The organism is Sphingopyxis solisilvae, assembly GCF_015475875.1.
GTDB lineage: Bacteria > Pseudomonadota > Alphaproteobacteria > Sphingomonadales > Sphingomonadaceae > Sphingopyxis > Sphingopyxis solisilvae.
Map to the genome: position 1 here is coordinate 57672 of NZ_JADKYM010000008.1, position 56922 is coordinate 114593.

The following is a 56922-nucleotide window of genomic DNA, read 5'->3' on the forward strand; positions in this document are numbered from 1 at the left end:
TTCATGCGCTGGCCGCGCAGCATCGCGCCCGGGACACGGCGCGCCGATGTCACGGGCCATCTCGATATCTTTTCGACGATAGCGGCGGCGGCGGGGGCCGCGGTGCCGCGCGACCGGACGATCGACAGCGAGAATATCCTCGCCGGTCCGGCCAGCCGGGCCGCGATGTTCTGGCGGTCGGGCGACTATCGCGCGGTGCGCGCGGGCGACTGGAAATTGCAGGTGACGAAACGGCCCGAACAGGCGCGCCTCTATAATCTTGCAACCGACCCGACCGAACAAAAGGATCTCGCTGCCAGCGACCCGCAACGCGTCGCGGCGCTGCGCGCGATGATCGAGGCACAGAACAAGGGCATGGCCAAACCGATCTGGCCCGGCCTGATCGAAGGCCCGGTGCGTATCGACGTCCCGCTGAACGCGCCGTGGCGGGACAGGCAGGACTATATCTACTGGGCAAACTGAACGGGCCAAGCCCTTGCGGCGCTTGGTCGGTAGCCAGCGATTCAGAAGAATGGTGCGTGACGCAGTCCGCACCGGACCGGTCTCACCCCTGAATTGCCTGTTTTTTCCTGTTTATTTGGAAACAATAGGCGCCGGATTATGCAGGTCCTCGGTAAGGGCCTAAAAATTCGAAGTTTTCTAATGCATCGCCAACGTGTTATATCTGCTCGGGAACAGGCTCGAAACAGGGTGCAAACAGGCGAATATGGTCGCGGCACCATTGCATCGTGACGATTTCAGTATATCGTCGAACCCGCGAGACCTGGATAGGACAACAGGGTTGCGAGCCGGTAACTCCTGCATCATGCAGGACGGAGTCCCGGCGGCAGGCCTGACGCTATTTTGCAATTAGCTCAGGATCTCGGCCATGGCTTCCCTCGTTCTCGATACTCGTCAACTTGAACCCTTCGAAATTGGGGCACGCCTCGACATCGCAATAGCATATCCGAACGTGTCATCTGAGCGGACGGCACGGCTCGTGCGTGCAGCCTGCGCGGACCAGATCAAGGTAACATTGGTCGATGAGCCAAGCCTCCGTGCTCAATTGCTTAAGCAATACCCCGAATATAATCCCGCGAAGATTCGCGTCGGCCGCAAAAATGCCAGAGCGCATAGGGATGAAGCATTGAGAGCGGGGACGCTTCTACTTCCCTTGATCAAACGGGCGGCTTTAGGGCAAGATCCATTCGTCCCACCGACCATGACGCGCATGAAGATTGATCAGATTGTTCCCTATTTATGGCCGGCGAACCCCGACGAGCCCGACGATATATATTTCGAACGACTTCACTCCATCAAACAACGCCAGGTTCGTTCCCGCTATCCCTTCATTCACCTCGCTGGGGCGCTGCAAATGTTGGCGCGAATAGATTCCAGGGATCATTATGATTGCCAAGACCTGGATTTTCTTCGGAAATGGGTCGCTGCTTCACGGCTGTTCGCCCGCTACATCCGGAACACTCCAGGCCTGGAAAACATGGCGTCGAAGCTGATCGACATCGAGTGGATCGAATGAAAGCAAGTTTTTGCCCCTAGTGGGCGGGGCAGCGACGGTAGTTATGGGTGGCTCCCTCAGTGATGGAGCCCGCGATGACAAAAGCTATCCAACCTACGCAGCATGTGATTCAGCATGTTCCGATCGATCGGCCGCGGCCAAATCCGCGCAACCCCCGGAAGCACGGCAAACGCCATATCCGTTCGCTGGCCAAGAGCATTTCGACCTTTGGGTTCAATGTGCCACTGTTACTGGACGAGTCTGACCAGGTCGTTGCCGGACATGGCCGGCTGGAGGCGGCCAAGCTTGCCGGCCTGACCGAGGTGCCAGCAATCTACCTTGCTCATCTCGACGCGCAGCAACGCCAGGCCTTCATGATTGCAGATAACCGGCTCCATGATCTCAGCAGCTGGAATCGTGATAATCTCGCAGCGATTTTGCTCGAGCTGTCGGAGGCCGACCTCGATTTCGATATTGAGGTCGCGGGCTATTCCGTCGGTGAAATCGATCTGTTGCTGCTGCCGGAAGGAGGAGGAGATTCCGACCGCGACGAGGATGAACCCGACCCCGGACCAGCCGTCTCAGTCGTCGGAGATCATTGGCATCTTGGCGATCATCGCCTGCTCTGCGCAGACTCTTTGCAGGCGGCATCCTACGCGGCGTTGATGGCGAGCGAGCTTGCCGATGTCGTTGTCACCGATCCACCCTATAATGTGCCGATAGATGGGCACGTGAGCGGGCTCGGGAAGGTAAAACATCGCCCCTTCGTGCAATGCAGTGGGGAGCTAACCGAAACTGAGTTCATAGCTTTTTTATCTGCAGCGATGCGTAATGCGGCAGAGGCGTCGCGCGAGGGCTCGCTCCACTATTGGGCAATGGATTGGCGGCATCTGTTCGAGCTGATGACCGCGGCGCGCAGTGTCTATGACCAGCAGCTCAACCTTTGCGTTTGGACGAAGCATGCGCCCGCGATGGGTTCCCTGTACCGTAGCCAATACGAATTGTTCGGCGTGTGGCGTAAGGGCAAGGCGCGGCATCGCAACAATGTCCAACTCGGCCGCTTCGGTCGGTCGCGATCCAACGTATGGCGTTATCCTGGTGCGACCGGGTTCAGCAGGACGAGCGACGAAGGAAATTTGCTCGCTCTGCATCCGACCGTCAAGCCGCTCGCGCTGCTCGTCGATATTCTGTTAGATTGCACTAAGCGCGGTGACATCGTGCTCGACCCGTTCATGGGCAGCGGATCGACGATCATCGCGGCTGAGAAGGTCGGGCGCAGGGCGAGGGGGCTTGAGCTCGATCCGCTCTATGTCGACACGATCATTCGGCGCTGGCAGCGCTGGTCCGGCGCGCAAGCGCACCGTGCAGACGGGACCCTGTTCGACGATCTTGAGGCTGCGGCCCTAATCGCGGCGTCGACCAATGAGTGACGACCGCGACGGCAATGGCCGATTCAAGAAGGGCGTTTGTCCCAATCCCAAGGGCCGACCGCGCAAGGCCCAAACCGTCAGCCGGGCGATTTTGGATGCCGCCAAGGGCAAAGTGATGGTGTCGGAGAATGGCAAGCGGCGGCGCGTCAGGAAGATCGAGGCCGCAGCAACCCAGGTCGCCAACAAGGGTGCCGCCGGAGATCTGCGCGCCGGCAAGCTGCTGCTCGACTATGCCGCGCGCGCGGAAGCTGACGAGCGCGATGCTGCTCCGCTCGATGCTGCATTGTCGCTCAGCGACCAGGAAATCGCCAGCCGCTTCCTTGCTGAATATCGGCGCCACCTCGAAGGGAACGGCGCATGACGCTGATGACCTACAAGGAGTTCGACGCGATCACGCGGCTGCATTTTGCGCTGTTTGTGGAACGGACCTTTGCCGAGCTTAATCCCGGCACCAATTATCTCGACAATTTTCATATCCACGTCCTGTGCGAGGCGCTGGAAGAGATGCGCGCGGGGAGAAGTACCCGCCTCGCGGTTGCGATGCCGCCGCGCAGCCTGAAGTCGATCATCATATCGGTGGCGTGGGTCGCCTGGCTGCTCGGTCACGACCCGACGCTCAAGATCATCTGCGTGAGCTATGGTCAGGACTTGGCCGACAAGCTTGCGAGCGATTGCCGGCAGGTTATGCAGTCGCAATGGTATCGCCGCCTATTTCCACTGACGGTGCTGCGACAGGGGCGCCAGGCGCTTGCCAACTTCGAGACGACCGCCGGCGGCGGCCGCATGTCGACATCGGTCGGCGGCACGCTAACCGGGTTCGGGGCCGATTGGATTATCCTGGATGACCCGATGAAGCCTACCGACGCTCTTTCGGATGCCGAGCGCGGCACGGCGAACAACTGGACACAGAACACGCTGTTCACGCGTCTCAACGACAAGCTCAACGGTCATATCCTGGTAGTCATGCAGCGCCTGCATCCCGACGATACGATCGGAAGTATCGACGAAAAAGCGCCGGGGACATTCAGGTTGCTTTCTTTCCCCGCGATCGCGCAAGCGGACGAGCTGCACGAATATCGTACCCCCTTCGGGCGGCGGCAGTTCCGACGTCGGGAGGGTGAGGCGCTACACCCTGAGCGCGAGCCGCTGGAGATATTGACCGAGCAGAAGAAATTGCTCGGATCGGCCTTTTTCTCGGCGCAATATCTGCAAGCCCCGATCCCGCTCGAAGGCAGCATGGTCAAACATGCATGGCTGCGGCGCTATCAAGCGTTCGAGATCATGGGCCCCGAACGGATTATCCAGTCCTGGGATACTGCGTCGAAGGCGGGGCAGCTCAACGACTACAGCGTCGGGACGACCTGGGCGCTGAAGAGCGACCGCATCTATCTCATCGACGTGGTGCGTGAGCGTCTTGATTTTCCGGCGCTTAAACGGCGCGTCATCGACGAAGCAGACCGCTATAAGGCCGAGCTTGTCCTCATCGAGGATAAGGGGTCCGGCACGAGTTTGCTTCAGGATTTACAAGCGTCCGGCTTCTGGAAAGGCAGGGCGGTCCTTCCCACGACGGATAAGATCAGCCGCATGGCCGGGGTCACGGCGATGATCGAGGAGGGGCGTCTCCATGTCCCGCATTATGGCGCATGGCTCGATGATTATCTTCAGGAACTCTGTTCCTTTCCTGGCACCAAATATGATGACCAGGTCGATTCCACGTCGCAGGCGCTGGCGTGGATTCGCGAGCAAGGGAATCCGGGTGGACTGTGGCATTACATGCGGCAACAACATGAAAAGCAAATCGCCCACCGCGAGCATCGCACCGTGCACCTGCGCGCGCCGCGGCGTGTCAATCGCGCGACATTGCGCGACGGCTCCGTGGTGCCGATTGATTCAGACGGCACATTATGGGTTACCAGTGAGGAAGCCGGTACGCTGATGCGCGACGGGTTCGTGCGTCTGAACTAGCGCTTCAACGCCACCCCGCACGCGGCTGCGGCATTAGTGGCGATTTGATTGATGCCATCGATATGGAACTCGGCATCCTGCGTCTGCCGCCCCGACAGACGGACAACGAAGGTCCGCGCGGTCGCCAGCCGCGAGAGCAGTTTGAGGGCATTTTTGTTCTTGAACTCGCCGGCTGCCGTGAAGGTCGTATCGATGTCCCAGAGATTGCCCTCGATCTTGCCGTTGTCGATCCGCCACATCGCCATGGTCTTATACTGGCCCATCATATTTTGCCCGTTGTAGTTCACGGTCTCGACCCAATTCACATGTACGGCAAGGCTGCCAGAATTGCAGCGCACGACCAGCGCAGCTCGCTTAGCGTTCCCCAGGATACCGACCAGCTCATTGCTGGATTCCAGCACCGCGGTGAGGGCTCGGGCGCCGGTCAGCGGTACGCGTTCATCACTCACCATCCAGCGCGAAGTGGGAGCCGGCTTGTCCTGCGCTGATGCTGGCGCCGGCATCAATATTGCGGCCGCTGATATCATAATCGTCCCGAGCGTCATGCCGCTATCTCCATGCGCGCTGCCGCCCCGCGCGGGAGCAGCAGCTTGGCCACCACGCTGGCGACCTGGTTGTCGTATGAGCGGAGAGCCATTTTCCTCAAATGCCGCTCGATCCATTCAGGACCGAAAAGCTCCCAGCCATTCTCGGCGAAATGCGCCTTCAGCATGTCGGCGTTGACGGCGGTGGCATGGCCATAAACCAGCCCGAGCTTAGCAACCGGTCGCCCCACCACCGACCCACTTGCGGCAAGCTGATCGACCAATCGCTCGAGCACCATGGCGCGCAGCTCAGGGTTGACGAACATCTTGTAGCGCTGCGGGTTGCGGCCCCCCGGCAAGAGGTCTCGGGCATGAACCCCGCCGCTATCAAAATAGCTTTTGCACTCGAGCGACAGCAGCTCGCCGGTCCCCGGCTTGTAGGCGACGAGGTCGACCTCGGGGCGCGGCATAGAAGGGTTGCCGAGCGCTCGCTTGTCTTCTTTGCTGAGATCGATCTTGTAACCCTGGTGCACCCAGTAACCCTCCGCCCGCAGGAGCTCGGCCACCAGTTGTTCGAAAGCATCCATCAGCAATCCACCTTGTCGACGATCAGTAACATTGTGGCCAATAGCCTTGGGCAGCGGTGACAAGTCAAGTCGATTGTCACTCATCGTCTGTAGATATATCGGTCACATCCCGCTGCTTATGCAGCCGTGGACATACGCCTTCGCCTTGCCCGGAATATTCGCACGCTTCGTCAAGAGAAGGGCTGGAGCCAGGAGGATTATGCCGACCGGGCGGACATCCACCGTACCTATGTAAGCGACATCGAGAGGGGGAGGCGGAATCCAACCATCACCGTTCTCGAGAAGCTCGCAGTCCCGTTTGGGGTCACTGCTTCCAGGTTGCTCGACTAGGCTCAGAACGCCCTTCGTCGTCGCCATGTGGTTCGGGCGGGAAGAGCTTGTCGAGAAAGCCCAACGTCTCAATGAGTCGCGTGCGAAGCAGCGACACCTCAAGGGCAATGATCGCTTCGCTACGCCCAGAGGCTATCAAGAGCCGCCGGAGCACTTCGTCGGAGTTCTTCACGAGGCTCAGCAAGTGCATGCCCCGAGGGGCATGTGTTCCTGCAAGCCAGTGCTTCACACTCCTTTCGCTGGCGCCGGTCCAGCGCATTGCTGTCTTCACCGCCTGGTGTGTCGTCCCCAGTTCCTCCACCAGCGCCTCTGACATCATAGACGCAAAGACGAGCTCTTCGTGACCGGCGTGCAACTTATTGCCCGTTTTCGGAAACATCTTTCCGCTCCTTGAGGGGTATGATTGGCGACGAACGCTCTCGTCGACTCGAAGGATACGCACGGTCGCTCATAGTAGTTTGGCGATTTGCGAGCGCGTGTTGTGGAGATCAGCAAATTGGCAAACCGGCGCCGCCCAACTGCCCCAATGCGAGGCAAGTCTCTGCCAATCCGAGCCGCTGAATATGTGCGGATGTCGACCGATCATCAGAAATACTCGACCGAAAACCAAGCCGATGCCATCCGCCGCTATGCTGTTGCGCGCGACATTGAGATTGTGCGCACTTATGCCGACGCCGGCAAAAGCGGTCTCAAGATGGAGGGCCGCGACGCGCTCAAGCAGTTGATCGACGACGTCCAGGCAGGCGTTGCGGACTACTCGATGGTGCTGGTGTACGACGTGAGCCGCTGGGGCCGCTTTCAGGATGCTGATGAAAGCGCTTACTACGAGTATATCTGTAAGCGTGCCGGCATCACGGTCGAATATTGTGCCGAACAGTTCGACAATGACGGGAGTCCCGTTGCGACCATCGTGAAAGGCGTGAAGCGCGCGATGGCTGGTGAATATAGCCGTGAGCTATCGGCAAAGGTCTTTGCCGGGCAGGGCAGGCTTATTGAGAAAGGCTTTCGGCAGGGCGGCCCCGCAGGGCTGGGGCTGAGACGAATGCTCATAGATGAGCATGGCGCGCGCAAAGGGGAGCTAAGGGCAGGCGAGCATAAGAGCATTCAGACTGATCGCGTGATCCTCGTGCCCGGCCCCAAGGACGAGGTCGCGGTCGTGCAGGGAATATACGAAGCTTTCGTCCATCAGGGAAAAAGCGAGCAAGATATCGCCGACGATCTCAATCGCAGAGGAGTTAAAACTGACCTCGGAAGGCCCTGGACCCGCGGTACGGTGCACCAGATCCTCGTCAACGAGAAATATGCCGGCGACAATGTCTGGAATCGGCAGTCGTTCAAGCTCAAGCAAAAGCGCGTGCGCAATGCGCCCGAGACCTGGATCCGGTCACAGGATGCATTTGAGGCTATCGTTGCGAGGGACCTCTTCGATGCTGCGCACTCCATCATCAGCGCCCGCTCATTCCGGCTCACCGACGATGAAATGCTGCACTCGCTTCGTGCGCTTTATGAAGCGCGCGGCCTCTTATCAGGGCTCGTGATCGATGAGGCCGATGGTCTTCCTTCGAGCAGCGCTTACAGCAACCGCTTTGGAAGTCTTCTTCGCGCCTACAGCCTCGTCGGCTTTCGCCCGGATCGAGATTATGAATATGTCGAAATCAACCGAATGCTTCGTCGGCGCTATCCCGAGATTTTGGGAGAAGTTCTCGGGGGCTTTCGCGATAGCGGCAGTATCGTTGGCCAGGATGGTGATGATCAATTAATCGTGAACGGCGAGTTCAACGCATCCGTTGTCATCGTCCGCTGTGCTTCCACACCCACGGGCCTGCTCCGCTGGAGGTTGAGGTTTGACACGTCGCTCCGGCCTGACATCACCATCGTCGTGCGCATGGACCCCGGAAACCGAGAGCCGCTCGATTTCTTTCTTTTTCCTCGACTTGATGTGGCTTCGCAGCGGCTCAGGCTTGCCGAAGAGAATGGCCTGAGCCTCGATGCCTACCGGTTCGAGAGTCTCGATTATCTATATGAAATGGCGGCCCCGGTCCGGTTTGCGGAAGCTGCGTGATGGCGAGCGCCGTGCAAGTCGAGATGATTCCCATCGGACGGATCTCGGTGCTCAATCCGCGTGCGCGGAACAAACGCCAACACCGGGAGATCGTAAACAATATCGAGGCGATTGGTCTCAAACGTCCGATCACCGTGAGTCGGCGCGAAGGCGGTAATGGCACGCGCTATGATCTCGTGTGCGGGCAGGGGCGGCTTGAGGCTTATCAAGCGCTCGGACAGGACGACATCCCTGCGGTTGTGATCGATGCATCCGAGAGCGAATGCCTCGTCATGAGCCTCGTCGAAAATATCGCGCGCCGGATCCAGCGCCCGGTCGACGTCATGAAGGAAATCGGCGAACTTCGATCGCGTGGGCATACTGAGGCCGAGATCGCGGAGAAAATCGGTGTCAGCATCTCTTGGGTAAGCTTGGTGCTGATGCTCCTCGACAATGGCGAGGAGCGACTGTTGTCTGCTGTCGAGACGGGGCTTCTCCCTATCAGCCTTGCCGTCGAGATATCCAAAGCGAACACGGGAGAGATCCAGGATCTGCTCATGGACGCCTACGAGACGGGGAAGCTGCGAGGAAAGAAGCTCGTCGCTGCTCGGCGCATGCTCGAGAAGCGAATGCGCAGCGGCCATAAGGACATGCACCCCGGCAAGCTCGGCCGGCGCGGTGTAAACCGCAGGCTAACCGCGACCGACCTGGTCGATATCTACCAGCGCGAGGCAGAAAAGCAGCGGTTGCTCGTCAAGAAATCCGATTTTGCGCAGACGCGTTTGCTGTTCATCGTCGAGGCGATGAAAGATCTATTTGCTGACGAAGGGTTTTGTACATTGCTTCGGGCCGAGGGCCTAGAAACCGTGCCGCGAGCCCTTCAGGCAAGGATGAGCGGCGATGTCGAGGCTTGACTGGCACGACGACATGGCCGGCGACATCGCACCGGTCCATCAGGCTTTCGAGCGCGAATATGTCGAGGTGGCTATCGAGAAGTTAGTTCCACTGAAGAGACTTCGTGATGGTGTCCACGAAAGCAAAAAATACGCGCAGGTTCTGTCCTCGATCGAGACGATTGGCCTTGTGGAGGCGCCCGTCGTCATCTCGGCGCCGGGCGGCGATGGGCAATATTATTTGCTCGATGGCCACCTCAGAATCGAGGCACTGAAGCAACTCGGTATCGACAGCGTGAGCTGTCTCGTCGCGACGGACGAAGAAACCTACACGTATAACAAGCGGGTAAACCGCCTTGCTCCGATCCAGGAGTATCGAATGATCGCGCGGGCAATCGAGCGCGGAGTTGCGCCCGCGCAGATCGCCGAAGCGCTCGGTCTTGAAGTTCGGACTATCCAGAAGCGCTCGAAGCTTCTCGACGGCATCTGTCCCGAAGCGGCAGAGATTTTAAAGGACACGAATTGTCCGATGGCGGTGTTCGATCTTCTTCGGCGGATGTCGGACGCGCGCCAGGCCGAGGCGGCCGATCTCATGACGGGGCAAAACAATTTCACATCGCTGTTCGCCAAAGCGTTGCTCGCTGCGACACCCGACGACCAGCTTGCCAAGCGGCGCCGTAAGAGAAAGGCCGAGGACGGGGAACCGCCGAACAGCGAACAGCTCTCGCGCATGGAGCGAGAACTTGCCGTGCTCCAGTCGCGCATCAAGTCCGTTGAGGATAGCTACGGGATCGATAATCTGCACCTGACCCTGGCGCGTGGATACATTTGTAAGCTGCTTGGGAATCCGGAAGTGATCCGCTGGCTGACCCGCAATCGGCAAGAATATCTCGCTGAGTTCCAGCGCATCGCGGAGATCGAGACTCTCGTGCCGGTGCCCGAGCCGGCAATGTCATGAGTTGATGGGGACCCGGACCCGATAAGCGCGGGGACCGCGGGAGACGCCGCACCGTGGGGCGGATCAAGCGCGGAGGTGGGAAGGGCGGCGAACCCGCAAGAAGCCCACCAGGCCGGAAGGCATAATTCGGCCGCGTGGCATGGCGTGCCAGGGTCGGCACGCCATGCCGCTACTTTTCGCTTGTTATGCTGGCCCAATCGAGATCGAAGCGCGCCAGATATTTGCGCAGCCGGTCAGCGTCGTTCGTCGATTTGCGCTGTTCACGCGAGGCGGAGAATAATTGCCGCCCGGCGGCCGACAGGCTGCCGCAATCGCCGCAAGTCCTGACGACATACGCGAGCTGAACGCGGTCGAACGGATCGATTTGCGCGAGCTGATTGGGCGACAATAGAGCCTCGAGTCCATCGCCTACCTTCTTGTCACCTGACCAAAGCGAATGAAGCCGGGACGCTTCCAACGCGACGGTGTCGACGTCAATGCGCCCGGTCTGACTCAGCGTAGCCATGCGCGTAACACTGGCGGCGAGGTCCCGAAAATTGCCGCGCCAGCGTGATCCGGGATCTTCGGCAAAGCGCAGATAGCGATCGCGGGCTTCCTTGTTGAAGGTCACCCGCGTCCCCTCGCGTTCGGCAAAACGCTCGAGCTCATAGTCGAGGTTGGGGGCGATATCCTCTCGGCGGTCGGCCAGGCCAGGGAGGCTGAATGTCCAGAGGTTGAGACGCGCAAATAGATCCTCGCGAAACCGCCCCGCCGCCACCCCGTCCACGAGGTCCCGATTGGTGCCGGCAATGAGCTGAAAGGCGCTCTTAGCCTCCTTGTCGGAGCCTACCGGTAAAAAGACCCCGTCTTCGATCGCCCGCAGGATCATCGCCTGCTCGTCGAGACCGAGCTCGCCGATTTCATCGAGGAAAAGGACGCCTTTGTCGGCGGTCTTGAGCAGGCCAGGACGATCCTGGACCGCGCCGGTGAAAGCGCCCTTCCGATGCCCAAACAGCGCCGACATCGCGCTATCGCCCTTGAGGGTCGCACAATTGACCTCGACGAAAGCGCCGCCGATCTGGTGCCGGAGCTTCTTGAGCTCATAGATTTTGCGCGCGAGCTGGCTTTTGCCCGCGCCCGTTGGACCCATGAGGAGGATCGGCGCACGACTGCGCACCGCGACTTGCTCAATCTCGTCGATCATGCGGTTAAAGGCGGCGTTGCGGGTCTCGATTCCATTCTTGAGGAAGCTCGCACTTTCTGCGCTCGCCTCGGCAAAGCGCGTCGCGATGCTGTCGTACCGCGAAAGGTCGAGATCGATGGCGCTCCATGTTCCCACCGGCTGCGGCGCGCCGCGTTGCGGCTGCGTCTGGAGCAGCTTGCCGGGCAGGTAGCGCGCCTCGGTCAGTAGGAAGAGGCAGATCTGCGCAACGTGCGTACCTGTTGTGATGTGAATCAGATAATCCTGATTGTCGGGATCGAACGGAAAGCTGCGCGCGAAGTCGAGGAGCTTTCCATAAACCTCTTCGAAATCCCAAGGGTCATCAAAGTCCAGGAGTTGTGGGGCCACTTCAGTCTCGGGTGACACGTCGCGGATATCGTCGGCGACATATTCAGCGAGGCGGCGGTGATGGGTGCCGTGGAGCAGGACAAAGCGATCAACGCGTAAATCTTCCTGCATGCAGATGCTGACCGTCGGCCGCCACTTGTTCCAGCGGGAAGGGCCGAACTTGGCAGCGTCGAGTGTTGACCCCAAAAAGCCGATGACAGTGAGCGGTTTCATGATTCAACGTTATACAGAAATATAAAAAGCGATACAGGTATCTCTCATCCTAGCGAACGCACAGCGGCGATGCCGAAATTCACAGTCAAAAATATTGTTATATAACAATGGAATATTACTAATATGCGCTTGGCGAATCTGCTTGGCACGGCTTCTGCAACCATATGGGCGTCGGGGTTCACGTCTCCCGACAGGACGAAGCGATGGGGCGGCCGGAATAGGCCGGCCGCCCCAGAACGCATTTGAGGCGACGTGAAGAACGTTCGGCAAGGCTCGCCACCAAGCGAGGCTTGCCGCAAAGAGAAAGCAGGAGGTCAGCCATGACCCAGACGACCTACGAAGTGCTGAACGTCGAGGGCGGACGCCCGGTGAAAATGTGGACCCGCGGTGTGCCCGTGGAGGACATGGCGCGTGCACAGCTGCGCAAGGCGGCGCAGATGCCGTTCGTGTTCAAGCATGTCGCTGCGATGCCCGATGTCCATGTCGGCATTGGCGCGACGGTCGGATCGGTGATCCCGACCAAAGGCGCGGTGATCCCGGCAGCGGTCGGTGTCGACATTGGCTGCGGCATGATGGCGGCGCGCACCACGCTGATGGCGCACGACCTGCCCGACAATCTTGAGCGCATCCGTAGCGCGATCGAGGCAGCGGTGCCGCACGGGCGATCGGTTGGGCGCGGCCGACGTGACCATGGTTCGTGGGGCGATCCGCCCGCGGCGATCGTCGAGGCCTGGGCAACGCTCGCTGAACGCTTCGGTCATATCGTCGCCAAGCACCCGCGACTGAAGAACACCAACAACCTCACGCATCTGGGGACGCTCGGTACGGGCAACCATTTTATCGAGCTCTGCCTCGACCAGGATGCGCGGGTGTGGGTGATGCTGCATTCGGGGTCGCGCGGCGTCGGCAATGCGATCGGCACCTACTTCATCGAGCTGGCGAAGAGGGACATGCGTAAGTGGTTCATCAACCTGCCCGATGAAGATCTGGCCTATTTCCCGGAAGGGACCGACCATTTCGACGAATATGTCGAAGCGGTCGGTTGGGCGCAGGACTTTGCAGCGCTGAACCGGCGCATGATGATGGCAAATGTCATCGCCGCGCTCCGACAGCAGATTGCCAAGCCCTTTGAGGCCGAAGCGGAAGCGGTAAACTGCCATCACAATTATGTGACGCGTGAGAACCACTTCGGCGAGAATGTGCTCGTGACCCGCAAGGGTGCGGTGCGGGCGGCGAAGGGGTCGATGGGGATCATCCCGGGCTCGATGGGCGCGAAATCGTTCATCGTGCGTGGGCTGGGTAACCCGGAGTCGTTCGATAGCTGCAGTCATGGCGCTGGCCGCGTCATGAGTCGTACTGCGGCGAAGAAGCTCGTCACGCTCGACGAGCATATCGCCGACACCGCGGGCGTCGAATGCCGCAAGGACGAGGGCGTCATCGACGAGACGCCCAAGGCCTACAAGCCGATCGAGGCCGTGATGGCGGCTCAGGCCGACCTTGTCGAGATCGTCCATACGCTAAAGCAGGTGGTGTGCGTGAAGGGGTGACCCTTCACGCCGCCGCCAAATTGATCCAGAGACAAGACATGATTACCATCGACGGCGCCGAAGGCGAAGGCGGGGGACAGGTGCTGCGCTATGCTTGCGCCCTATCGCTTCTTACTGGCGAGCCCTTCACAATCGAGAACATCCGCGGCGGGCGAGAAAAGCCGGGGCTCATGCGTCAGCATGTAACCGCGATCGAAGCCGCATGCGTAATCGGTAGCGCAGAGTGCTCCGGGCTTGCCGTGGGATCGACCAGCATCGGCTTTCGACCCGGTGCCGTCACGTCCGGCAACTATCATTTTGCCGTCGGCACGGCGGGCAGCACGGGGCTTGTGCTCCAGACGGTCATGGTGCCGCTTATGCTTGCCAATGCGCCGTCTCGGCTTGTGATCGAGGGCGGCACCCATGCCTTGGCAGCTCCCCCGTTCGACTTTATCGAGCGGACACTGCTCCCGGTCATCAACCGCATGGGGCCGACGATTACGGCAAGGCTGGTTCGGCACGGTTTCTTTCCGCGTGGGGGTGGCCGTATCGAGATTGATATCGAGCCCGCTCCGCTCCGCGCGATTGAATGCATCGAGCGCGGTACAACTGGACCGGTGCAGGCGACCGCAATCATTGCAGGTATCCCTTTTGACGTTGCAGATCGTGAGCTGAAAGCGGCACAGAAAGTGCTCGTGGAATGGCCCGCGGAGGCCTTTGTGACGCGGCAGCTTCCTGCCGACCAGGGGCCGGGCAATGCGCTCTTGCTCGAGGCCAGTTTTGAGCATGTGACAGAGCTGATGTCGGGATTTGGCAAAATTGGCGTTCCGGCCGAACGCTTGGCGAAGACGGCGGCGAAGCGCATGGCAGGATATCTCACGGCGGATGCTTTCGCGGGCCCCTATCTGCAGGATCAGCTCCTGCTCCCAATGGCTCTTGCCCGCGGAGGCGCGTTCACGACTGTCAAGATCAGTGAGCATACGCGGACGGCCGCCAGCCTAATCGAACGCTTCCTCGGAACTGGTTTCCGGATAGGCGAGTGTGCGGAAGGCGCTAACCTAGTGGAGGTCGCTCGCTAGGGCGATCACCATTCCTTCAGACCGTTCGCGAGCCAATCGGCTTTGGTTTGGATTTCGACTGGTTCGCCTTCGGCGAGAGATGTTTCGTCAAAATAGAGCCGCGTCAGGTTGCCACATTCCACCCAGTAGTGGCGATTATCCTTTGGCGACCGGCGGGAGACCTGAGAATTCTGGACGGAATCGCAGGCACCGGACCGCGCGGCAATTTCTGCCGCCTTCTTGCGATCAGCGTTGATCGCCGGAATGGCGCTGCCGAATTTTGCCACGACCCCCGGATAGTCTTCTTTTGTGTACGGAGCGATCGCTAGATTCGTGATCGGCGAGGTCGTTTTGGTTTCGATTGCTTCTTTCTTCGCCGGCATGGGCGGCGGCGCTGCAGCTACTTCAGTGGGTTTTGATGTAAAAGTCGGGATAATTGAGATCAAGGCTATGACCGCAAAGCACAAAATGAAGGCAATTTTCATATTCTTCGACATGCCCGCTCCTCTCAGTTCCCGAGTGAGATAGACCCCAACAATTACTTCAAGGTAACCGCGCGCCGATTGATCGAGAGCTTGCTCAAGAAATTGGTAAGCTAGCCGCGCTAGATTGCTTCGTATGAAATGGCTTCTCGTAATCGGGCTGACGCTGATGCCGCTTACAGCATCCGCGCAGTATATTAGTGGCTCGGGGCGAGCGATGGACGGCGACTCCCTCGACATGGCGGGGATCGTTGTCCGCTTGCACGGCGTCGATGCCCCCGAGCTTAACCAAACGTGCTCGCGTCAGGGGCAAAGCTGGGCATGCGGCAAAGAAGCGTCCGCGAAATTGGCGCAGCTGGTGAATGGTGCGGAATTGCGGTGTGAGCAGCGCGATGTTGATGGCTATGACCGGATCGTTGCCACCTGCACCGCGCGGCAGGTAGATCTGGGCCAAGCCATGATCGAAGCGGGACTTGCAGTCGCGTTGCCACAATCTAGTGATCGCTATCTCGGCGCCGAGGCGCGCGCCAAGGCAATGAAGCTCGGCATCTGGAACTCAGACTTTCAACAGCCGGCCGACTATCGGGCCGCCAATCCCAGAGTGCATCAACCGAAGCGGCCGGTATCGACCGCTCGCCAGCCGATCGCATCGCCTTCGCCCGGGGGCGTCTATTACCGCAATTGTAGTGCGGCTTGGGCAGCGGGTGCAGCGCCCCTTTATCGCGGTCAGCCTGGATATCGGCCAGAGATGGATGGCGACGGTGACGGGGTGGCTTGCGAGCCATTTCGGCGGCGCTGAGCGATTAGCCTGGGTTGAATGGCCTTCAGCCAAAGTTTCTGGCGCGGTGTTTCGACTATGCGTAGGCCAACGACATGACGATGATCGGCACGAGAATCGAAGAAACGGGAACCTTGCTCCGTGACGCGGGTGGCTTTTCACTTCGCCGTGACCTTGGCGGCCGGTGGCGCCTCGACTTGCACCGCGTTCCGGTCGACCACATCGAAAAGCGTGTTCGCATTACCGGCATCGTGGTGGGTGAAGACCTGGTCGATGTCGACGGAGTAGCGCCTGACAATTTTGCTTCCTCGCCGCTCGCTGCCGGCGCGTAGTGCCTGTGCGCCACCTACACCCCTAGAACAAATATTTAAGCGCCTGCCAGGCGCCGACGAGGAATGAGCCTCCTACCAACGCGGTCGCGATCCAGAATTCGATAGCGATCGCCCGGTCACGCCATTTCGGTTCGCGTTCTTGCATACGCTCTGCTTGGCAGCGCGAAATAATGTAGGAAAGCGCCAGTTTGCGCCTCGTGACGCCAGTCTAAAAGCCCCCCGACGGATCAGTTACTCCTGAACAGCATATTAGGGCCTGTGCTCTTGCCGTCGAACGACAGCACTGACCGCAGGCGGCGGTTTTTGTGGCGGACCGAATTGGCGCTGTTGCGCTGCAAGGTGACACGGCCGGTGTAGAGATGTGGAAGACCATTGCCGCGCGCCTGAACGACCTATCGCAGAGGGACCGTGGGGAATTCACCTGAAGCGCTGAACATCAGTTCGCTCGGCAATGGGGTGTTCGAGACTCAATCTTGCGACGTGGGCGCAGTTCGAACTTGTCTGACGAGAACCACTTCGAAATGCCCTGTGTCGCCATCAAACTCTGTGATCTCCCAATAGGTGTCAGCGCGGCCATCCTTCGCTACCCACGGCTGTGCCGTGCCGTAGCTTTCACCAGGCTCGCCGCTTACTATGACGACATCAACGCGGCCCCCGAACTCCTCCAGCGCTCGGCGAAGGTGCCGGATGCGTTTGGTATTGCCGGACTTGGTGCCCCAATTCTCGATCGGGTCGGCATGGACCACCGTATTCATCCACATGAGACCATCGCGCGTTCCTACCTCCTTCTTCCAGAGGGAGATGCAAACGCCATCGTCGTTTTCGGCACTCCAATCCTGCCGCGGCGCTTCAACATGATATCCTAGGTGCTCGAACGCCTCGACAAACTGCATTTTCGATCTCCTACGCTGATCGCCTCTTCACATCTGATATAATGCTGGTCGATTGATCCGTCTTGAGCCAGCTCGCGAGCTCGTCAGCCGTAGTCGCATCCGAGCTTTTGATGTCGCATTCCCATACGATGGCAACCCGCCAATTGGCGGTGAGCAAGGCGGCTTCGTGCTTTCTGTCGCGCGCTACGTTGGCCTGAAATTTTTCGGCCCAGAACTCGGGTCTCGTTGCGGGTGTCGTCGCGAACCGGCAACCCTCGTGACGATGCCAGAAGCATCCGTGAACAAAAACCGCTGCCCTGTAGCGGGGAAATACGAGGTCGGGGCTGCCGGGTAGACGTTTGTCATGCAGCCGGAAGCGAAAGCCTCGTGCATGCATGGCCTTGCGTAAAAGCAGTTCAGGCTTCGTATCCTTGCCGCGGATATTGGCCATCATCCTTGATCTGGTGGCAACGTCGACAATGTCGACCAATCCGTATTCTCCCTGGCGTGTTCGGCACGTCCTGGTATGAGGACGTCGCGAAGGGAAATTTCGTCACGATGAGCCGTATCTTCAAGACCGTGGATCTGTTTGCCGGACCGGGAGGCTTGGCCGAAGGCTTTTCGTCGATCAGAAACGCTGGCCGCCCCGTATTCGACATTGCCCTTTCGGTAGAAAAGGAACCTTCCGCTTTCCGGACATTGCGTCTTCGGGCGTTCACGCGGCAGTTTCGCCGGATACCCGATACCTATTATCGCTACATCGCCGGCGAGATCTCGCGCGAAGAGCTAATCGCGGCACACCATGTAGAATGGAAAGCCGCCGAGAACGAAACTGCGCTTCTCGAACTTGGGACCGATAATGCGAAGGCGGAGATCGACCAGCGACTGGACGCTATCCGGGCGAATGGGAATGACGATACCGTATTGATTGGCGGCCCCCCCTGTCAGGCCTATTCGCTTGTTGGCCGAGCTCGAAACCGCGGAAACAGCGCATATGATGCTGCAGCCGATCATCGGCACTTCCTCTATCGGGAATATATCCGGATTCTCGATCGCCTTCGCCCGGCCGCCTTCGTCATGGAAAACGTCAAGGGCATCCTGTCATCGAAGGTCGAAGGTGAGGGCATCTTCGCGAAGGTGCTTGCCGATCTCCGGAATGCTGGTGGCGCCCCTGACGGATACACGCTTCTGCCGCTCGTCTCTGACGGGAGGGGGAGGCACGGAGAGCATATAATCCGCAGCGAGCTCTACGGTATTCCGCAGCGTCGACACCGTGTGATCCTTGTTGGCATGCGTTCGGACAGACTGGCCGCTCGATCCATCCTAATGAATCATTGGCTTTCTGCAGATACGGGTACGCGCAGCGTCGCGGACGTGCTTGGCGACATGCCGAAGCTGCGCAGCGGGCTCAGCCGACAGGTCGATTCCGAAAGTGCCTGGCGTTCGGCTGCCGTTGACGCATTCGAGGCGGCCGCTCGCGCGTGCAGAGAGGCAGGTTCGGGCGAACTGGACGAGGTAGGGACCGCGCTGGATGCCCACCGCGCTACGTTGGCAGCTGCCAAGGAGAAACTGCCCCGCAGTGATCGCCGCGTCACCGCGGTTCGTGACAACTGGTTGAGCGACTGGCTGATCGACGATCGTCTCCGGGCACTGCCCAATCACGAGACACGGGGTCACATGGTCACGGACCTCGCGCGCTACGCCTTCGCTGCCACCTTCGCAGAGCGACGCGATCGCTCGCCCAAGGCGAGCGAGTATCCCCGCGCGCTCGCGCCGGACCACCGCAGCTGGGAAAGCGGAAAGTTCGCAGACAGGTTTCGGGTACAGCTCTGGAACGAGCCGTCGACCACGATCACGAGTCACATCTCGAAGGACGGGCATTATTTCATCCATCCAGACCCACTGCAGTGCCGAAGTCTGACCGTTCGCGAAGCTGCCCGGCTTCAGACCTTCCCCGACAATTATTTCTTCGAGGGCAACCGGACCGAGCAATATGTCCAGGTCGGCAATGCAGTGCCCCCTCTGCTCGCACATCAGATCGCCAAGGTCGTCCATTCGCTGCTGGAACCGAACACTCGCGATTGAACAATTCGCAGAATGCCTATGAGGTGGATTTCACCTACTATGAAAGCCACTTCTGGAATTCCTTCGGAAGGATATCCCTGATCTTCCCGGAAGGCATCTCGTAGAGATCGAGTTCATGTAGAGTTGTGGCGAAACGACTGAGACCAGGCGTCGAAAACTTCGAGGCGTACCCGGCCGGCCTGACATCATGCTTCCGCGCTGGCGCGTCGTCATCGAGGTTCGAGGCTGCTTCTGGCATCTCCATGAGGATTGCCGCCTGGCAACCAAACTGTCGACCAGTCCCGACTTCTGGGATGCGAAGTTCCGTGCGAACGTCGAAAGGGACAAGCGGAACGTGATGCTGCTGCGCGATGCCGGCTGGACGGTTGCGATCGTCTGGGAATGCGCGCTCAAGGCCCGCAACATCGACGTCGTGACGGGTGCTCCTCACGTGGATGCAGTCGGACGAGGGGATGCTCGAAATCCCCACGGAGCCCGCGGGAGCCGGTCCGGCACTGCTCTCCTGACGGGCCCGCAGCCTTGGTGCCCTGACAGGAACCTTTCAGGCTTTCTCTGCCCTTTCGAAGAACCCCTGCACTCGAGCCAGCCTCTCCTGTTCGCCGAGCGCGCCGAGGCAGGTGATCTCGTTATCCCGCCGGATCATGCGCGCAGCGCGCCGCGTGATCGGCTCCATGCGGTTCGAGCCGACACGGGCTGAACTCACCACCCAGGCTTCAGCCAGCGCGCGCGCAATATTCGAGTCCGCGCCAATGCCGGGCCTTTCGGTAATCTGCACGGAAGCATCTTCGGACAGGGCACGAAGCAGACCCCACCTGTCCTCGTGATCCTCGCCGCGGTCTACCGCACGAGCCCTGAGCCAGAGCCTCTGGAACGTGTTCCGCACTCCACCGCGAAAGCGGTCCGGATGCCCATTTTCGAAGCGCCAGAGGACGATGCCGGGCGCAATGCAGCACGCGACGCAGGCCCACACGTCGTCCCGCATCGCCTCGGCTTTGTGGAGAATGCCCCCTTCGCCCAGCCAGGCGCCGCAAGCTGCATCAAAGGCAGCCCGGTCGGTCGCCCCGCCGCTGTTCGGAAAGCCATGCTGCACTGCCAGTGCGGTCAGGCCATCGAGAAGTGTCTGGAGATCATCCTGTGACGCTCGCGATCCACCGCTGGCCGCGTGGGTGATCGAGCTCGCTGCGGCCGCCAGGCGCTCGGCCATCGTACCCTCGCGCAGGAGGTCCGGAGAGCCCAGCAGCCTGCGAACTCCGATCTCGTCGAGGCGTGGCATGAGACGTACGTCATTCGGCATCGAGCTCTCCCTGGAAAAGGCCGCCGATCGACAGGTCGAAACGCGCCGGATCGTTTTCGGCGAGCGTGCGCACCGAGCCCACCGATTGTCCTGGGAAAGCCTGGTTTATCCATGCCTCGATCACCGAACCCGTCGAACCTGGCGTGCTGATGGCCGGGTCGGGAGGGAAGTGGTCGAGCGTGATCGCAGAGCGAATCATCTGTCCGGCGACCGAGCAGATGAGCATCCTCAGAACAATGTCCTCCTCGTTCTGGACCGCCTCCACGAACTCCGGACGGTCCTCATTAAGATAGAGGCGGACAGAACTCGTGAACTCTTGGTCGAGATGCTGCGGCGACCAGTCAAGGAACCATTGGGCATCCCGGTGACCTTCCGAAAACGCCTCTGCAAAGCTAACGGTTTCCATCGGGAAGCGCATGCCCGCCGGATCGACGCTGATGCGGACGCTGTCCTTCCAGAGCCGGGCCCCGCGATGCTTCGGCGACAGGCGGCCGGTTGTCGAGCCGGTCGAATGGAGAACAAGCTCGGTCGCCAGATTCAGCGATCGCGACACGTCGTGACCATGAACCGCGATTTCGAGACTGGCGGTAGGATGCTCTGCGTCCAGCACTTGGCGCACGACAATCTGCTGGCCTCGGGGAATACGTTGATTGCCGGTGCCCTGCGTGACGATGCAGAGAAACTGGAGGCTGTCGGGAGCAATGCCAATCTCGTCCGCAGCACGGGCGAAGTCCACACTCACATGACGCTCCATCCTGAGCGACGCCGAATAATCGAAATGCTCGATCTGATGGTTGTCGATCACGCACGGCTCGCCGTCGAGCGTTGCGAGCCAAGGGCTCGCCACGACGGCATCGCCGTCCGGGCGAAGGTACGGATATGCGATCTCGACCATCAGGAAACCTGCTCGGTTGCGGTCACCCGGATTCCGGCCGCGCCATCGTCGGGGAAAGCGATACGTGCGAACAATGTCGTGTCGGAGTTTGACGCGGCTACGATCCCCGTCGAAGTCGTCAGTCGGGTTCCCGCTTCGTCCTCCCAGCATATGAAGGATACATCCTGATCGTCATCCTCGGCGTCCGCGAGCGCGCCGTCCATCACTGCGGCAGGCGTGGCGACGAGTCGCAGCGAATGGCCGCTGCTGTTGGCGACGTCGATCTGAAATACTGCCTCGACACCGTCAGTTCCTTCCTCGATCCTCCGGAACCGAGGTTCGCCGATGTGCCATTGACGCCGACCCGCTCCCCGGCCTCCGGAACCTCCACCGACACCGCCGCCGGGACGTCCGCCCCCCGCGCGCGTGTTGCCGAATATCGGGATGCAGTTGCCCAGTCGGTCTGCGGCCCGGGCAAGCGGAGGTTGCTCCGAACCTCCGGAGGCAGCGCCAGGCCCCGGATAGGCATATGACGTCGCAAGGTATTTCAGTCGAGACAGGGCGACCCGTACATACGTCTTCGCCCAGCTCTTTGGCATCTGATCCGGAATCCAGTCGTCATGTGCCGGCGGTTCGGCATCCGCGAAGGCCTGTTCGACCTCGGGGTCATCATTACATATGAAGACCCCGGCCCACTCGACCGTGTCACTCGGCAGCTGAGTGCCCTCGACATATTTCACGACAAGCTCGACCGGCCGCATTAGGGCGATGTGCGCACTCGACGACGGCAGCAGGCTCTCGCCCTCCGGGACCAGATACCGGCGGGGTTGCCGGAATCCGCGCCGGATTGAGCATTTCCCAAGGTGCTGTATGGGGCGCTCGGAATCGATGTCGTACAGGTTAGGGCCGCCATCCTTCACGCAGCGATAGGCTTCGACAAACAGGTCCAGTGGTGGAAACTGCTCTGGTGCCGGCAGCGGCAGTACCTCGCCGTCGATCTCTACCTCGAACTCTATCGGCAATTCGCCGTCAAGTCCGGGCAGCATCTTTGGCCAGAAGTACCAAAGCAGCGCCTCCTGTATTTGCGCGCCAATGTCCTCCAGCGAAAGACCGTCGTCGAAGTCCGGATCCAGGACGACCAGCGTGGTTCCCGTAAGGCCATCGTCGCGGTCGGGCAGTCCCAGCAGCCGGCGAAGGCGAGCAGCCTGCTGCCCGGTTACCGGGTCCACCACATCCTCGTCTTCGACTTCAGTGCCCCACCAGTGGCGGCCAGTCAGGCGACCATGCTTCCTCATGTCGCGGGCCTCGCCGAGGTGGCAGGCAATGAAGCGATTGATGGGCTTCTCCTTAGAGGAAAGCGTCACGGTGTCGATCAGCACGGTGCTGCACCGGCTCAGCTGATAGAGCGAGCTCTTGCCATATCCGTAGGTGCCGCCTCCTCCGGCGACGTCGCGTCGCGCGCCCATGTTCCGGACGAAGTTGACGAAGTCGTTGGCTTCGCCCCGTTCGGGAATACGGTCAGCCCGGACCGGTCCGCCGAGGCCCGCCGTCTGCCAGTCGGAAATCTCCATAACCACCTGGCGATCGGCATCGAGGAACTCCCGGATACCCATGGCGGAGGACTGGTGAGGAGGCAGTTCGGCAAACACTTCCTCTTCCAGGATCGCGAGTTCCTTCGGCCGGAGTGCGCGCAGGCGAATACGGTAGCCGACACCGAAGTCCTCCCGTCTCGCATCCCACGAATTCTGGACAGTCTCCCGGATCACGGTATCCAGCAAGCTTAGTGCCGGCGTGCCGAGGAGCTTCTTCATTCCGTCGGCCGTCATGCCTCCCGCAGCCTTGAAGCATTCCGCGTGAAGGGTCAGGGGTTCAGGCATGCGACAATCTCCTCGAGCAGGCCGTCGACGGAAGCCGCCGCCACGCGGAACCCGGAGGCGAAGTCCAGATCGACGCGGTACCGGAAGTGGCTGACGCCCGCGGGCAGCGGGTCCTCGGCAAATGAGGCCGGGGTGAGGCGCGGGAAACCATCCGCCACCGAATAGAATTCGGTAGAAAGCATTCCGAACCTAAATCCGGTCCAGTCATTGGCAAGCTCCGAAGCATATCCGACCATCGCCAGACGATCGGCCACCGCGCCCGGGTCGCTCGCAATACGCAGTGCATGCTCGGCCTCACCCGGGATCGACAGCTCGCCAGCCGCATCAAATTCTAGGACGAGGTGCGCGAGATGAAGGGAGCCATCCTGCGGTGCCATCAACTGGTCGATTGCCGATACCTCTATCGTCCTCGATTGCGCCCGTAGCGATGTCTTGACCTCGATCGCCCTGCCACCGGCCCGGAAATCATGGCGAGCTCCCGTCGGGCCGAGCCAGAGTTCCCAAGCGTCGTTCCGGACGGCCAGCAGCCGGTTCAGGATCACGAGCTCACCGAGCAGCCCGAGCGCGACCTCCAGCGTCGGGCGATCGCGGTTGGCGCCAACCAGCAGGCTGCGGAAGTCGGTGATTGCTTCCTCGATACCGCGGGCAGGCTCGCCCCCGGCGCCGAGGCGCCGGATTATGTCGGCAACTACCTTCTCGAACACTGCCTCCAGTCGTTCACCGCGACAGGTGAGGTCGATGAAGCGGACCGGCAAGCCTCGCTGAAGGAGGACGCTGTCGCGAAGTTCAAGGCCGTTCGTGTCGTCGATTGCGGGGAACCTCTCGCCCGGCATTAACGGGACGAGCAGCCGGGCTTCGCGCTCGGTTCCGATCGCGAGCCTGACCGGGCCAGCGCGGACTTCGACGTCAACGACAAGGGAGGGGACGCCTAGGTCGTTGTTGCGACCCGTCTCCTCCCTCAGGCGCTTCCATCCTACACCGGCGAGCGTGTCCGTCATGCGGCTTGCCCGTCAGCGCCGACGTCCGCCTCGACATCCTCTTCCTCACCATCGTCATGGTCGATCGGCACTCGGACGTAGCTGGTCTTCGTCCCGCGATCAGGAAGCGCCAGCCCGACTGCCAGGATGTCACTCACCGCGTCCAGCGGTTCGCGGAGCTTGTCGGACCTGGGCGTCGAGTTCGCGTCGATCGCGTACAGCAGCAGAAGCGGGATACGGTCACCCACCTGCGCCTGCCGGAACTCCTTGATTGAGTCCCATGAGGGGTCGTCCGGGCTGCCGTTCACGTCCATGAGCAGGTCTTGGCGCGACATCAGGCCCTTGATGTCGGCAAGACCATCCCGGGTCAGACCCTTGAGGCGGGCGCGATTGACGAGACCGACCTTTCCGAACGCGCCGAGCGGGAGGTTGGACTTGTTCTTTCCGCCAGCCTCGACGATGCCCACATTCCACGTTTTGTAGGGCTGATCTGCCCTTCCGGCCTCGAGGCGGATGTACTCGAGCAGCTTGCCCGAAACGAGATCGCGCTGATCGCTCCGGTAGTTCTCGAGGAACGCCATGGCGTCCTCGTAGGTGACTCCCGTAATGAGCCGCCCACGCGGTACCGTCGTGATGCCCTCGCCGGCGGCCGCGTCTATCAGCCTGGAGGCCGCCGTCCAGTTGTGGTCGAGCGTATCCTTATCCCGGTGCGGAAAACGGATGGTCTGGAGATGCTCGCCGGAGAAGCTGACATCGCATGCCTGCGCGGCGTACATCTTCTTCGCTGCAGTGATCGCCATGCCCGGAATCCGCCGCACGCGGATCGAGAAGTCTGCCGGCGTTATGTCACGCTTGCGGTACTGCTGGATATCGGCGCGGATTTCCGCTTCGACAGAGGCGAGGTCGCGAAAGGCACCCTGCAGGTCATCGGTCATCCAGATGCGGGGAAGGTCCGCATAGCCGAGACGAAAGCCGAACCAGCGCCCCATCTGGAGAAGGGTATCATACTGGTTAGACGACCGGACGAAGTAGCTGACCACCAGCCCCTCGATGGTAAGGCCGCGTGCTAGGACCGAGCCGCCGACCACGATGTATTTTTTGGGCCCTTTCGTGTAGTCGAGGCGCGTCTCACTGTCGCTGTTCTCGACGACGATCTCGATGTCAGCGAGTACCTGCCCGAGCTGCTCGCGGACGGCTGCGAAGGACACAGGCGCCAGCTCGAAGCGGGACGCATCCACCCTAGCTGTTTCGTCGTGCCAGAGCTTCTCGAGCCGTTTCAGGACGGTCTTGTCGTCCTTCGCTAGTTTTGCCGCGATTTCAGCTTTCCAGTCGCTGATCTTGTCGGCGAGCGCGTGATGGGGGTGCGTGTAGACCGTGGTGTGCACGAGCATCGAGCTGTGGTCGGCGGACTGACCTCGCACGTACCGGCAGGCTGTCGCGAGCAGGAAGTAGCACAGGGAATCCGCTAGGGAGCCCGGGATAGCCGGTTCGAACGTGAGTCGATCCTTCGCCGACGGCGGCCGTACCAGCGGTACGTCTGCGTCGGGCACGTCCCGGATCATGTCCAGTCCGGCTTCTTCGGGGGTTTCCTCGTCGGCCTCGATGGCGTCCCTGCCGAACAGGCTCTCCGGACCGAAATAGCCGTCGGGCTTCGGCAGGTCGGTGATGAAGTCCTCAGGGTAGAGGTCGTCCAGACCGCCCGTCGGCTTCTCCGGATTGATCAACACGTTGGCAAACGGTGTCGCCGTGTAGCCGACATACTGGGCCTTCGGCAGTGCGGCGAGGATCCTGCGAATCCGTTCGTTGATGGCGGTCATGTTGTATTGACTGCCGGTCGCGTTGACGCCGGCCTGGTCGCACTCGTCGTCGATGATCAGTACAGGCATGCGCGCGCGATGGGTGGGGGGCGTCTTCTGGATCGTAGCTAGCAGTGCATCGAGCGGCGCCACGTTCTTCTTTACCGCGGCGATCTGCACGGCATCCATGATCGAGAACCACTTGCTGGCCGGCTTGTGAAAATCGGTATCGCTCGTCGTGTGGAGGTGCCAGCCATACTTGTTTCGGTCGAGCAGATCGAGTTCGAGCCTGTCCTGCGTCTGCCTGCGTAGAGAGTTGGTCATGCCCGTCAGGACGATGACAAAGCGATAGCCTGCGTCCACAGCCTTGGCGATCACGGCCTCCATGTTCGCCGTCTTGCCGCTCTGCACGTACCCTACCACCAGGCCGCGACCACGGAACTCCGATTGCCCAGGGTTCTCGAGCAGAGAGACGACCTCCGTTGACGTTGCGTCGATGCTTTCAACGGTCTCCTTCGGCCACTTCTTCCTCGTGAGGAGGTAAGACTCCAGTTTGGGCCAGTGCTGGTCCCCCGCGCGCGGGCCGTCGTACCAGTGCGGACGACGCGGCTTGCGCAGCGAATAGTTGCCGAGGAATTCGATCTTCTTCTCGTAGGCGGACTCGAGCTCTGCGACGGCAGCCTTCCAGTTCGCTTCATGCTGTGCGTCCAGCGGCCCGAGGAAGCGCTCGAACGAGGCACGCGCTTCGTGTGCGGCCGTTTCGAGGTCCAAGCCGGCAGCCTGTTCCTTACGGATGTTTGTCACCCAAGCTTCGACCTGTCCGGCGGCGGGGGGGGGGAGAGGCGGTGCATCCGCTTCACCGATGAGCGATGCTACCGAAACACCGTAGTTCGCGGCCAATGCCTTCAGGATGTCGATACCAGGATTGGAAGCGATCCCGCGCTCGAGTTCCGATAGATATGCTTTCGAAGCGCCGATCTTATCAGCGACTTGCTGAAGCGATTCGCCCGTTCCGGCGCGCAATTTCTTGAGAAGGGTGGGAAGGGACATTTTCTCTCCGTGATCTGCTTGACTGGGCCGCCGTCCGTTGTTGCAGATGCACATTCCATTTTGGAAGACAAATGTCAATCGTCTGCCAAAACATACAGCTGTGTTCGCTGAAACGTTTTCCGTCGCCTCCGCCGCGCATCTCAAGTGCGGTCAATACGGCACGCGGATCGATCTGATCCAGTCTGGACCTACCTTGACATAATTCTCAGGAAGCGTCGCCATACCTTCTGCTGGTGTGCGCAGTCCTCGAAGCAAAGGTCCGTTTTTGGCCGGTTACGGACTGGCAGGTTTCGAAGAGACACGGGGCTATAGCTGCCATTCCCGCTCCATCCTCGTAGGCTGGACCCACCGCGTTTAATCTGACCTCATACGAATTTGTCAGAACGTGCCCAGACGCAGGTCGCGCCAAAGACAGCGATTACCCTCAAGACCAGGAGCAGATTTTCACTTAAGCGGCCGCCTCTCTGGCGAATTTCCCGGGTGGACAGCCCTGTCGTTTACGAAATGCCGTACTGAACGCGCTGGCCGATTCATAGCCGATTTCGTCCGCAATCCGATCGAGCGATTTGGCGCCTTCTGCGAGCGCCTGCTTTGCGATCGCCATTCGCCAGCGCGCCAGATATTCGATAGGCGGGCAGCCCATAACCTCTCCAAACCGGGCCGAGAATGCCGAGCGCGACATGCCGGCGACGGCGGCGAGGCCGCCGACCGTCCAACCCGCGCGGACGTCTGCGTGGATCGCCCCCAGCGCGCGGGCGAGCCCCGGATCGCGCATGCCGTTCAACAGACCCGCGGCCGCGCCATCCGTCAAAACGCTCTGCCAGCGCAGCGCCTCGATCAGCAGGGCCTCCAGCATCCGCCGGAGGAGCAGGTCCTTGCCAGGACGATCGGCAGCGCATTCCTCGGCGAGCAGGTCAATGAGCCGTCCGAAGCGCGTCGCCCTGCCCTGCGATGCGGGAATATGGATGCGGCCCGGGAGCAAGGCAAGGAGCAGCGGTGCGTTCACCCGATCGAATGCGAAGCTGCCGCCGAGCGCGACGAAATCGGGCTCCCCTTCCCCATCGCCATAGCGGACAGGCTCGACGCGCGGTTCGACAGAATCGCACCGGATGCCCGGTTCGCTGCTCAGCGTAAAAGCAGGCGTCGTCGGAAGGAGAAGGAAATCGCCCGGCATCAGAAGAAGCGGCGCCTCGCCTGCGAACGTCAGCCAGGCACTCCCGGCTAGAACGATGGTGAAGCCGGGTGCATCATGGGCGGCATAGCGAACCCCCCATGCCCCCTTGCCGGAGATGGGTTTGGAGACGGCCGCGTCTGGGCGCAGCAGGGAGACGACATCACTCAAGGGATCCATTTGGACGATCCGTAACTATTATTGGATATTTGATTATATATCGTATTGACTTGCCTGTCTATCTCCTGGTGACCGACGTTCAAGGAGACAGACAATGACCGACACCATCCTCATCACCGGTACCTCATCAGGCTATGGCAAGGCCATCGCCGAGCATTTCTTGAACGAAGGCTGGCATGTCATCGCCACGATGCGCCGCCCGCAAGCTGCCGCGTTCGAAGCCGAGACCAGCCGGCTTCGCGTCTTGCCGCTCGACGTGACGGACGCCAACAGCATTGCATCGCTGATCAAGGCCGCCGGCCCCATCGACGTGCTGGTCAACAATGCCGGCATTGGCGCGGTAGGCGCGTTCGAAGCGACGCCGATGGCGCTGGTACGCCAACTCTTCGAAACGAACACGATCGGCGTGATGGCCATGTGTCAGGCAGTTATCCCGCAAATGCGGACGCGCCGCGCGGGCACAATCGTCAACGTGACCTCGAGCGTCACGCTTGGCGCCTTCCCCTTGGCCGCGGCATATACGGCGAGCAAACAGGCGATCGAGGGATTCACCGGTTCGCTGGCGCATGAACTGGCTCATTTCGGCATCCGCGCGAAACTGGTGGAGCCCGGTTACGCACCGACCACGCGGTTTGGCGCCAATGCCATCATGCCGGTCGATCAGCTCATCCCCGAAACCTATGCCGCCTTCGCCCATCCTATCATGGAAGCGTTCGCAGCGCCGACCCTGACGACGCAAGAGAGCGATGTTGCCGAAGCTGTGTGGAACGCCGTTCATGACACTGGGGGGCAATTGCGCTTTCCGGCAGGCCACGATGCCCGAGCGCTCGCCGGAGCGTATTGAGGGAACAGATGCATGGTTGGGACGGCGTCACTAACATCAGGGTTCCGGAATACGTGCGCGCCCGTTCGTTTTCTCGATAGGTTAGCAGTAAAATGTATCAACTGGCCGCTTTCAGACGGTCAGCTTCCAGATTTGGCTCGCGAGAAGCAGCCGTCGCATCCCTGGGCGCAATGAAACAATCCGACAACATTGAATTCCCGGAACGTCAGCTAGCTTGAAGGGTCGCGCGAGACGCGATGAAGCTAGACCTCTCGCTCGGCCCGCCGCGCCGACGCCAGGCGGTCAATATTGCGCAGGAACGCCGCCAGAACGGGCGATGGATTATCTGCCCGGTACCCCGCAGCGACCTCGATCACCGGCCCGTTCTCGATAAGCGGCCGGCTGACCAACGAGGCCGGGAGCAGCGCTTCGACATAGGCGGGTAGGAGCGTGACCCCTTGGGTCGATGCCACGAGGGATATCCCCGTCGCATAGCCGTCGAGGAAGTGCGTCGGTGTCATCGCAAGCCCGCGTTCGCGGAAATAGCGTGCGACGATATCCCTGAGCACATGCGGCGTGTCGGAGTAGCCGATGAAAGAAGCGGGATCGATCTCGCGCGGATCGATTCTGGGTTTTGCCGCGAGCGGATGCTTGCGCGGCAGGATGACGAGGATCGGCTCATAGTCGATGACCTTGTAGGTCACATTTGGCTGCGGCTCGATCCGCGAGAACCCGAGATCGATCTCGCCGCGCTGGACCGCAGCCCCGATCGCCGGCGAGAAGTCGCTCGTGACACGGAAGTCGGTCGCCTGGAGTTCGTCGCGCAGCAGGCTTGTGACGTGTCGCAGCCACTCGACCTCATGCCCCGTCAGGAAGCCGACGGCGAAGCTCGCCTTGACAGGCCGTACCGCGCGCCGCGCCGCGGCGATGGCTTCGCCCGCCTGCGCGAGCGCAAGCCGGGCGTGATCGAGAAATACAGTCCCCGCTTGCGTCAGCGCGATCCCGCGCGGCCCGCGGACAAAAAGCTCGGCGCCGACCTCGGCCTCAAGATCTCTCAATTGGCGGCTGAGGGAAGGTTGCGACGTATGCAGCCTCTTCTCGGCGGCCTCGGTGAGGCTGCCCGTTTCGGCCACGGCCACGAAATAGCGAAGATGGCGCAGTTCCATTAGCTATGCCTCATAGGCATGACTGACCCAGAAGCAAAGTCTTTGTGGGCCGCTGTCTCATGACATATCTGACGGTCACCGAGCATGAGGCAGGCCTGCCTCTGAGGAATGAATAAGCCACCGCATTACGGATTGTTGGCGTGCACGATGCCGTTCGTGCGCCGATGGACCACGTGCGGTTGGCCGACATGCCTCTCGGCAGATCCGTCCCGTGCCCGTTTCCCCGACCCCGGGGCTGATCGCTTTCGCAGAACCGCTGTTAGGAGAAGAGCAATGACCAAGATTCTGATAGTTCTGTCGGCTGCCGACACCTGGACCCGCGCCGACGGTTCCAAATATGAAAGCGGCGTGTGGGCCGAAGAATTCGTCGTGATGGACGAGAAGTTCCTTGCCGAAGGCTGCACCGTCGATATCGCCACGCCGGGCGGCGTCGCGCCGAAGATCGACCCGCACAGCATGAACCCCGACGTCGTCGGCCAGGATAATGTCGAGCATTTTCGTACCTATCTCGACAGTATTGCTGACCGGCTCACCAGTCCGCTCGTCCTCGCAGATATCGATGGCCGTCGCTACGACGCGATCGTCATTCCCGGAGGACATGGCCCCGTCGAGGATCTTTACAAGGATGCCGACATGGGCCGCATCCTCGTCGAGGCCGATCGTGCCGGCATCCTTATCGCCCCCGTCTGCCACGGTCAGGCCGCGCTGCTGGCCACCCGCGCACCCGACGGGAGCTGGCCGTTCGCCGGACGCGCGATGACATCGTTCAGCGACGAGGAGGAAGTCGAGCTCGGGACCGCCGACAACGCACCCTGGCTGCTGGCCGACACGCTGCGCAAGTTGGGGGCACGCTATGAAAAGGGTCCCAATTGGGGCGCCCATGTTGTGCGCGATGGCAATCTGCTGACGGGTCAGAACCCGGCCTCCAGCCTGCCGCTGGCCGAGGCCGTTCTGGCGGCTCTCCGTTAAACCCTGCTCCGAAGTGGGGCCGGCCACCCGGCCGGCCCCACTTCTTGCCGTTGCAAGGGGCCGGTAGGAGACTGACCGCTTCTGGTTATCGAACGGCGAATATCCACGTCCAGTTCTGGTCAAGAAAAGGCCATGGTTCCCAAATCGCATTCACGCTCCGTCATCGTCTTCCACAAATCGATCGGCAAGATCAGCTCCGGCATCGCAACCGTCGTAATTGTCGCATTCCCAATCGCCATCGTCATTCCGGCTCATGCTCGCCCCACAGCCGCAAAGCCGTTCCCGAATGTCGTCACCCATCTTCACCTCCATCGTCGCGCGCTAGTATCGACCGGAGCGAACGTACTGGCAAGGGGGCGGGAGCCTGCCGATGTAATCGGATGTGGCCGCCGAAGCTGAAGATATCCTACTGCCGTTCGGGCCGAATTATCTGTTGATTTCAAACGATAAGGCGACCGCAGCTATGCCGGAGCAATATGCGCATGCAATCATTGCCCTTCTATGAATCGCTAAACTCTAGGCCTAGTCACGAGTGCGAACTTCAACCACCATGCCCGGAAGTTCGAAGGTCGTGGTTCCGCTGAAATCTTGTCGCTTTGGCTTGCGATTTTGACTCCGGACAATCCCGGCAACAAACCCCTCACAAGCTGGATCGTGCATCTCTTCGGTAAGGGCGTGCCAAGTGGTCCAATTAGCGCGAGGATCGTATCGCGTCTCACCTGCGAAGCGGGTGGAATGACGGGCCATCACTAAGATTTCGGGCGAGACGTCGGCGGCAACGCCCCAGTTGTAAATTTGGGCGATCTGCGCGCAGGTACGCCCGTCGATCCAACCATGGACCTTATCGACCCACTCGTTTCCTTTCGTCAGTAGATTCTCACGGCGACTATCGCGCTCGGCCAAGGAGAACCCATGGACATCGTACCACTTCATCTGAACGAATATCACGACGCCAGTGTGGTGATCGAGGACGACTGCGTCCGCATCGGTTAGGATCGACTTGTCCTTACGGCGAAGCTTAAGGCCCTTTTCGAGAACCTTGTACCGGGGCTCCGGTAAGAGGCGTCGCAGGTCCTCGCGAAAGACGTCCTCCCGGCCATCGACGATCTTGTCCCAGTCGGCACGGTACTTTCGACGAAGATGGTCGAGAAGACCAGCATGCGAATTCATCAGGCCGCCGAACGTCGGCAAGAGGACAAAATGCTTGCCGGCGTCGATATAGTAGGGAAGCGGGATCTCGTGCCGACCTTCGCTCCACGCGGCACCTTCGGCATCCAGTGTTAACCCCTCCATCAACTGCTGCGCGCCAGCGTGATCGTCTCCGCGCTCCATCAAGACGTCGACGATATCCTCCCGTCGCGCGAAGATCGTGAGCAGGTCGCGCGGATTCAGCTTCGGCATGCGTTCGCACAGGCAGCCGGCGGCGTCGATGTGGTGAAGCACGGCCCCATAGGCGACGGTTGAGGCCTCGCTCCAGTCGCCGAAAAGACGACCGCCTATCGGGGCCGTCAGCGGCAGCGCTTCGGCTTCGACCGTCCCTGCGGCCTCGATGCGCGCGTGCGCCCTATAATGATCGACGAGAACCTGGTCGTTATCGTAGCCGATGAACCAGCCGTCGACGACCTTGCCATATCGCTCAAGCCGCCGCCGAATTTCAGGATTTCTGACGGCTAGATGCGGATGCCGCTTTAGGAGAGCCTCGCGGGCTCGCGCGTTGGCCGCGTGGCCCGCCTCGACCTCGATCCGTTCCCCGACGTCGGGTGCTACTTCGATCAGGATTCTGTCGCCGACGACCTTGGTCTCGGCCAAGCCATAACGCTCCATGGCCGCCAAGCGGATCGATGCCGCAAAGCGTCCGCAGGTAGCAAGGTGGTTGTCGAAGGCGGGTTCGTACGGGAGCGGACTGGGAGCCCAGGGAATCGCCCCCGGCATATCTGCAACCGCCTGGAGAAGAGGGCGCAGAGCCGTTGCGGCGCCGCGCATTCTCATGCCGGGCTCACCGTCTTGGGCAACCTTCGCGATGCAGTGGATATACGCGGCGAAATCGAGCGCCCGAACGAGCGCGATCAGCAATTCCCGTTCGTAGCCGCGCCAGTTCCCCGTAACTGCCGCAACATAGCGATCGCGTTGAGCAATCAGGCGTTGTTCGGCGGTCTTCATGTGGACCGGCGCTTCTTTATCCGCGCTTCGCGCTTCGCGACCTCTTTGCGATCGCTGAGCGGAATCTGCGACAAGACGGCGTGAATTTCTTCATCCGATTTCGCTTCGCATTCCCAGATCGTGAAAACGCGCCAGCCCTGCGCACGTAGAGCGTCTTCGTTGCGTCGGTCGCGTTTCACGTTAGATACGAATTTCGCGTCCCAGAACTCCGTCCGGGATTTCGGCGTCGAAGCCTTCCTACAGCCGGGATGGCGATGCCAAAAGCAGCCATGCACGAAGAGGACGGCCCCGTACTTCGGAAATGCCAAGTCGGGATTTCCGGGCAAATCCTTCCGATGAAGCCGAAAGCGAAGGCCCATCGAGTGGGCCAGACGCCGCACCCTCATTTCCGGCGACGTATTTTTCGAACCTACCCGCGACATCAGCCACGAGCGGCGCTCGGGAGTGAGCCTATCTACCAGCAGCCTACTCCGCCGCGATGGCCGGCGCTTCGTCGCGAGTAGCTACACCTTCAAGCTTCGCCGAAACTGCGCGGAACACCGCCTGCGCCATTATGGGCGACACGCTGTTTCCGATCATTCGGAAGCTGTGCCACACGGTGGGGTGAAATTTGTGGCAATCGGGAAAACCCTGGAGCCGTGCACCCTCCCGAACGGTTATCACCCGATTCTCCTCCGGATGGATGGGTCTCACCGACTGATAGGACCCCCGATCAACGCCGGTTCCGGCTCGAAGCGTTGGGCATTGGCCGGTCCAAGACAGTCTCGGATGGCGTCCCACCTTCTCCATGCCGCCTTGGGGCACGTCCGAGAACCGCTCAATCACCTTTGGCGTGTGCGCGGTTATGCGATTGCCGGTGAAACGACCTACGAGCTTAGGGTCGCGAACGCGAAGAGGCATGGCATAATCGCAGGGCCTGCCGCGCTTTTCTATGCGCCACCAATCGAAGCCATCTTCGTCGTTCTCCAAGAAGGAAGCCGATTGGAGATCGGCGAGCGCGTGGCGTACCGTTGCCGCCGGCCGCTTCCAGACCGCGATGTCCTCCGGAGTAACCGGATCGGCTCGATCTTTGTGCATCCCGACCACGAAGAGTCGGTGTCTCTTGGTGGCGGCACCAAACTGGCTCGAATCCCACACCTGCGGATCGCGGACATCGTAGATGTCAGAGACCAGCTCGATCGCCGCTTCGAGCTCGCCGACGTTTTCAGGATAGAGAAGTCCTCGAACGTTTTCCATGATGAAGAAGGTCGGTTGCACTTCGCGGACTAACCGGAAGAAGTGCCACAGCAACTTGCGACGGACGTCGGTGATGTCGCGCCGTCCGATATCACTGAAGCCCTGACAAGGAGGGCCTCCAAAAATTCCGTCGACGGGTCCGCCGGCTTCACGTTCGAGCCTCTCCGCCGTCAGTTTCGAGACGTCGTAACGAACAAGCTTAGTGTTAGGAAAATTCGACGTGTATGACGAACTCAAAATCTCGTCGATGTCGAATGCTGCCGCCACGTCGAAACCGGCTAGGTGCGCTCCGCGAGAAAATCCGCCGGTTCCGCAGAACAATTCAACCAATCTCATATTGAAAAAGCGCGCATCGTTTTCCCCTCGCGCGCGTGGGTCTAGCAAAACAAAGCGCTTTCGAGAATCCCCTTTCGCACCGGCTCGGTAGAATGTTCGCAAGCGGTGCAAGGGGCACGCCGGTTGCCGCCCGGACGGAGGCGGTCGCGTTTGAACACAGAGCCCGACGTCGCTCGTTCAATGCTCTAGGAGGATGCGCAACGTTGGCAGCACATCATTCCGAAACTCTACGACCTGGTTAGCGCCCGTCAGCACGCCATCCTCATGGACGATCCCGTTGATGCGCTTCACGTGCCCTTTGAAGTTTTCGCACCCGCGGCGACAGGTTCGTCGTTCGTGCTCCGGAAACGCCTCCTCGTTTTTCAGTACCCACTCGAGAATATTGTCCAACGTGGGCACGAAGTTCTTTTTTTGCGCGTCCGTAAAGCCGCGCCCCTGATCCGCCTGCTTGTCAAAAACCGATTGCTTGACCTCCCCGTAACGCCCCAGCCTTTTCAAATAGTCGATCAGGACGATCTCAAAGAAAGCTCGCAGGAGCAGCGCTGCACCGTAAGGAAAGTCTTTGATCTCCAACCTTGCCGCCTCGTCGGCGAGAGACCTGACCTTTGGCGACGTGGTCTTGATCTCGCAGGCGTGGAAGAGGGTAGAATGCGTTTCGGTATGGGTGAGAACGGCTGTGCGAGGGAGCGAAGCGGTAGGAATCTGCCTCACCGGGGTCGCATCGGGTTGGCGCCGCGTCGTCGACGATGTTGGCGTCGAATCGGCGTCGGGTCGGTGATCGCCGCGGCGCCGGCCGCCTCTATCACGCAGCTTGTTTTTTTGAGCTCTGAAGTCGTCGGCTATCGCCTTAAGCCAAGCTACCGACTCGCGATGCGCTTCGCTGGATTCGTTTATCCCGGACTTTTTGCTGTCCCACGGCAGCAGTTCCGGGTCCGCCGCCACGTAGTGCACCCACCCCAAAAAACCCGCATATTCCTGGTGCCAACCAGTCGTCCAACCCGTTCGAGTTGACCGATCGGATATAAGGATGATGCGGTCGTTGCAGACTACATACCATCCCTGCTCCTTTGAAATCTCAACGTGACGGTTCTTGTTGTAATCAGCCTCCAGTTCCTTGATGCGGTAATCTTCGTGTAGCCCCGCTTCTGCAAAGATGCGGACGCCTTTCTCCGTGCGCATGATTTGCTTCGCGTACTTGACGGGTCCGACGTCTTGGTCGCGCACAGCCGGGCCAAACATGGGGATGCGCTCACCATTCAGGCTAATCGCGAGCCCCTTTCGAGTGAAGATACCGTATCGGATCCGCAAACCGTGGGCCAAACGCTCCACCCAGAGGCTGGAACCGAAATCGACAGCCACATCTGATCGCAGCCCTCCGATACGCAGCGCATTGCCCTTCTTCCCGGACGACGGCCTTCGTTCGGCGACCAACGGCTCATCGCCCGCCGCCAGAACGCCCTGTTCGGTAAATTCGAAATCGAAGTTGTCGACGCCGTTGTCCGTTTCAAGCGAGACGGTCGTACCAAGCTTGAAGATCGCCCTCTTCAGCCCGACCCCGAAATGCCCGATGCCGTACGGATGCTGCGACTTCGCGCCCGTGCGAAACGCCCGATGTGAAAGATCTTCCCGCTCCATGCCCGAGCAATCGTCTCGTACCAGAACGAACGTCCCGGTTAGTTCGATGTCGATGTGGAAGCCCGCATAGGAGGAAGGCAAACCTCGATCATCGACCGCAGGAGCGCTTCGCTTCAGGAGTTCGTTTCTAGCGGCATCGATAGAGTTGTCGACCAAGTCGTACATACACTCCATCGTCGATACGTCGGACGAGAGCCCGCTAATCAAATAAGCCGGCTCGGCCCCGAAATGGATCGGAACGGAAGAAACGCTGATGGAACTTTCTCCTACCGCGGACACGTCGCGCTTTTCCCCCAATCACTCTGCTCAGATGGCGACGCGCTCGAGAGCGTAAACCCGTCCTGATACTCGCGGCCATGGTAGCAACGAACAAAACTGGCCGACAAGACTGTAACATTTTGTAGAATGTGCGCTAGCTATTGCTAACGTCCAGCATGGGGGAGATCGACATGACCAGTGGCTCGGATGATCGCATCACGGCGGAGCCGACCAAGCGCTTCTTCGTCGAGATGTTTACAAAGGATATCGCACTTGAGCAGGCGGTGCTCGATTTGGTCGATAACAGCGTCGATGGAGCGCGCCGCTCTCCGAAGGAAGGAGCCCTTCCCCTTGACGGCTACGCCGTCCAGATCACACTAAGTAAAGAAACTTTCCGGATCGACGACAACTGCGGCGGTTTCGACAAACGCGCCGCGCGCGATTACGCATTTCGCTTCGGCCGCGATTTCGACACCCCCGAAGTTCAGGCGCAACGTACCGCAGGCGCGATCGGGCAATTCGGCGTGGGAATGAAGCGAGCGCTTTTTAAGTTTGGCCAGCGCTTCAAAGTCTATTCGGCAACGACTGACGATTCGTGGGGCATCGACGTCAACGTTGAGAATTGGGAGAGGGCCCCGGGATGGACGTTCGACTGGGCGCCCTTCTCCCCTCAAGGCGAAGTTTCGCAGGCCAAGCCCGGCACAGAGATAGAGGTGTCGCCTCTGCATCCCTCCGTTGGCAACACGTTCGGCTCGAAATATTTCGAAAACCAGATCATCGCATTAATCAAATCAAAGCACCGTAGCTTCATCTCAAAAGGGCTGGACGTCACGGTCAACGGCACTCGTGTTCAACCGCTCGATCTGACCTTATATTCTGGCCAGCAGGTCCGCCCGGGCATCTTTTCCGATAAGTTCGAAGAAGAGGGCAGCGAGCCTGAGGTGCGGATAAAGCTTGTCGCTGGCGTTGGGACATCGGCGCCTCGCGAAGCAGGCTGGTACGTAATCTGCAACGGCCGCGTCGTATTGGAGGCAGATACGCGAAATGCCACTGGCTGGGGCGAGATAACCGAAGAGTTGTCGCTACCAAAATATCACGGCCAATTCGCCCGATTTAGAGGAATGGCGATCTTCGAATCCGATTCGTCGCAGCGCGTGCCGTGGAATACGACTAAGACAGATATCGACGCTGACAGCGCAATCTGGCGGGCTGCTCGCGAAAAAATGATCGAACTGATGCGGCCTGTCATCGACTTCCTCAACGAGCTCGACGCAGATATCGAGGAGCACGGGCGGGATCGCAGCCCCCTCCTGCAAGCGCTGACTGGTACGCCGCTCGTCAAATACGAGTCTTTACCGATGGCCGCCGAATTCGAAGTCCCCTCCATTGAGGAACTTCCGGACGTGGTGCCCTATACGAAAATTCAATACTCAAGACCCTTGGACGATGTCGCCGAGCTAAAAGGAATTTTGGGCGTCGGGTCAGCCAAGGCGGTCGGCGAGCGCACGTTCGATAACGCGCTGCGGAAGGCGCGTGGCGAATGACCGGCAGCTTCGACAAAATTGATTACTCTCTTCGCCCTGCGAAGTATGCCGAGCGCCGGATGCTGCGAGACGTCTTCCGTCGAGTCGCACCGTTTGCACCGCCGGAAACCTATACGTACATCGGATTTGGTTCGGTCTGGTTCGCGGATTTCGTACTTTTCCATCGCGCGCTCGGCGTGCGAGATATGATTTCGATCGAATGCAAAGCGAAGGCATTCGACCGCATCAAAGACAACGCGCCCTTCAGAATCGACTTGGAGTTGGGCCGATCCGAAAAAGTGCTCACCCGTCTGGACCTGACCAAACGAGCCTTCCTTTGGCTCGACTACGATGACGCGATCGATGCAAACATGTTACTCGATCTGCGCACGGTGAGTGCCAAAGCACAATCGGGCACGCTGCTGGCGGTGACAGTGCGTGCGCAACGCGCTCGACAAGCAGACCAAGCCGAAGACGATGCCGACGGCACGGGTCTCTCGGCCCTTGATCGCTTCCGAACGGCCTTCAACAGAGCGAGAGTTCCGGCCGTGATCGAGGAGGAAGACTTATATGGTCGTCCCTTCGCAAAGGTCAGCCGGGACATGCTGCGCGGGGAAATTGAGACGGCTTTGATAGCGCGAAATCGGAAAGCCACGGAAGATTGGAGATTCGAGACGGTTTGCTCGTTCGAGTACGCCGATGGTGTTTTGATGACGACGATCGTGGGCATGTTTTTGAAGGAGGAGGATCGAGCGACGTTTGAACAATGCGGCTTCGAAAACCTGCCGTTCGCCTCAGCAGAAAAAGCCGCATTCAAAATCGAGGTTCCACTAATCACGCCAAAAGAGTTCAAACTGCTCGAAGCGCAATTGCCGCTCAAGAGTACCGCAGCCTTAGAGACGGGGACTATACCGAATGCACAAGCCGCAAACTTCGAGCGCCTTTACCGTTATCTACCTAGCTATGCTGTACTGGAGAGTTAGGCACCATAGTGAATTCCGTCCCCGCTATCGCGGTTGGTTGAGCATCCGTGTTATCTGAACCGCCCCGTTAGCAATTCCGGTAGAGACGGGCGGCGCGGTTCCGTCTGCTCTGCCTGGTCCGAAGTCTTTGAAAAGGGATTCTTAAACGACCTTGGCTGCACGCACGGTGCTCGCTGACGTTCGCCTCGCACTAAACATGCTACAGACCGAGCCCGATATCGTCGGGCATCTGACTGCTCTGCTCGGCGATCAGCATCAGCTCCGGCGCATATCGTGCATCACGGAAGGCGCGCGCTTGAATTCGTTGTTCGCCAATGCCGACCGGCTCCTTCAGGAACTCGAGGAGCCGTCCAGCCGCGAAGCCGCAGTTCGTTCGTTGGTAAAGAGGGTTCAGATCAATTCGGCAGACGTTGCCGTCAACGTCGCCGCAGACGTGCTGATCGGTGATGGGATCGACGTAGCCGATTGGGATCTCACACTTGCATCGCCGCCGCGGAAGCCATTTCGCGAGGCCAAGCTCTTGATCTCCGCAGGTGATAATCAAAAGATTGAGCGTGACGAGAAGCTTGTCGAGCTGATCTCGGAAGCGATAGAAACAAGGGCGCTCGTCATGGCGTCGCCTGAACTTGCGCTTCACAAACTTGCTGAGAAGGAAGGGCGGTGCCGGAAGCAGATGACGCAGCTTCTCAAGCTCAGCTGGCTGTCACCGCGCATCGTCGACGGAGTGATGCGTGGCACCCATCCGCCCAGCTTGAGCCGAAAGCGGCTCATGACCGTCGACCTTCCGTCCTGCTGGTCGCTGCAGGAGCATCTTCTCCGCTTCAGCTAGGCCAGAATATGATGCACCCCGCGATGCAAGCGACCCGTCCATTGAGGCGGGCTTTTTGTGACTGGAGACTGCGACGTATTTTGGGAGGGTTTCTTGACAGAGAAGAAGTGCTCTCGCCTCAATCGGTTGAAACGCACTCCGCAAGTCGCGCGGAACCGCGCCGCTTTGGGGCTCAGCTCTCTCGCCTTACTGAAATACATAGTCTCGAAGGACTGTATGGTGCGCACGCAGTGTTACGAACTTTTCTCCGATTTTGACCCCAAGAAGTTGCATGGGTTTTTGTGGCTTTGTTTCAATGATTTGATTGATCTTGGGGCTTACCAGCGGTTCGGGTAGAAGTTGTAATCGTCGTCCGGGCCGAACAGGCGCTTTCCCGCAAACCGCTCATCGAGCCGTGCCGACGACAGGTTCTCGGACAACGTTTCGATGTATTTCTCTGCCCAGGCAACGAACTCGGCCGTCCGTGGATGTTCGTCGGACGGCATATCGGTCTTCAGGTTCGTTACGAGCTGCTGAAGTCGAGTAGCCTTTTCGACATCTGCCAAAACGTCCGTCATTTCTTCGTTGCGCCGCTTCGCAATATGCTCCCGTCGCTCAGCTTCCTGGCGTCGTTGCCGTTCAATCTCCAGTTGCTCGGCCCACTCCTTGTCCCGCCGGGCCTTCTCCTTCTTCGCAGCAGCAAAGACCGCGAGACCGACAGCGATGTCCTCGGACATAGCCTCGACCTTCTGGGTTTTACCGTCACGGAAATTGCGTCGGGGTGCAGCGCCTGAGAAATATATGTCGTCCAGCTCAACGGCGAGTTGGCCGGTCGGTATGTAGTCCCATTCAGGGAATCGTCGGCGGAAGTAATCGGCTGAGAACCAGTCGTTGGGTCGCAGCTTCTTCTTGTGCCGCTCTTCTTCCTCGAGTTCAGCCGGGGTCAGCTCGTGTTTTACGCGCTTCACGGTCTCGTGGATGCCGAATGCAATCTGAACATCATGGCCGGAAAACACCGTGCCCTCTTCGGATTTGACCACCTGAAATCCCTGCACGGCAGCAGCGGCGAACAGACGATCGAGCGCAAGCTTCAACCTCGTAATCGATGCAGGGCTTACCGCTACATTGGCGTAGCTCGCCTTGGTTGAGCGCACCAGTCCCTTTTCATCTGGCTTGGCTTTCTCGAGTGCTGCGATGGTTCGCTCTACGACGGGATGGGGTACAGCAGGCTCGTCCTCGATCATCGAGCTTGCGTTGATCCTCGCTTGTTCCCTTGCTGCGCGAAAGCTGTCGGGCTCGGACAAGCTATTCCCTTCGGTGATTACAATGGCATCGTGCAGACCCTTCTCGGACGGAGGCAGAGGCGTTTGCGTGACAGGCTTACCGTTGGCCTTCTTGGCCCAGTAACCCAATGGCGGATTTGGAATGCCGTGCTTCTTGCAGATCTTGTGGATCGCCACGTCGGACAGCCCGAAATCCTTCGCGATGTGCGTGATCGGCTTCGACCAGACGAGGTCGTAGAACTCTTGTCGTGTGAAGCGTCTCGGCATGATTGGCTCCGCATTGCAGATTGGTATCGCTCGCTTTTCGGGCGGCGGTGAGCTATCTTCGTTGCACGGATATGTCAGTCGCCGGCAACCCGACGCGCAATCCTCGGGTCAGCATCTCGAAAGATGTACTGACTGCAACTCACCTGATTCCATTGAGGCGCGAATTTTGACGCAGGAGACTTTGAGCAAGTTCCCGGTGCTGTTCAGCTCGAGATCTCGGTCTCTCGCCTCAGGCATGAAAATGACGCCTCGAAATGGGCGCAGAAGCCCGCCCTTTTGGGCCGGCTCGCGAAATAACTGATTTTTTCCAAATACTTAGGACTGACTGGTGCGGTCGAGAAGACTCGAACTTCCACGGCCTTTCGGCCACAACGACCTCAACGTTGCGCGTCTACCAGTTCCGCCACGACCGCACATCATGATGGGGCCGAACGGGTCCGGCTCCGGGTAGGAGCGGGCGCCTAGCAAAGCTTGCGGGGCGATGCAAGCAAGCTTCGCGGCATTTATTTTTGCGGGTGCGAAGGCGTGGTGCTGCCTGCCACGCGCGCCGTGCCGCGCTTGTCATCGACCGGACTCAAAAGAGTCACGCATCTGTCACGGCTCTGGCGTCAGACCGTCATCGAATCACCCTAGTGGCGGCGTCACCGGGGGCGAAACTTCGTTCACCGGTGATTTTTCATCAGGGGCGCCGCTCGACCGGTTTGGGGGCGCACACCGGGAACGGAGATTTTCATGGCGGCTTTCGCACGCGTTCGTATGGTCATGCTCAGCGGCGTGGCCTGTTCCATTCTGGCCGCTTGCGGCGCTGACGGCGTGGCTTCGCCGGGCGAGGGCGTGATCGTCATCCCCGCCCCGACGCCGACCCCCACTCCGACGCCGACCCCCACCCCGACGCCGACCCCGCCGAGCACGGTGACCCCGGCCGCGAACTGCCCCACGATCGCCGGTCCCGACCAGCTTTCCGACCTCGGCACGATCACGGGTCCGCAGGGCACTTGGCGCAATTGCGGCTTCCCCGCGCGTTTCACCGCCACGACCGCAATTCCCAAGGTGCCGGGCGTCATTTACTCGCTCCCCGGCCGTGTCGATGTCGGCACGGACCAGGGTGCCGCCAGCACCAACACCGTGGTCACGCTGACCATCGATCCGGGCGTCACGATCTTTGGTGCCACCGGCGTTTCCTTCCTCGCGGTCAACCGCGGCAACCGCATCGACGCGGTCGGCACCCCGACCCAGCCGATCATCTTCACCGGCCGCGGCAACGTCGTCGGCTCGGCCAATGACCAGACCTCGCAGCTGTGGGGCGGCGTCGTCCTGCTCGGCCGCGCACCGATCACCGATTGCCTCGCGCCCGGCGCGGCGCCCGGCACGGTGGCGTGCGAACGCGACACCGAAGGCACGTCGAACGCTCTGTACGGCGGCGCGCAGCCGGCCGACAACTCGGGCCGCATGTCCTATGTCCAGATCCGCTATTCGGGCTTCATCCTGTCGGCGAACAGCGAGCTTCAGGGTCTGACTCCCTCGGGCACCGGATCGGGCACCCAGATCGACCATATCCACATTCACAACAGCTCGGACGACGGGATCGAAGTGTTCGGCGGCCGTACCAATTTCAAGCATCTGGTGTTCACCGGCATCGACGATGACGCGTTCGATTCGGATGTGGGTTGGAAGGGCAATGTCCAATATGTCATCGCCGTCCACCGCGAAGGCGGCGCGATCGGCGACTCGATGATGGAAATCGACTCGAACGGTAACGAAGATGCGGTGCCGCGCCAGAACGGCGCCATCTCGAACTTCACCTTCATCAACCGCAACAATGCCGGTCCGAACGGTGTGGCGTTGCTGATCCGCGGCGGTGCCGACTATACCTTCATGAACGGTCTGATCGTGGCGCCGGGCTTCCGCTGTATCGGTATCAACAGCGCGACGACGATCGCTGCCGCCAACCCGGCGCTGGACAAGGTCGGCCCGCCGCGTTTCCACTCGGTGTCGATGCAGTGCAACTCGCAGCCGTTCCGCGGCACCAGCGGCGTGACCGATGCGCAGGTTCAGGCGATCTTTGAAGGCGGCACGAACAACCGCGTCAACTATGTGCCCAGCCTGACGAACGTCTTCATCAACGGGGCGACCGAAACGGGCTTCACCCCCTTCGACGCCAAGACGGTAAACGCGTTCTTCGACACGACCGCTTATGTCGGTGCGGTCCGCGATGCCAACGACACCTGGTACCAGGGTTGGACCTGCAATTCGTCGACGGCGAACTTCGGCACGGCCAGCGGCAACTGCAGCGCGATCCCGACGACCTGATCGCTCGCGATCCACATTGGGGAGCGGGCACGCCCAGCGGCAGGCCCGCTCCCTTCCTGCATAGTTTGGGGGTTTTTCCATCATGACCAAGCGGTCGATCTTTGCCAGCCTGCTTTTCCTCAGCTCGGCGCTTGTTGCCCCCGCGGCGCTTGCGCAGGACGCCGGAACACCGCCCGACGTCGACGCGCCCCCCGCGCCCTCGACGCAGGACGAAGAAGATTTCGACGTCTCGATTCCCGGCGGGGCAAACCAGGAAATCGTCGTCACCGGTCGCTTTACGCCCAATGTTGTGCGCGCGACGCCCGAGGTGGTTTCGGTCCTATCGTCGGCCGATATCGCGCGCACCGGCGAAGGCGACATTTCGGGCTCGCTCCAGCGTGTAACCGGTCTGTCGGTCGTCGGCGGCGGCTTCGTCTATGTGCGCGGCCTGGGCGACCGCTATTCGCTCGCCCTGCTCAACGGTTCGCCGCTGCCCAGCCCCGAACCGCTGAAGCGCGTCGTGCCGCTCGACCTCTTTCCCTCGAATGTCATCGATTCGACGCTGGTCCAGAAAAGCTATTCGGCGAACTTCCCCGGCGAATTCGGTGGCGGTGTCATCAACCTGACCACCAAGGCAATCCCGCGCGAGAGCTTTCTGACGGTTTCGGGCGGCATCGGCTGGGACAGCGAAACGACCAACCAGCTCGGTTACACCTATTACGGCAGCCGTACCGACTGGACGGGCTTCGACAACGGCACCCGCGACGTTCCGCCGTTGCTCAAGGCGGCGCTGGCCAGCGGCAAGCCTATCCTCGACGGAGCGGACTTTTCCCAGAATGATCTCAAGGCGATCATGATGGAACTGGTCAATGCGCCGACCACCCTGTTGCAACAGAATAACCATATTCCGGTGAACTGGTCGGCGGGGCTGACCGGTGGCACGTCGATTGCGTTGGCCGACGGACAGCTTGGTGTCATCGCGACCGCCGGGATCAGCAACAAATGGCGCACCCGTGACGCGACCCAGCAGACGTCGGTTGACCCCAACCTCGAAGGACCGCCACAGACCGATTTCCAGCGCGTCATCACCGACAATCGCGTCGTGGTGAACGGGCTGCTCGGATTTGGTCTTGAACTTGGCGACCACAAGTTTCGCTGGACCAATTTGTACATTCGCGACACGTTGAAGCAGTCACGCCTCGGCCTCGGCAAGGACCAGAACGTCCAGCTGCGCGATACGCTGGTGCAGGATACGGCCTGGTACGAGCGCCAGCTGATCAACACCCAGCTGGTCGGCGAACTTCGGTTCGACCGCCTGAAGGTCGATTTGCGCGGCGGCTATGCCAATTCGCAGCGCGAGGCACCCTATGAACGCAGCTTCACCTATGTCCGCTCGAACCTGCCGCTTGAGCAGGATCCGGTCGGCAACAAATTCGTCAATGACCTTGGTGGCAACCGCGGCGGTGCGAATATCGCCTTTTCGGACCTGAACGAGGATCTGTGGTCGGGCGGTATCGACCTGTCGTACGAACTTGCCCCGCGCATTTCGGCGACGATCGGCTATGCCTATAGCGATACGCATCGCGTCGCGGTTCGCCGCGCGTTCCAGATTCGCGGGTCGAATTTGCCGATCGCCGTCCAGCAGCTGCGTCCCGACTATCTGCTCTCCGACGCGACGATCCAGCTTTACGATATCACGCTGATCGAATCTTCGGCGCAGGACGGGACGGCTGCTTTTGGCGCCGATCTGGTCACGCACGCCGGCTATGCCCAGATCCAGGCCGAGCTGTTCTCGGGCGTCAATATCAACGCCGGCGTCCGCTACGAGGACGGCAAGCAGAGCGTCGCGCCGATCGATCTGTTCGGAACCGGCGGCAGCGCGATCGTCGAAACCAGCCTGAACAATGATTACTGGCTGCCCGCGATCACCCTGACCTGGGAAGTGGCGCCCGACATGCAGCTGCGGATCAACGGGTCGAAAACGATCGCCCGCCCGCAGTTCCGCGAGCTGATCGCGCAAATCTATCAGGACCCCGAATCGAACCGCCAGTTTCGCGGCAACCCCTCGCTCGTCGACAGCGAGCTGTGGAATGCCGAAGTCCGCTACGAATGGTATTTCGGCAAGGACCAGCGGTTCACCGCCGCCGGTTTCTACAAGTCGATCGACCGGCCGATCGAAACCTTTACCTCGATCAGCACCGACTCGGTTGCCAACTCCAGCTTTGCCAACGCGCCCAAGGCGACGCTCTACGGCGGCGAGGTGGAGGTGCAGAAATATTTTGCGCTCGACAAAATGTCGGATGCGGCTTTCTGGCAAAGCCGTCGCCTGGTTCTGATCGGAAACTACACATACACCCAATCGGAAATCAAGGTCGGGGCCGGTGATACCACGGTCGTCAACGGCGTCACGCTCAACGCCGCCGACTTCTTTTTCGACGGTTCGCCGCTGACCGGTCAGTCCGATCATCTGGTCAATTTCCAGATCGGTCTCGAAGACCAGGACAAATTGTCGCAACAGACGATCCTCGTCACCTATGCCAGCCCGCGCGTGACCAGCCGCGGTCCGTCGGGACAGCCCGATATCCGCGAAAAACCGGGCATTTCGCTCGATTTCGTGGCGCGCCAGGGACTGAACCTGCTCAACCGCGAGATCGAACTGAAATTCGAAGCCCGCAACCTGACCGGACGCAATTATCAGGAAGTGCAGGAAAAGGGCGACAACCGCATCTTCCTCAACCGCTACAAGCTCGGTCGTACTTTTTCGCTGAGCGCGTCGCTGAAGTTCTGACGCATGAATCAGCCCCTCTCCTTCAGGGGAGGGGCACTTGGCAGCTTGCTGCCTGGTTGTAGTGGGGTGGGGCCAGCGGCCATGCGCAAGGCCGCTGGCTCTCACCCGCTGCGCCTAACAAACAAGTTCGCAAGTTTCGCTGCCCTCCGCTGAAGGGGAGGGCGTTGGTGCGCCAAGCCCACCACCGGACTCGCCCGCCGGTCAAAAAACTGTAATCTTCCGGTCAACTGATTGTCATCAATCGCCTCTAGGCGATTCGCGACGGCAACTTCAGCCTCGGGGGACAGGACGATTTCATGGCGACGCTGATGTCCGGATCGGCCGTAAGCTTGCCGCGCGGGCTGCCTGCCTGGCTGCGCGTCACGCGCGGACCGTCGCGCGATGTCGGCCCGCGATTGCTTGTCGCGTTGCTCGGCGCCTTGCTGGTCTGGCAGGCGGTACGCCTGTTGTGGACCGTCATGACCCCGCTGTCGCCGCTGGGGGCGTGGCAGCCGCAGGAGGCGGTCATCGCGTCGCCCGCCGAACGCCGCGCGTTGTTCGGCAGCGTCGATCCCTTTTTCCGCACCGCCGAACAGGGGCCGGCCTCGGCCACCGTCACCGCGCTCGGTTTGACGCTGTTCGGGGTCAATATCAACGAAGCCACCGGCAGCGGCTCGGCCATCATCGCCGGCGAGGACGGGGTGCAGACCAGCTACGCAGTGGGTGACGAGATCGCCCCGGGGGTCAAGCTAGCCGGCGTGGCCTTTGACCATGTCCTGATCGACCGTGGCGGCGCGCGCGAAAGCCTGTTTCTCGACCAGAGCGGCGAAGCGGCGGTGGCCGCTGCGGCAACGGCATTGCCTGCGCCAACGCCCGAGGTTGCGGCAGTGCCCGCCGGAAGCAACGCGAGCGGCGAATTGTCGCCCGACAGTCTGAAGGCGGGCGTGGGGTTCGCGCCGCGCACAGAAAATGGCCGCGTCACCGGCCTGGTCGTCCAGCCGCAAGGCGACGGTGCGGTGTTCCGCGCCGCGGGGCTGCGTCCCGGCGACGTGATCCGGGGTATCAACGGACGGCCGATCGGGTCGGCCGGCGATGCTGCCGCGCTTGCCAACCAGATTGCGCCCGGTGCGCGCATCTCGCTCGAAATCGAACGCGGCGCCAGCGTCGTTCCCGTCGCCATCTTTTTGTCGAAATAGAGATTATGCGTCTGAAACTTTCCCTGATGCTTGCCGCCGCCTTGCTGTCCGCCACCCCGGCGCAGGCGCAATATACGCTGAACGTCCGCGACGCGGACATCCGCGCCTTCATTCAGGACGCTGCGCGGATCACCGGGCGCACCTTCGTCATCGACGGCCGTGTCAATGGCAAAGTGTCGGTCGTCACCGACCGACCCTTGTCGCGCAGCGAGTATTTCGAGATTTTCCTGTCGACATTGCGTTCGAACGGCCTGGTCGCAGTGCCCGGCCCGAACGGCAGCTACCGCGTCCAGCCGATCGACGGAGCCGCGGCACAGCCCGGCCGGATCGGCAGCGGCGGCGCGGCGCAGAACCAGTTCGTCACCGAAATCATCCGCCTGCGCCATATCGACGCCGTTGCGGCGGTCGAAACCTTGCGCCCGCTGGTCAGCGCGCAGGGATCGCTGACCGCGAACCGCAACGCCAACAGCCTGATCGTCGCTGACTTCGCCGACAATATCCGGCGTATCCGCGCGCTTGCCTCCAGCATCGACCGCGACAGCTCGACCAGCCAGGTGGTGACGCTGAAAAATGCCGGCGCGCGCGAAATCGCCGCCGCGCTGACCGCGCTCGTTCCCGCCGCGGGCGAGGGTGCGCGCGCGCCGGTCGCGATCGTGCCGATCGACAGCAGCAACGCGATCGCGCTGCGCGGTGACCAGGCGCTGGTTGCGCGCTTTGTCCAGATGGCGAAAGACCTCGACGCAAAGGCCGCAGGCGGCACCGAACTGCGCGTCTATTGGCTGGAACATGCCAACGCCGAAACCTTGCTGCCGACGCTGCAACAGCTGGTCGGCGGTGGCAGCGATCCGGCACAAAAGGCGGGGCTCTCCCCGGCGGCGGCCTCCGGTGGCGGCGATGCGTCGTCGTCCGCTCCCGCCCAGACGACGGCGGCCACCGTCGGCGGTTCCGGCGGCAGCATTTCGACCCGCGGCCCCGCCATCGTGACCCGCTACGAAGGCGCCAACGCGATCATCGTTGCGGCCAATAGCGAGGTGCAGCGGATGCTCGGCGAACTGATCCGCCAGCTCGACAGCCGGCGGCAACAGGTGCTGGTCGAGGCGATCGTGGTCGAAATCGGCGACGATGCGGCGAAACGGCTGGGCGTCCAGTTCCTGCTCGGCGGCAAGAACATTCCCTTTGTCGCGACCAACTACAGCAATGCCCAGCCGAATATCTTCACGCTCGGCGGCGCCTATGCCGCGACCCGGCTGACGCAGGATACGACCACGGTCGACGGCACGACGGTGGTGACCCAGACAACGAGCGCGCTCGGCAACAGCCTGCAAGAGGCGGCTGCCGCGTCGATCCTGGGGGCAACCGGCGGCTTCGCGGGCTTTGCCGGCGACATCGGCAAGAACACGATTTTCGGCGCAATCATCAACGCGGTGAAATCGGACACAACGTCGAACCTGCTTGCAACGCCGCATATCGTCACCCTCGACAATCAGGCGGCGAAATTCCTCGTCGGCCAGGACGTGCCGATCACGACCGGCGAAAAGCTCGGCACCAACTTCGAAAACGCCTTCCGCACCGTCCAGCGCGAAGAGGTCGGGATCAAGCTGGAAGTGACGCCGCAGGTCAACGGCGCGGGCGAGGTGAAGATGTTCCTGCGCCAGGAAGTGTCCAGCGTCGCGGGTCCGGTATCGTCGCGCAACAGCGACCTGATCCTGAACAAGCGGTCGTTCGAAACCGTGCTGACCGTCGACGATGGCGAAATCCTCGCGATCGGCGGGCTGCTCAACGACGACGAGCGCAAGACGATCGAGCGCATCCCGCTGCTCAGCGACATTCCGCTGCTCGGCGAGCTGTTCAAGTCACGCAGCCGGACGCGTTCGAAAACCAATCTGATGGTGTTCATCCGCCCGACGATCCTGCGCAATCGTGAGGATAATGCGGCACTGACCGCGCGGCGCTACGGCTATATCCGCGACTTCCAGTTGCAGCGGAACCCCGATGAGGAACCCGCGATCGACACGCTGGTGCGCGATTATCTGGGCGCGGTGCCGCCGGTACCGACCGAGCCGACCGCCGCCGACATCACCGTCGGTCCGGTCAACCTGCCCGAACTGCGCGGCGCCGATGGACGGGTGATATCGACCGATGTGCCCCCTTCCGTGTCGAACGCGCCCGCGCCGCCGCCGGGAGAATATCCGTGAGCGAGCCCGAACCGATCGCGGCGCCGCCCGCGCCGGTCGATATTCCCTACGGCTTTGCGCGCCAGCACGGCGTGGTGATCGCGCCGGGCGACGGTGGCGCGTGGCTTGCGACCCTGCGCGACGATGCCGACCCCGCAGTGCTGATCGAGGTGAAGCGCTATCTTGCCGCGCCGCTGACGGTTGTGACCGCCAATGCGGCGGATTTCGACCGGCTGCTGTCGGACCATTATGCCGTCGACAGCTCGGCCGCCGCGATGGCGGGATCGCTCGACGGCAGTGATATCGATTTCAGCCTGCCGAGCGCCGAAGACCTGCTCGACAGCGCCGACGATGCCCCCGCGATCCGCCTGATCAACGCGATCATCGCCGAAGCGGTGCGGCAGGGGGTCAGCGACATCCATATCGAGCCCTATGAAAGCGGCCTTGTCGTGCGGATGCGCGCCGACGGCGTACTGCGCGAACATCTCCGCATGCCGCCGCACGTCGCGCCCGTCGTCGTCAGCCGCATCAAGGTGATGGCGCGGCTCGACATCGCCGAACGCCGTGTGCCGCAGGACGGACGTATCGGGTTGACGCTGGCGGGCAAGGCGGTCGACGTCCGTGTCTCGACCCTGCCGAGCCGCGCGGGCGAGCGGGTGGTGATGCGTATCCTCGACAAGGATGCGGCGGGGATCGATTTCGACGTCCTCGGCCTGTCGGGCGCCGCCGACCAGATTTTGCGCGAGGCGCTGGCCGAACCCAATGGCATCATTCTCGTCACCGGCCCCACCGGTTCGGGCAAGACGACGACGCTGTACGCCGCCCTCAAGCAATTGAACGACGGCCAGCGCAATATCCTGACCGTCGAGGATCCCGTCGAATATGCCGTCGACGGGGTTGGCCAGACGCAGGTGAACAGCAAAGTCGGGCTCGATTTTGCCGCGGGCCTGCGCGCGATCCTGCGCCAGGATCCCGATGTCGTCATGGTCGGCGAAATCCGTGACCGCGAAACCGCCGACATTGCCGTGCAGGCCTCGCTCACCGGCCACCTCGTGCTGTCGACCGTTCACACCAATGACGCGGTCGGCGCGATCACGCGCCTGAAAGATCTGAAGGTTGAACCTTTTCTGCTCGCTTCGACTTTGCGCGCCGTCCTCGCCCAGCGCCTTGTCCGCAAACTTTGCGACAACTGCCGCGAACCGGTGCAGGCCGACAACAGCGTCGCGGCGATGCTGGGTCTCGACATCGGCACCGTCATCTGGCGCCCCAAGGGCTGCGAGGCATGCGGCGGCACCGGCTACAAGGGCCGCATCGGTGTGTTCGAGGCGATCAAGGTCGACGAGACGGTGCGCCGTTATATCTACGCCGGCGGCGATGAATCGATGATCGCGAAACATGCGTTTCTGAAAGCGCCGACGCTCGCCTCGGCCGCGCGCGCGATGGTCGCGAAAGGGCTCACCACCGCCGAGGAGGCGATCCGCATCGCGCGGCGCGAGGAAGTCGATGCCTGATTATCGCTATGTGGCGATCGATCCCCAAGGCCGCGAGCGCAAGGGCCGGCTGACCGCCGCCAGCGACGATGCCGCGCGCGCCGATTTGGTGCGGCGAAAATTCCATATCGTCGCGGTCGAGGCGGCGGGGGCAAAGCCCGCCAGCGGGTCGCTGCTCGCGTTCCGCCGCGAGCGGCTGAACAGCAAACAGCTCGCGCTGTTCACACGCCAGCTGGCGACGCTCGCCGAGGTCGCGCCGCTCGAGGAAGCGCTGCGCACCTTGACCCGCCAGAGCGAGGCCGAAAGTGCCCGCAATGTCATCGGCGACGTCCACGCCGGGCTGCTCGAAGGGCGCCGTCTCGCCGATGCGATGGCGCGCCAGCCCGCCAGCTTTCCGCCGCTCTATCGCGCGATGGTCGCGGCGGGGGAAACCACCGGCAGCCTGACGGTGATCCTCGCACGCCTCGCTGATCTGCTCGAACGGCAGGCCGAGGTGCGCGGCAAGCTGATCGCGGCACTCGCCTATCCGATCGTGCTCGCGGTCGTTGCGATCGGCGTCGTCGCGGCACTGATGATCTTTGTCGTCCCGCGCGTTGTCGAACAATTCACCGACACTGGCCAGCAACTGCCGTTCCTGACCCGTGCGGTGATTGCGATCTCTAACTTCGCCGCGAACTGGTGGTGGCTGATCGCGCTGCTGATGATCGCCGCGGCGTTCGGTTGGGTGGCCGCGATGCGGCGCCCGGCCTTCAAGGCGCGCGTCGATGCGCGGCTTCTGCGCCTCCCGCTGCTCGGGCGGTTGCTGCGCGATCTCTATGCGGCGCGTTTTGCCCGCACGCTGGCGACGATGGTGTCCAGCCGGCTGCCGCTCGTCGACGGCCTGCGGCTGACCCTGCCGACGATCCGCAATGCGGCGCTGGCCGGCGCCACGGCGGCGATCGTCGATCAGGTCCGTGCCGGGGGCAGCCTGTCGGCGGCACTGCGCGATGCCGGGGTGTTCCCGCCCTTGCTTGTTTACATGGCCGCCAGCGGCGAAAGCGCCGGACGGCTCGAGGTCATGCTCGAACGCGCCGCCGATTATCTCGAGCGCGAGTTCGATCGTTTCACCGCAGCGTCGATGGCCTTACTCGAACCTGTCATAATTGTGCTTATGGGGTCGTGCGTCGCTCTTATCATCCTCGCGATTCTGCTGCCGATCCTTCAGTTGCAGAATCTGGCCGGACTGTAATAAATGTCGCTGATGCAGCTTTTCATTCGCCTGATGCTCGATCCGTCGCGCCCGACCTCGGCCCGGCGCCGCAAAAAGGACGAGCGGGGTTTCACCCTGACCGAATTGATGGTCGTTATCTTCATCATCGGCCTGCTCGCGACGGTGGTGATGATCAACGTCCTGCCGAGCCAAGACCGCGCGATGGTTACCAAGGCAAAGGCCGACATTGCGACGCTGGAAACGGCGCTCGAACAATATCGGCTCGACAATCTGACCTATCCGGCGTCGACCGACGGGCTGAACGCACTGGTTTCGGCTCCGCCGTCGCTCGCCCAGCCCGAGCGCTATCGTCGCGGCGGCTATGTCAAGAAACTGCCCGCCGATCCGTGGGGGCGGCCCTATAATTACCAGGCGCCCGGCCCGAACGGGAAGGCGTTCGACGTCTGGTCGCTCGGCGCCGACGGCGCCCCCGGCGGGACCGACGATAATGCGGATATTCGCAGCGACAGCTAAGCCGCGCCGACGCCCGGCTACCAACGGTTTCACACTGGTTGAACTGATGGTCGTGCTGGCCATCATGGCGCTGGCCGCGACGGCCGTCGTGCTGACGATTCCCGGCGAGGATCGCGGCGTACGCAGCGAAGCCGACCGGCTCGCAGCGCGGCTGGCGGGCGCGCGAGATATTGCGGTGATCGAGGGCCGCAGCGTCGCGGTGAATTTCGCGCCGTCGGGCTACGGGTTCGAACGCCGGATCGCGGGCGAGTGGCAACCGCTGCCCGGTCGCGCCTTTGCCCAGCGGAACTGGCCGGGCAATGTGCGTTTCGCTGCGGGCAACGGGCAGGGCGTCGCGCGCATCCTCTTCGACCGCGTCGGCACCAGCCCGACCCCGCAGACGGTGGTACTGAGTGGCGGCGACGCGCGCGCGGTCGTGCGCGTGTCGGCGACCGGAGAGATCAGCCGTGGCGAATGAACGCCCCCAGCGCCCCCAGCGCGGCGAGCGGGGCTTCACCTTGCTGGAAATGCTGGTCGCGCTCAGCGTGATCAGCATCGCCGCGCTGACCCTCGTTCGCCTCGATGCCTTCGCGGTACGTACCGCGGGCGACCTCGACGAAAGCACCGTCGCCGGGATCGTCGCGCAGAACCGCGCCGTCGAACTGTGGACCGATCCCGCGCCGCCGACGATCGGCAACAGCGCGATCGGCGTCGCGAACGCGGGACGCAACTGGCGCGTCGAACAGCGCGTCGCGCGCACCGCCGACGACAGCCTGCTGCGTGTTGACCTGATCGTGCGGCCCGAAAACGGACGCGGGCAGGCGGCGCTGACGATCATCCGGTCGTCACGATGAACGACGAACGCGGTTTCACGCTCGTCGAAATGCTCGTGGCACTATCCCTGTTCGCCGCGATCGCGGCGATTGGCGTCGGCCTGCTGCGCAGCAGCGTCGATACGCAGGATGCCGTTCAGGCGCGATTGCAGACAATGGGCGGGATCAATCGCGTCCGCGCGATCATGGCCAACGAACTGGCGCAGACCGTGCAGCGTCCGACTCGCGGCGTCGCGGGTGAGGCGGTTCCCGCCTTTGTCGGCAGCTCCACCGGCTTCACCTTCGTTCACGCAGGTGCCGCCACGGACGAGGGTTCCCCGCGTCCGGGTGTCGAGCGCGTTGCCTATGCCTTTACCGATGGCGAGTGGCGGCGCGCGACGCAACCGATGCTCGACGGGAGCGCAATGGGCAGCGGGGACCGGCTCGTCGGCGATGTCGTGGCGGTTGCGGCGCGCTATCGCGACACGGCCGGAAACTGGGCAGACAGCTGGAACTCGGAACCCGGCGATCGCCTGCCGGTCGCGGTCGAGGTGCGCCTGACCCGCGGCGGGCGCGAGCCGTTGACGATGCTGTTCCTGACCGCGCCGACTTTGCCCGCACCGTCCCCGGCATCCGAAAGTCCGTTGCCGTGACGCGCCGCGCTTCCGGTGAACGCGGCGCTGCGCTGCTCAGCGTCCTGCTGCTCGTCGCGGTGATGGCGGTGATCGCCGCCACCGCGCTGGACCGGCTGACGCTTGCGACCCGCATCGCGGGCAGCGCCGCGGTGGTCGATCAGGGGCGTGCCTACAGCTTTGCCGCCGAACAGATTGCGCTCCGCCGTGTCGGCGACCTTGTCGGGCGCGATCCCGCAAAGCTGACGCTGGCCGGCAATTGGCTGGGGCGCGATTTCGTGCTGCCATTGCCGGGCGGGGAAGGCCGCGCGCGCCTGCGCGACGCCAGCAACTGTTTTAACCTCAACAGCCTGGTTGCCGAAACCGCCCCCGGGCGATTCAGCCAGCGATCGGGCGCGATGCGCCAGTTCGCTGCCCTGATGACCGCGATCGGTATCGACGGCGGCGAAGCACAGGCGATTGCCGGTGCCGTGGCGGACTGGATCGACAGCGACGGCAACGATGGACCGCTGGGCGCGGAAGACAATGTGTACCGGTCGATGCCGACCCCCTATCTTGCCGCCAATCGCAAGATGGTCGACGTCAGCGAGTTGCGCGCGGTGCGCGGCGTCAGCCCCAAAATCTACGCGCGATTGAAACCCTGGATCTGCGTCCTGCCGGTCACCGATCCGGTGCGGCTTAATGTGAATACGCTCGCGCCCGAACAGGCGCCGCTCGTCGCCATGCTGCTCCCCGGCGAATTGACGCTTGCCGATTCACGGGCGGCGCTGGCGGCGCGGCCAGCGGGCGGCTATGGCAGCAGCGTGCGATTCTGGGAATCGGGTCCGCTCGAACGGTTCGACCCTCCGAATGATGTCGCCGAGCAGGCGGCGGTGACCAGCCGCTGGCTGGAACTGACGACGAATGTGACGATGGGGGACGGTTTCTTGACGGCAGTTTCACTCATCGACGCCAATGGTGGCGCGCCTGCCGCCGGACAGGCACCGCCGATGATCGTGCGTCGCAACTGGGTCGAAAGCGACTGACGTGAGCCGTACCTTGATCCTCTGGTTGCCTCCGGTCGCGGCGCTCGACGGCAAAGACGATGCGCTGCTCCATCCGGCATGGCTGCGTGCCGATGACGGGGTGATTGTCGATAGCGGTCAGGACGAAGGATGGATCGACGCCGGCGAACGGGCGGCGGGCGTCGCCGATGCCGACGATCGTCTCATCGCACTCGCCCCCGCAATCGACGTGCCAATTCGCTGGCGGCGCTACCCGGACGCCGCACCGGCGCAGGCTGCGGCCGCCGCCCGTGTCGACACGCTCCGCGACAGCCTTGGCGAAGGCGCGTTGCTGCATATTGTCGCCGGTGAACCCGCCACGACGGGGCAGGCGGTGCCGGTTGCCGTTACCACCCATGCCGCGATGGCCGTTTGGACCGGTTGGCTGGCGGAACGCGGATTGTCCGCCGACGCGATCATCCCCGCGGCGGCCGCGGTGCCGCCGCCCGAGGCCGAAAGCCTGTGGCGGGCCGAACTGGGGGGTGAGCATATCGTGCGCAGCGCCGACCGGGCCTATGTGTCCGATCCCGCGCTCGACCCGCTTATCGCGGCGTCGCACCCTGTCCTGCCGCTCGCGGCGGACCGGATGCGCGAGGCGCTGTTGCTCACCGTCGCGGCGCCGCCGCTCGATCTGCTCAGCGGCGCGTGGAAACCGAAACGCCGCTGGGCACTCGACCCGGCGCTGGTGCGCCTGGCAAAGCGGTTGGCAATCGCGCTGGTGGCCGTCAGCCTGTTGATCCCTGTGGTTCATATGTTGAGGGTCGCCAGCGACACCCGGCGTGCCGACGCCGCCGTCATTGCAATGGCGAAATCGGCAGGGATCAACGCACCCGACGCCATCACGGCGGAAGCCGAGATCGACCGGCGGCTGGCGGCGGCAGGCGGCGGCCCGCTGGCGTTCTCGGTGCCCGCATCGGCCTTGTACGCGGCGATGCGTGACGCGCCGGGGGTTTCGATCCGGTCGCTTTCGCACCGCACCGACGGGACGCTTACGACGATGCTGGCGGCGCCGCGCGTCGAGGACATCAATCAG

53 protein-coding genes, 1 tRNA gene and 1 pseudogene (2 of these 55 running past the window's edge) are annotated in these 56922 nt (G+C 61.6%); 33 read left to right on the forward strand and 22 right to left on the reverse strand.

Features of this window, described 5'->3' with window-relative positions:
* From IR187_RS07635 to terL, 5 genes are all read left to right on the forward strand, one after another.
* Positions 1-462: the 3' end of a sulfatase-like hydrolase/transferase gene (locus IR187_RS07635; RefSeq protein ID WP_194954013.1), read on the forward strand. Its footprint begins 1173 nt before the window's first position; the window shows 462 of its 1635 coding nt (coding positions 1174-1635); its start codon lies off the left edge, out of view; its stop codon occupies positions 460-462.
* Positions 463-868: 406 nt separating this feature from the next.
* Positions 869-1516: a hypothetical protein gene (locus IR187_RS07640; protein WP_194954014.1), complete on the forward strand. Its 648-nt coding sequence runs from the start codon at positions 869-871 to the stop codon at positions 1514-1516.
* 74 nt (positions 1517-1590) lie between these two features.
* Complete coding sequence (locus tag IR187_RS07645; RefSeq protein ID WP_194954015.1) at positions 1591-2925, forward strand: site-specific DNA-methyltransferase; 1335 nt, start codon at positions 1591-1593, stop codon at positions 2923-2925.
* On the forward strand, positions 2918-3286 hold the full coding sequence (locus IR187_RS07650; protein ID WP_194954016.1) for a DUF5681 domain-containing protein: 369 nt from the start codon (positions 2918-2920) through the stop codon (positions 3284-3286). Before IR187_RS07645 ends, IR187_RS07650 begins: the two co-directional genes overlap by 8 nt.
* On the forward strand, positions 3283-4890 hold the full coding sequence (gene terL, locus IR187_RS07655) for a phage terminase large subunit (protein ID WP_194954017.1): 1608 nt from the start codon (positions 3283-3285) through the stop codon (positions 4888-4890). Before IR187_RS07650 ends, terL begins: the two co-directional genes overlap by 4 nt.
* Here the strand turns inward: terL and IR187_RS07660 are convergent.
* Positions 4887-5435, reverse strand: a complete 549-nt coding sequence (locus IR187_RS07660) for a hypothetical protein (RefSeq protein ID WP_194954018.1) — start codon at positions 5433-5435, stop codon at positions 4887-4889. The two genes, terL and IR187_RS07660, sit on opposite strands and share 4 nt — an antisense overlap.
* The gene (locus tag IR187_RS07665) at positions 5432-6001 is read right to left on the reverse strand and encodes a PDDEXK family nuclease (protein WP_194954019.1); all 570 of its coding nucleotides are present in this window, start codon (positions 5999-6001) and stop codon (positions 5432-5434) included. Before IR187_RS07665 ends, IR187_RS07660 begins: the two co-directional genes overlap by 4 nt.
* A gap of 126 nt (positions 6002-6127) precedes the next feature.
* Here IR187_RS07665 and IR187_RS07670 point away from each other — a divergent pair, with 126 nt between their 5' ends.
* A complete protein-coding gene (locus tag IR187_RS07670) occupies positions 6128-6331 on the forward strand; it encodes a helix-turn-helix domain-containing protein (RefSeq protein ID WP_194954020.1) in 204 nt (67 codons plus the stop codon).
* On the opposite strand, the gene IR187_RS07675 is transcribed toward IR187_RS07670, so the two are convergent.
* Positions 6306-6710: a hypothetical protein gene (locus tag IR187_RS07675; protein WP_194954021.1), complete on the reverse strand. Its 405-nt coding sequence runs from the start codon at positions 6708-6710 to the stop codon at positions 6306-6308. The genes IR187_RS07670 and IR187_RS07675 overlap by 26 nt on opposite strands.
* A gap of 147 nt (positions 6711-6857) precedes the next feature.
* Between IR187_RS07675 and IR187_RS07680 the strand changes: the two genes are divergently transcribed.
* From IR187_RS07680 to IR187_RS07690, 3 genes are read left to right on the forward strand one after another with little or no spacing between them, the layout of a single operon-like run.
* Positions 6858-8393, forward strand: coding sequence for a recombinase family protein (locus IR187_RS07680; protein ID WP_267463765.1), 1536 nt, complete (start codon positions 6858-6860; stop codon positions 8391-8393).
* On the forward strand, positions 8393-9286 hold the full coding sequence (locus tag IR187_RS07685; RefSeq protein WP_228765630.1) for a plasmid partitioning protein RepB C-terminal domain-containing protein: 894 nt from the start codon (positions 8393-8395) through the stop codon (positions 9284-9286). Before IR187_RS07680 ends, IR187_RS07685 begins: the two co-directional genes overlap by 1 nt.
* Complete coding sequence (locus IR187_RS07690) at positions 9273-10223, forward strand: plasmid partitioning protein RepB C-terminal domain-containing protein (RefSeq protein WP_194954023.1); 951 nt, start codon at positions 9273-9275, stop codon at positions 10221-10223. Before IR187_RS07685 ends, IR187_RS07690 begins: the two co-directional genes overlap by 14 nt.
* Positions 10224-10392: 169 nt before the next feature.
* Here the strand turns inward: IR187_RS07690 and rtcR are convergent, their stop codons facing one another.
* Positions 10393-11985, reverse strand: coding sequence for an RNA repair transcriptional activator RtcR (gene rtcR / locus IR187_RS07695; RefSeq protein ID WP_194954024.1), 1593 nt, complete (start codon positions 11983-11985; stop codon positions 10393-10395).
* A gap of 320 nt (positions 11986-12305) precedes the next feature.
* Between rtcR and IR187_RS07700 the strand changes: the two genes are divergently transcribed.
* Together IR187_RS07700 and rtcA are read left to right on the forward strand one after the other, a co-directional pair.
* The gene (locus IR187_RS07700; protein ID WP_194954025.1) at positions 12306-13532 is read left to right on the forward strand and encodes an RtcB family protein; all 1227 of its coding nucleotides are present in this window, start codon (positions 12306-12308) and stop codon (positions 13530-13532) included.
* A gap of 38 nt (positions 13533-13570) precedes the next feature.
* A complete protein-coding gene (rtcA, locus tag IR187_RS07705; protein WP_194954026.1) occupies positions 13571-14590 on the forward strand; it encodes an RNA 3'-terminal phosphate cyclase in 1020 nt (339 codons plus the stop codon).
* A gap of 5 nt (positions 14591-14595) precedes the next feature.
* On the opposite strand, the gene IR187_RS07710 is transcribed toward rtcA, so the two are convergent.
* Positions 14596-15066, reverse strand: a complete 471-nt coding sequence (locus tag IR187_RS07710) for a hypothetical protein (protein ID WP_194954027.1) — start codon at positions 15064-15066, stop codon at positions 14596-14598.
* Positions 15067-15187: 121 nt separating this feature from the next.
* On the opposite strand from IR187_RS07710, the gene IR187_RS07715 reads away from it, so the two are divergent.
* A complete protein-coding gene (locus IR187_RS07715) occupies positions 15188-15850 on the forward strand; it encodes a thermonuclease family protein (protein WP_194954028.1) in 663 nt (220 codons plus the stop codon).
* Positions 15851-15924: 74 nt separating this feature from the next.
* Positions 15925-16161 (forward strand): DUF5818 domain-containing protein, encoded by a 237-nt coding sequence (locus tag IR187_RS07720; protein ID WP_194954029.1) that lies wholly within the window; start codon positions 15925-15927, stop codon positions 16159-16161.
* 22 nt (positions 16162-16183) lie between these two features.
* Here the strand turns inward: IR187_RS07720 and IR187_RS16990 are convergent, their stop codons facing one another.
* Positions 16184-16306 (reverse strand): hypothetical protein, encoded by a 123-nt coding sequence (locus tag IR187_RS16990; RefSeq protein ID WP_267463763.1) that lies wholly within the window; start codon positions 16304-16306, stop codon positions 16184-16186.
* Positions 16307-16466: 160 nt separating this feature from the next.
* Here IR187_RS16990 and IR187_RS17150 point away from each other — a divergent pair, with 160 nt between their 5' ends.
* On the forward strand, positions 16467-16586 hold the full coding sequence (locus IR187_RS17150; RefSeq protein WP_407699077.1) for a DUF6961 family protein: 120 nt from the start codon (positions 16467-16469) through the stop codon (positions 16584-16586).
* Between the two features lie 42 nt (positions 16587-16628).
* On the opposite strand, the gene IR187_RS07725 is transcribed toward IR187_RS17150, so the two are convergent.
* Together IR187_RS07725 and IR187_RS07730 are read right to left on the reverse strand one after the other, a co-directional pair.
* Entirely contained in the window at positions 16629-17054 is a 426-nt protein-coding gene (locus IR187_RS07725) for a hypothetical protein (protein WP_194954030.1), read from the reverse strand.
* Positions 17055-17064: 10 nt separating this feature from the next.
* Positions 17065-17523 (reverse strand): very short patch repair endonuclease, encoded by a 459-nt coding sequence (locus IR187_RS07730; protein WP_194954031.1) that lies wholly within the window; start codon positions 17521-17523, stop codon positions 17065-17067.
* Between the two features lie 17 nt (positions 17524-17540).
* Between IR187_RS07730 and IR187_RS07735 the strand changes: the two genes are divergently transcribed.
* Together IR187_RS07735 and IR187_RS17155 are read left to right on the forward strand one after the other, a co-directional pair.
* A complete protein-coding gene (locus IR187_RS07735; protein WP_324187661.1) occupies positions 17541-19118 on the forward strand; it encodes a DNA cytosine methyltransferase in 1578 nt (525 codons plus the stop codon).
* Positions 19119-19281: 163 nt separating this feature from the next.
* Positions 19282-19359, forward strand: a pseudogene (locus tag IR187_RS17155) (very short patch repair endonuclease); the annotation flags it as partial.
* 300 nt (positions 19360-19659) lie between these two features.
* Here the strand turns inward: IR187_RS17155 and IR187_RS16735 are convergent.
* From IR187_RS16735 to IR187_RS07770, 6 genes are all read right to left on the reverse strand, one after another.
* Positions 19660-20412 (reverse strand): hypothetical protein, encoded by a 753-nt coding sequence (locus tag IR187_RS16735; RefSeq protein ID WP_228765632.1) that lies wholly within the window; start codon positions 20410-20412, stop codon positions 19660-19662.
* Positions 20402-21307 (reverse strand): hypothetical protein, encoded by a 906-nt coding sequence (locus tag IR187_RS07750; protein WP_194954034.1) that lies wholly within the window; start codon positions 21305-21307, stop codon positions 20402-20404. The genes IR187_RS16735 and IR187_RS07750 overlap by 11 nt, the downstream gene beginning before the upstream one ends.
* Positions 21307-23163 carry a hypothetical protein gene (locus tag IR187_RS07755; RefSeq protein ID WP_194954035.1) on the reverse strand — a complete coding sequence of 619 codons (1857 nt, stop codon included), beginning with the start codon at positions 23161-23163 and terminating at the stop codon, positions 21307-21309. The genes IR187_RS07750 and IR187_RS07755 overlap by 1 nt, the downstream gene beginning before the upstream one ends.
* Complete coding sequence (locus IR187_RS07760; RefSeq protein ID WP_194954036.1) at positions 23148-24161, reverse strand: PD-(D/E)XK motif protein; 1014 nt, start codon at positions 24159-24161, stop codon at positions 23148-23150. Before IR187_RS07760 ends, IR187_RS07755 begins: the two co-directional genes overlap by 16 nt.
* On the reverse strand, positions 24158-26986 hold the full coding sequence (locus IR187_RS07765; RefSeq protein WP_194954037.1) for a Z1 domain-containing protein: 2829 nt from the start codon (positions 26984-26986) through the stop codon (positions 24158-24160). The genes IR187_RS07760 and IR187_RS07765 overlap by 4 nt, the downstream gene beginning before the upstream one ends.
* A gap of 448 nt (positions 26987-27434) precedes the next feature.
* A complete protein-coding gene (locus tag IR187_RS07770) occupies positions 27435-28337 on the reverse strand; it encodes an AraC family transcriptional regulator (RefSeq protein ID WP_194954038.1) in 903 nt (300 codons plus the stop codon).
* A gap of 94 nt (positions 28338-28431) precedes the next feature.
* On the opposite strand from IR187_RS07770, the gene IR187_RS07775 reads away from it, so the two are divergent.
* The gene (locus IR187_RS07775) at positions 28432-29181 is read left to right on the forward strand and encodes an SDR family oxidoreductase (RefSeq protein WP_194954039.1); all 750 of its coding nucleotides are present in this window, start codon (positions 28432-28434) and stop codon (positions 29179-29181) included.
* Positions 29182-29423: 242 nt separating this feature from the next.
* On the opposite strand, the gene IR187_RS07780 is transcribed toward IR187_RS07775, so the two are convergent.
* Positions 29424-30326 carry a LysR substrate-binding domain-containing protein gene (locus IR187_RS07780; RefSeq protein WP_194954040.1) on the reverse strand — a complete coding sequence of 301 codons (903 nt, stop codon included), beginning with the start codon at positions 30324-30326 and terminating at the stop codon, positions 29424-29426.
* A 273-nt stretch (positions 30327-30599) separates the two neighbouring features.
* On the opposite strand from IR187_RS07780, the gene IR187_RS07785 reads away from it, so the two are divergent.
* Complete coding sequence (locus IR187_RS07785) at positions 30600-31295, forward strand: type 1 glutamine amidotransferase domain-containing protein (protein WP_194954041.1); 696 nt, start codon at positions 30600-30602, stop codon at positions 31293-31295.
* A 150-nt stretch (positions 31296-31445) separates the two neighbouring features.
* Here IR187_RS07785 and IR187_RS07790 read toward each other — a convergent pair whose 3' ends face one another.
* The 5 genes from IR187_RS07790 to IR187_RS07810 form a co-directional block, all read right to left on the reverse strand.
* Entirely contained in the window at positions 31446-31595 is a 150-nt protein-coding gene (locus IR187_RS07790; protein ID WP_194954042.1) for a hypothetical protein, read from the reverse strand.
* Positions 31596-31817: 222 nt separating this feature from the next.
* Entirely contained in the window at positions 31818-33455 is a 1638-nt protein-coding gene (locus IR187_RS07795; protein ID WP_194954043.1) for a hypothetical protein, read from the reverse strand.
* The gene (locus tag IR187_RS07800) at positions 33452-33919 is read right to left on the reverse strand and encodes a very short patch repair endonuclease (RefSeq protein WP_324187666.1); all 468 of its coding nucleotides are present in this window, start codon (positions 33917-33919) and stop codon (positions 33452-33454) included. The genes IR187_RS07795 and IR187_RS07800 overlap by 4 nt, the downstream gene beginning before the upstream one ends.
* A gap of 1 nt (position 33920) precedes the next feature.
* Complete coding sequence (locus tag IR187_RS07805; RefSeq protein WP_194954089.1) at positions 33921-35027, reverse strand: DNA cytosine methyltransferase; 1107 nt, start codon at positions 35025-35027, stop codon at positions 33921-33923.
* A 177-nt stretch (positions 35028-35204) separates the two neighbouring features.
* Positions 35205-36827 carry an ATP-binding protein gene (locus IR187_RS07810; RefSeq protein WP_194954044.1) on the reverse strand — a complete coding sequence of 541 codons (1623 nt, stop codon included), beginning with the start codon at positions 36825-36827 and terminating at the stop codon, positions 35205-35207.
* Positions 36828-37111: 284 nt separating this feature from the next.
* Between IR187_RS07810 and IR187_RS07815 the strand changes: the two genes are divergently transcribed.
* From IR187_RS07815 to IR187_RS07825, 3 genes are all read left to right on the forward strand, one after another.
* Positions 37112-38464, forward strand: coding sequence for an ATP-binding protein (locus tag IR187_RS07815; protein WP_194954045.1), 1353 nt, complete (start codon positions 37112-37114; stop codon positions 38462-38464).
* Complete coding sequence (locus IR187_RS07820; RefSeq protein WP_194954046.1) at positions 38461-39426, forward strand: O-methyltransferase; 966 nt, start codon at positions 38461-38463, stop codon at positions 39424-39426. The genes IR187_RS07815 and IR187_RS07820 overlap by 4 nt, the downstream gene beginning before the upstream one ends.
* A gap of 151 nt (positions 39427-39577) precedes the next feature.
* Entirely contained in the window at positions 39578-40255 is a 678-nt protein-coding gene (locus tag IR187_RS07825; RefSeq protein ID WP_194954047.1) for a hypothetical protein, read from the forward strand.
* A 317-nt stretch (positions 40256-40572) separates the two neighbouring features.
* Here IR187_RS07825 and IR187_RS07830 read toward each other — a convergent pair whose 3' ends face one another.
* Together IR187_RS07830 and IR187_RS07835 are read right to left on the reverse strand one after the other, a co-directional pair.
* Entirely contained in the window at positions 40573-41784 is a 1212-nt protein-coding gene (locus tag IR187_RS07830; protein ID WP_194954048.1) for a hypothetical protein, read from the reverse strand.
* Positions 41785-42110: 326 nt separating this feature from the next.
* Positions 42111-42197, reverse strand: a tRNA-Leu gene (locus tag IR187_RS07835).
* 319 nt (positions 42198-42516) lie between these two features.
* Here IR187_RS07835 and IR187_RS07840 point away from each other — a divergent pair.
* The 12 genes from IR187_RS07840 to gspL all read left to right on the forward strand — a co-directional run.
* On the forward strand, positions 42517-44094 hold the full coding sequence (locus IR187_RS07840) for a hypothetical protein (protein ID WP_194954049.1): 1578 nt from the start codon (positions 42517-42519) through the stop codon (positions 44092-44094).
* 82 nt (positions 44095-44176) lie between these two features.
* Positions 44177-46861, forward strand: coding sequence for a TonB-dependent receptor domain-containing protein (locus IR187_RS07845; protein WP_194954050.1), 2685 nt, complete (start codon positions 44177-44179; stop codon positions 46859-46861).
* A 296-nt stretch (positions 46862-47157) separates the two neighbouring features.
* A complete protein-coding gene (locus tag IR187_RS07850) occupies positions 47158-48036 on the forward strand; it encodes a type II secretion system protein N (protein ID WP_194954051.1) in 879 nt (292 codons plus the stop codon).
* 5 nt (positions 48037-48041) lie between these two features.
* Complete coding sequence (gspD, locus tag IR187_RS07855; protein WP_194954052.1) at positions 48042-50231, forward strand: type II secretion system secretin GspD; 2190 nt, start codon at positions 48042-48044, stop codon at positions 50229-50231.
* Entirely contained in the window at positions 50228-51721 is a 1494-nt protein-coding gene (locus IR187_RS07860) for a GspE/PulE family protein (RefSeq protein WP_194954053.1), read from the forward strand. The genes gspD and IR187_RS07860 overlap by 4 nt, the downstream gene beginning before the upstream one ends.
* Positions 51714-52928, forward strand: coding sequence for a type II secretion system inner membrane protein GspF (gene gspF, locus IR187_RS07865; RefSeq protein ID WP_194954054.1), 1215 nt, complete (start codon positions 51714-51716; stop codon positions 52926-52928). The genes IR187_RS07860 and gspF overlap by 8 nt, the downstream gene beginning before the upstream one ends.
* 12 nt (positions 52929-52940) lie before the next feature.
* On the forward strand, positions 52941-53423 hold the full coding sequence (gene gspG / locus IR187_RS07870) for a type II secretion system major pseudopilin GspG (RefSeq protein WP_228765634.1): 483 nt from the start codon (positions 52941-52943) through the stop codon (positions 53421-53423).
* A complete protein-coding gene (locus IR187_RS07875; RefSeq protein ID WP_194954056.1) occupies positions 53398-53880 on the forward strand; it encodes a GspH/FimT family pseudopilin in 483 nt (160 codons plus the stop codon). The genes gspG and IR187_RS07875 overlap by 26 nt, the downstream gene beginning before the upstream one ends.
* A complete protein-coding gene (gene gspI, locus IR187_RS07880; RefSeq protein WP_324187662.1) occupies positions 53870-54256 on the forward strand; it encodes a type II secretion system minor pseudopilin GspI in 387 nt (128 codons plus the stop codon). Before IR187_RS07875 ends, gspI begins: the two co-directional genes overlap by 11 nt.
* A complete protein-coding gene (locus IR187_RS07885; RefSeq protein WP_194954057.1) occupies positions 54253-54867 on the forward strand; it encodes a GspJ family type II secretion system protein in 615 nt (204 codons plus the stop codon). The genes gspI and IR187_RS07885 overlap by 4 nt, the downstream gene beginning before the upstream one ends.
* Positions 54864-55871: a type II secretion system minor pseudopilin GspK gene (gene gspK, locus IR187_RS07890; RefSeq protein WP_324187663.1), complete on the forward strand. Its 1008-nt coding sequence runs from the start codon at positions 54864-54866 to the stop codon at positions 55869-55871. The genes IR187_RS07885 and gspK overlap by 4 nt, the downstream gene beginning before the upstream one ends.
* A 1-nt stretch (position 55872) precedes the next feature.
* Positions 55873-56922 carry the 5' portion of a type II secretion system protein GspL gene (gene gspL / locus IR187_RS07895; protein ID WP_324187664.1) on the forward strand. 105 nt of this gene lie beyond the right edge of the window, so only the first 1050 of its 1155 coding nucleotides appear in the window; the start codon lies at positions 55873-55875; its stop codon lies off the right edge, out of view.

Bases quoted from the DNA above. Each gene is read 5' to 3' on its own strand.
- IR187_RS07640 (WP_194954014.1), top strand. From the start codon at position 869: ATGGCTTCCCTCGTTCTCGATACTCGTCAACTTGAACCCTTCGAAATT.
- IR187_RS07645 (WP_194954015.1), top strand. From the start codon at position 1,591: ATGACAAAAGCTATCCAACCTACGCAGCATGTGATTCAGCATGTTCCG.
- IR187_RS07650 (WP_194954016.1), top strand. From the start codon at position 2,918: ATGAGTGACGACCGCGACGGCAATGGCCGATTCAAGAAGGGCGTTTGT.
- terL (WP_194954017.1), top strand. From the start codon at position 3,283: ATGACGCTGATGACCTACAAGGAGTTCGACGCGATCACGCGGCTGCAT.
- IR187_RS07660 (WP_194954018.1), bottom strand. From the start codon at position 5,435: ATGACGCTCGGGACGATTATGATATCAGCGGCCGCAATATTGATGCCG.
- IR187_RS07665 (WP_194954019.1), bottom strand. From the start codon at position 6,001: ATGGATGCTTTCGAACAACTGGTGGCCGAGCTCCTGCGGGCGGAGGGT.
- IR187_RS07675 (WP_194954021.1), bottom strand. From the start codon at position 6,710: ATGTTTCCGAAAACGGGCAATAAGTTGCACGCCGGTCACGAAGAGCTC.
- IR187_RS07680 (WP_267463765.1), top strand. From the start codon at position 6,858: ATGCGAGGCAAGTCTCTGCCAATCCGAGCCGCTGAATATGTGCGGATG.
- IR187_RS07685 (WP_228765630.1), top strand. From the start codon at position 8,393: ATGGCGAGCGCCGTGCAAGTCGAGATGATTCCCATCGGACGGATCTCG.
- IR187_RS07690 (WP_194954023.1), top strand. From the start codon at position 9,273: ATGTCGAGGCTTGACTGGCACGACGACATGGCCGGCGACATCGCACCG.
- rtcR (WP_194954024.1), bottom strand. From the start codon at position 11,985: ATGAAACCGCTCACTGTCATCGGCTTTTTGGGGTCAACACTCGACGCT.
- IR187_RS07700 (WP_194954025.1), top strand. From the start codon at position 12,306: ATGACCCAGACGACCTACGAAGTGCTGAACGTCGAGGGCGGACGCCCG.
- rtcA (WP_194954026.1), top strand. From the start codon at position 13,571: ATGATTACCATCGACGGCGCCGAAGGCGAAGGCGGGGGACAGGTGCTG.
- IR187_RS07710 (WP_194954027.1), bottom strand. From the start codon at position 15,066: ATGTCGAAGAATATGAAAATTGCCTTCATTTTGTGCTTTGCGGTCATA.
- IR187_RS07715 (WP_194954028.1), top strand. From the start codon at position 15,188: ATGAAATGGCTTCTCGTAATCGGGCTGACGCTGATGCCGCTTACAGCA.
- IR187_RS07720 (WP_194954029.1), top strand. From the start codon at position 15,925: ATGACGATGATCGGCACGAGAATCGAAGAAACGGGAACCTTGCTCCGT.
- IR187_RS16990 (WP_267463763.1), bottom strand. From the start codon at position 16,306: ATGCAAGAACGCGAACCGAAATGGCGTGACCGGGCGATCGCTATCGAA.
- IR187_RS07725 (WP_194954030.1), bottom strand. From the start codon at position 17,054: ATGCAGTTTGTCGAGGCGTTCGAGCACCTAGGATATCATGTTGAAGCG.
- IR187_RS16735 (WP_228765632.1), bottom strand. From the start codon at position 20,412: ATGCCGAATGACGTACGTCTCATGCCACGCCTCGACGAGATCGGAGTT.
- IR187_RS07750 (WP_194954034.1), bottom strand. From the start codon at position 21,307: ATGGTCGAGATCGCATATCCGTACCTTCGCCCGGACGGCGATGCCGTC.
- IR187_RS07755 (WP_194954035.1), bottom strand. From the start codon at position 23,163: ATGCCTGAACCCCTGACCCTTCACGCGGAATGCTTCAAGGCTGCGGGA.
- IR187_RS07760 (WP_194954036.1), bottom strand. From the start codon at position 24,161: ATGACGGACACGCTCGCCGGTGTAGGATGGAAGCGCCTGAGGGAGGAG.
- IR187_RS07765 (WP_194954037.1), bottom strand. From the start codon at position 26,986: ATGTCCCTTCCCACCCTTCTCAAGAAATTGCGCGCCGGAACGGGCGAA.
- IR187_RS07770 (WP_194954038.1), bottom strand. From the start codon at position 28,337: ATGGATCCCTTGAGTGATGTCGTCTCCCTGCTGCGCCCAGACGCGGCC.
- IR187_RS07775 (WP_194954039.1), top strand. From the start codon at position 28,432: ATGACCGACACCATCCTCATCACCGGTACCTCATCAGGCTATGGCAAG.
- IR187_RS07780 (WP_194954040.1), bottom strand. From the start codon at position 30,326: ATGGAACTGCGCCATCTTCGCTATTTCGTGGCCGTGGCCGAAACGGGC.
- IR187_RS07785 (WP_194954041.1), top strand. From the start codon at position 30,600: ATGACCAAGATTCTGATAGTTCTGTCGGCTGCCGACACCTGGACCCGC.
- IR187_RS07790 (WP_194954042.1), bottom strand. From the start codon at position 31,595: ATGGGTGACGACATTCGGGAACGGCTTTGCGGCTGTGGGGCGAGCATG.
- IR187_RS07795 (WP_194954043.1), bottom strand. From the start codon at position 33,455: ATGAAGACCGCCGAACAACGCCTGATTGCTCAACGCGATCGCTATGTT.
- IR187_RS07805 (WP_194954089.1), bottom strand. From the start codon at position 35,027: ATGAGATTGGTTGAATTGTTCTGCGGAACCGGCGGATTTTCTCGCGGA.
- IR187_RS07810 (WP_194954044.1), bottom strand. From the start codon at position 36,827: ATGTACGACTTGGTCGACAACTCTATCGATGCCGCTAGAAACGAACTC.
- IR187_RS07815 (WP_194954045.1), top strand. From the start codon at position 37,112: ATGACCAGTGGCTCGGATGATCGCATCACGGCGGAGCCGACCAAGCGC.
- IR187_RS07820 (WP_194954046.1), top strand. From the start codon at position 38,461: ATGACCGGCAGCTTCGACAAAATTGATTACTCTCTTCGCCCTGCGAAG.
- IR187_RS07830 (WP_194954048.1), bottom strand. From the start codon at position 41,784: ATGCCGAGACGCTTCACACGACAAGAGTTCTACGACCTCGTCTGGTCG.
- IR187_RS07840 (WP_194954049.1), top strand. From the start codon at position 42,517: ATGGCGGCTTTCGCACGCGTTCGTATGGTCATGCTCAGCGGCGTGGCC.
- IR187_RS07845 (WP_194954050.1), top strand. From the start codon at position 44,177: ATGACCAAGCGGTCGATCTTTGCCAGCCTGCTTTTCCTCAGCTCGGCG.
- IR187_RS07850 (WP_194954051.1), top strand. From the start codon at position 47,158: ATGGCGACGCTGATGTCCGGATCGGCCGTAAGCTTGCCGCGCGGGCTG.
- gspD (WP_194954052.1), top strand. From the start codon at position 48,042: ATGCGTCTGAAACTTTCCCTGATGCTTGCCGCCGCCTTGCTGTCCGCC.
- gspF (WP_194954054.1), top strand. From the start codon at position 51,714: ATGCCTGATTATCGCTATGTGGCGATCGATCCCCAAGGCCGCGAGCGC.
- gspG (WP_228765634.1), top strand. From the start codon at position 52,941: ATGCAGCTTTTCATTCGCCTGATGCTCGATCCGTCGCGCCCGACCTCG.
- IR187_RS07875 (WP_194954056.1), top strand. From the start codon at position 53,398: ATGCGGATATTCGCAGCGACAGCTAAGCCGCGCCGACGCCCGGCTACC.
- IR187_RS07885 (WP_194954057.1), top strand. From the start codon at position 54,253: ATGAACGACGAACGCGGTTTCACGCTCGTCGAAATGCTCGTGGCACTA.